The 57,671-nt window shown below is 51.0% G+C and carries 52 protein-coding genes (1 of these 52 running past the window's edge); 23 read left to right on the top strand and 29 right to left on the bottom strand.

Features of this window, described 5'->3' with window-relative positions; genetic code table 11:
• The 3 genes from BMY09_RS16160 to yddG all read left to right on the top strand — a co-directional run.
• Positions 1-841 carry the 3' portion of a methylated-DNA--[protein]-cysteine S-methyltransferase gene (locus BMY09_RS16160; protein ID WP_091360352.1) on the top strand. Its footprint begins 11 nt before the window's first position, so the window shows 841 of its 852 coding nt (coding positions 12-852); its start codon lies beyond the left edge, outside the window; the stop codon is at positions 839-841.
• On the top strand, positions 816-1,544 hold the full coding sequence (locus BMY09_RS16155) for a helix-turn-helix domain-containing protein (protein ID WP_091360350.1): 729 nt from the start codon (positions 816-818) through the stop codon (positions 1,542-1,544). Before BMY09_RS16160 ends, BMY09_RS16155 begins: the two co-directional genes overlap by 26 nt.
• Positions 1,545-1,618: 74 nt before the next feature.
• Positions 1,619-2,557: an aromatic amino acid exporter YddG gene (yddG, locus tag BMY09_RS16150; protein WP_091360347.1), complete on the top strand. Its 939-nt coding sequence runs from the start codon at positions 1,619-1,621 to the stop codon at positions 2,555-2,557.
• Here the strand turns inward: yddG and BMY09_RS16145 are convergent.
• The 7 genes from BMY09_RS16145 to lptM form a co-directional block, all read right to left on the bottom strand.
• Positions 2,505-3,038 carry a hypothetical protein gene (locus tag BMY09_RS16145; protein WP_091360345.1) on the bottom strand — a complete coding sequence of 178 codons (534 nt, stop codon included), beginning with the start codon at positions 3,036-3,038 and terminating at the stop codon, positions 2,505-2,507. The genes yddG and BMY09_RS16145 overlap by 53 nt on opposite strands.
• Positions 3,039-3,046: 8 nt before the next feature.
• Positions 3,047-3,778 carry an HAD family hydrolase gene (locus BMY09_RS16140; protein WP_245756613.1) on the bottom strand — a complete coding sequence of 244 codons (732 nt, stop codon included), beginning with the start codon at positions 3,776-3,778 and terminating at the stop codon, positions 3,047-3,049.
• Complete coding sequence (xerC, locus tag BMY09_RS16135; protein WP_091360343.1) at positions 3,765-4,712, bottom strand: tyrosine recombinase XerC; 948 nt, start codon at positions 4,710-4,712, stop codon at positions 3,765-3,767. The genes BMY09_RS16140 and xerC overlap by 14 nt, the downstream gene beginning before the upstream one ends.
• A 3-nt stretch (positions 4,713-4,715) precedes the next feature.
• Positions 4,716-5,402, bottom strand: coding sequence for a DUF484 family protein (locus BMY09_RS16130; protein WP_091360341.1), 687 nt, complete (start codon positions 5,400-5,402; stop codon positions 4,716-4,718).
• A complete protein-coding gene (gene dapF, locus BMY09_RS16125) occupies positions 5,399-6,229 on the bottom strand; it encodes a diaminopimelate epimerase (protein WP_091360340.1) in 831 nt (276 codons plus the stop codon). The genes BMY09_RS16130 and dapF overlap by 4 nt, the downstream gene beginning before the upstream one ends.
• A gap of 119 nt (positions 6,230-6,348) precedes the next feature.
• Complete coding sequence (gene lysA, locus BMY09_RS16120) at positions 6,349-7,599, bottom strand: diaminopimelate decarboxylase (RefSeq protein WP_091360338.1); 1,251 nt, start codon at positions 7,597-7,599, stop codon at positions 6,349-6,351.
• Positions 7,600-7,676: 77 nt separating this feature from the next.
• Positions 7,677-7,781, bottom strand: coding sequence for an LPS translocon maturation chaperone LptM (gene lptM, locus BMY09_RS22545; RefSeq protein WP_425424963.1), 105 nt, complete (start codon positions 7,779-7,781; stop codon positions 7,677-7,679).
• 136 nt (positions 7,782-7,917) lie between these two features.
• On the opposite strand from lptM, the gene cyaY reads away from it, so the two are divergent.
• Both cyaY and BMY09_RS16105 read left to right on the top strand, forming a co-directional pair.
• Positions 7,918-8,235, top strand: coding sequence for an iron donor protein CyaY (gene cyaY / locus BMY09_RS16110; RefSeq protein WP_091360335.1), 318 nt, complete (start codon positions 7,918-7,920; stop codon positions 8,233-8,235).
• Positions 8,236-8,248: 13 nt separating this feature from the next.
• Positions 8,249-8,809 carry a D-sedoheptulose-7-phosphate isomerase gene (locus BMY09_RS16105; protein WP_091360333.1) on the top strand — a complete coding sequence of 187 codons (561 nt, stop codon included), beginning with the start codon at positions 8,249-8,251 and terminating at the stop codon, positions 8,807-8,809.
• A gap of 58 nt (positions 8,810-8,867) precedes the next feature.
• On the opposite strand, the gene waaA is transcribed toward BMY09_RS16105, so the two are convergent.
• Positions 8,868-10,172 (bottom strand): lipid IV(A) 3-deoxy-D-manno-octulosonic acid transferase, encoded by a 1,305-nt coding sequence (gene waaA / locus BMY09_RS16100; RefSeq protein ID WP_245756612.1) that lies wholly within the window; start codon positions 10,170-10,172, stop codon positions 8,868-8,870.
• 66 nt (positions 10,173-10,238) lie between these two features.
• Here waaA and BMY09_RS16095 point away from each other — a divergent pair, with 66 nt between their 5' ends.
• Positions 10,239-11,423, top strand: a complete 1,185-nt coding sequence (locus BMY09_RS16095) for an FAD-dependent oxidoreductase (RefSeq protein WP_091360331.1) — start codon at positions 10,239-10,241, stop codon at positions 11,421-11,423.
• Positions 11,417-12,229: an aldo/keto reductase gene (locus tag BMY09_RS16090; RefSeq protein WP_217647459.1), complete on the top strand. Its 813-nt coding sequence runs from the start codon at positions 11,417-11,419 to the stop codon at positions 12,227-12,229. Before BMY09_RS16095 ends, BMY09_RS16090 begins: the two co-directional genes overlap by 7 nt.
• A gap of 9 nt (positions 12,230-12,238) precedes the next feature.
• Here the strand turns inward: BMY09_RS16090 and hldE are convergent, their stop codons facing one another.
• Positions 12,239-13,663: a bifunctional D-glycero-beta-D-manno-heptose-7-phosphate kinase/D-glycero-beta-D-manno-heptose 1-phosphate adenylyltransferase HldE gene (hldE, locus tag BMY09_RS16085; protein ID WP_091360327.1), complete on the bottom strand. Its 1,425-nt coding sequence runs from the start codon at positions 13,661-13,663 to the stop codon at positions 12,239-12,241.
• Positions 13,660-15,447 carry a lipid A export permease/ATP-binding protein MsbA gene (gene msbA / locus BMY09_RS16080; protein WP_245756611.1) on the bottom strand — a complete coding sequence of 596 codons (1,788 nt, stop codon included), beginning with the start codon at positions 15,445-15,447 and terminating at the stop codon, positions 13,660-13,662. Before msbA ends, hldE begins: the two co-directional genes overlap by 4 nt.
• A gap of 214 nt (positions 15,448-15,661) precedes the next feature.
• On the opposite strand from msbA, the gene BMY09_RS16075 reads away from it, so the two are divergent.
• Both BMY09_RS16075 and BMY09_RS16070 read left to right on the top strand, forming a co-directional pair.
• Positions 15,662-16,549 (top strand): glycosyltransferase family 2 protein, encoded by an 888-nt coding sequence (locus BMY09_RS16075; RefSeq protein WP_091360325.1) that lies wholly within the window; start codon positions 15,662-15,664, stop codon positions 16,547-16,549.
• Positions 16,550-16,982: 433 nt separating this feature from the next.
• Positions 16,983-17,912: an LpxL/LpxP family acyltransferase gene (locus BMY09_RS16070; RefSeq protein WP_217647458.1), complete on the top strand. Its 930-nt coding sequence runs from the start codon at positions 16,983-16,985 to the stop codon at positions 17,910-17,912.
• On the opposite strand, the gene BMY09_RS16065 is transcribed toward BMY09_RS16070, so the two are convergent.
• From BMY09_RS16065 to rfaC, 7 genes are all read right to left on the bottom strand, one after another.
• A complete protein-coding gene (locus BMY09_RS16065; protein ID WP_091360322.1) occupies positions 17,909-18,928 on the bottom strand; it encodes a glycosyltransferase family 2 protein in 1,020 nt (339 codons plus the stop codon). The two genes, BMY09_RS16070 and BMY09_RS16065, sit on opposite strands and share 4 nt — an antisense overlap.
• Before the next feature lie 2 nt (positions 18,929-18,930).
• Positions 18,931-19,797: an alpha-1,2-fucosyltransferase gene (locus tag BMY09_RS16060; protein WP_091360320.1), complete on the bottom strand. Its 867-nt coding sequence runs from the start codon at positions 19,795-19,797 to the stop codon at positions 18,931-18,933.
• 1 nt (position 19,798) lies between these two features.
• Complete coding sequence (locus BMY09_RS16055) at positions 19,799-21,043, bottom strand: O-antigen ligase family protein (protein WP_091360318.1); 1,245 nt, start codon at positions 21,041-21,043, stop codon at positions 19,799-19,801.
• 356 nt (positions 21,044-21,399) lie between these two features.
• A complete protein-coding gene (waaC, locus tag BMY09_RS16050; RefSeq protein ID WP_091360317.1) occupies positions 21,400-22,422 on the bottom strand; it encodes a lipopolysaccharide heptosyltransferase I in 1,023 nt (340 codons plus the stop codon).
• Positions 22,423-22,515: 93 nt separating this feature from the next.
• Complete coding sequence (locus BMY09_RS16045; RefSeq protein ID WP_091360315.1) at positions 22,516-23,199, bottom strand: putative nucleotide-diphospho-sugar transferase; 684 nt, start codon at positions 23,197-23,199, stop codon at positions 22,516-22,518.
• Between the two features lie 42 nt (positions 23,200-23,241).
• Positions 23,242-24,276, bottom strand: a complete 1,035-nt coding sequence (locus BMY09_RS16040; RefSeq protein ID WP_091360314.1) for a polysialyltransferase family glycosyltransferase — start codon at positions 24,274-24,276, stop codon at positions 23,242-23,244.
• A gap of 2 nt (positions 24,277-24,278) precedes the next feature.
• Complete coding sequence (gene rfaC / locus BMY09_RS16035; protein ID WP_091360312.1) at positions 24,279-25,280, bottom strand: lipopolysaccharide heptosyltransferase RfaC; 1,002 nt, start codon at positions 25,278-25,280, stop codon at positions 24,279-24,281.
• A gap of 278 nt (positions 25,281-25,558) precedes the next feature.
• Between rfaC and BMY09_RS16030 the strand changes: the two genes are divergently transcribed.
• Both BMY09_RS16030 and BMY09_RS16025 read left to right on the top strand, forming a co-directional pair.
• A complete protein-coding gene (locus BMY09_RS16030) occupies positions 25,559-26,554 on the top strand; it encodes a branched-chain amino acid aminotransferase (RefSeq protein ID WP_091360311.1) in 996 nt (331 codons plus the stop codon).
• A gap of 167 nt (positions 26,555-26,721) precedes the next feature.
• A complete protein-coding gene (locus BMY09_RS16025) occupies positions 26,722-28,437 on the top strand; it encodes an ATP-binding protein (protein ID WP_175483570.1) in 1,716 nt (571 codons plus the stop codon).
• On the opposite strand, the gene BMY09_RS16020 is transcribed toward BMY09_RS16025, so the two are convergent.
• Entirely contained in the window at positions 28,352-28,900 is a 549-nt protein-coding gene (locus tag BMY09_RS16020; protein ID WP_245756610.1) for an arylesterase, read from the bottom strand. The two genes, BMY09_RS16025 and BMY09_RS16020, sit on opposite strands and share 86 nt — an antisense overlap.
• A 67-nt stretch (positions 28,901-28,967) precedes the next feature.
• Here BMY09_RS16020 and BMY09_RS16015 point away from each other — a divergent pair, with 67 nt between their 5' ends.
• Together BMY09_RS16015 and BMY09_RS16010 are read left to right on the top strand one after the other, a co-directional pair.
• Positions 28,968-29,654 (top strand): ABC transporter ATP-binding protein, encoded by a 687-nt coding sequence (locus tag BMY09_RS16015; RefSeq protein WP_091360306.1) that lies wholly within the window; start codon positions 28,968-28,970, stop codon positions 29,652-29,654.
• A 1-nt stretch (position 29,655) separates the two neighbouring features.
• A complete protein-coding gene (locus tag BMY09_RS16010) occupies positions 29,656-32,118 on the top strand; it encodes an ABC transporter permease (protein WP_175483569.1) in 2,463 nt (820 codons plus the stop codon).
• 427 nt (positions 32,119-32,545) lie between these two features.
• Here BMY09_RS16010 and BMY09_RS16005 read toward each other — a convergent pair whose 3' ends face one another.
• A complete protein-coding gene (locus tag BMY09_RS16005) occupies positions 32,546-35,440 on the bottom strand; it encodes a DUF748 domain-containing protein (protein ID WP_091360303.1) in 2,895 nt (964 codons plus the stop codon).
• 336 nt (positions 35,441-35,776) lie between these two features.
• On the opposite strand from BMY09_RS16005, the gene BMY09_RS22450 reads away from it, so the two are divergent.
• On the top strand, positions 35,777-35,905 hold the full coding sequence (locus BMY09_RS22450; RefSeq protein WP_261832958.1) for a hypothetical protein: 129 nt from the start codon (positions 35,777-35,779) through the stop codon (positions 35,903-35,905).
• Between the two features lie 96 nt (positions 35,906-36,001).
• Here the strand turns inward: BMY09_RS22450 and rpiA are convergent, their stop codons facing one another.
• On the bottom strand, positions 36,002-36,673 hold the full coding sequence (rpiA, locus tag BMY09_RS16000; RefSeq protein WP_091360302.1) for a ribose-5-phosphate isomerase RpiA: 672 nt from the start codon (positions 36,671-36,673) through the stop codon (positions 36,002-36,004).
• A gap of 155 nt (positions 36,674-36,828) precedes the next feature.
• On the opposite strand from rpiA, the gene ilvA reads away from it, so the two are divergent.
• Positions 36,829-38,346, top strand: a complete 1,518-nt coding sequence (ilvA, locus tag BMY09_RS15995) for a threonine ammonia-lyase, biosynthetic (RefSeq protein WP_091360300.1) — start codon at positions 36,829-36,831, stop codon at positions 38,344-38,346.
• Positions 38,347-38,416: 70 nt separating this feature from the next.
• Here the strand turns inward: ilvA and BMY09_RS15990 are convergent, their stop codons facing one another.
• From BMY09_RS15990 to BMY09_RS15975, 4 genes are all read right to left on the bottom strand, one after another.
• A complete protein-coding gene (locus BMY09_RS15990; RefSeq protein WP_091360488.1) occupies positions 38,417-38,917 on the bottom strand; it encodes a hypothetical protein in 501 nt (166 codons plus the stop codon).
• A gap of 187 nt (positions 38,918-39,104) precedes the next feature.
• Positions 39,105-40,502, bottom strand: coding sequence for a TRAP transporter large permease (locus BMY09_RS15985; protein ID WP_091360299.1), 1,398 nt, complete (start codon positions 40,500-40,502; stop codon positions 39,105-39,107).
• Positions 40,499-41,083, bottom strand: coding sequence for a TRAP transporter small permease (locus BMY09_RS15980; protein WP_091360297.1), 585 nt, complete (start codon positions 41,081-41,083; stop codon positions 40,499-40,501). Before BMY09_RS15980 ends, BMY09_RS15985 begins: the two co-directional genes overlap by 4 nt.
• Before the next feature lie 237 nt (positions 41,084-41,320).
• Positions 41,321-42,304, bottom strand: a complete 984-nt coding sequence (locus tag BMY09_RS15975) for a TRAP transporter substrate-binding protein (protein ID WP_091360296.1) — start codon at positions 42,302-42,304, stop codon at positions 41,321-41,323.
• A 410-nt stretch (positions 42,305-42,714) separates the two neighbouring features.
• Between BMY09_RS15975 and BMY09_RS15970 the strand changes: the two genes are divergently transcribed.
• Positions 42,715-44,310 carry a methyl-accepting chemotaxis protein gene (locus tag BMY09_RS15970; RefSeq protein ID WP_091360294.1) on the top strand — a complete coding sequence of 532 codons (1,596 nt, stop codon included), beginning with the start codon at positions 42,715-42,717 and terminating at the stop codon, positions 44,308-44,310.
• 93 nt (positions 44,311-44,403) lie between these two features.
• Here BMY09_RS15970 and BMY09_RS15965 read toward each other — a convergent pair whose 3' ends face one another.
• Both BMY09_RS15965 and BMY09_RS15960 read right to left on the bottom strand, forming a co-directional pair.
• Positions 44,404-45,780, bottom strand: coding sequence for a sigma-54-dependent transcriptional regulator (locus BMY09_RS15965; RefSeq protein ID WP_091360293.1), 1,377 nt, complete (start codon positions 45,778-45,780; stop codon positions 44,404-44,406).
• Positions 45,781-45,810: 30 nt separating this feature from the next.
• Positions 45,811-48,015: an ATP-binding protein gene (locus BMY09_RS15960; protein WP_245756609.1), complete on the bottom strand. Its 2,205-nt coding sequence runs from the start codon at positions 48,013-48,015 to the stop codon at positions 45,811-45,813.
• Between the two features lie 303 nt (positions 48,016-48,318).
• Between BMY09_RS15960 and pyk the strand changes: the two genes are divergently transcribed.
• Together pyk and gshA are read left to right on the top strand one after the other, a co-directional pair.
• The gene (gene pyk / locus BMY09_RS15955; RefSeq protein ID WP_091360290.1) at positions 48,319-49,755 is read left to right on the top strand and encodes a pyruvate kinase; all 1,437 of its coding nucleotides are present in this window, start codon (positions 48,319-48,321) and stop codon (positions 49,753-49,755) included.
• Between the two features lie 159 nt (positions 49,756-49,914).
• A complete protein-coding gene (gene gshA, locus BMY09_RS15950; RefSeq protein WP_091360288.1) occupies positions 49,915-51,480 on the top strand; it encodes a glutamate--cysteine ligase in 1,566 nt (521 codons plus the stop codon).
• A 68-nt stretch (positions 51,481-51,548) separates the two neighbouring features.
• Here the strand turns inward: gshA and BMY09_RS15945 are convergent, their stop codons facing one another.
• Complete coding sequence (locus BMY09_RS15945) at positions 51,549-51,947, bottom strand: flagellar basal body-associated FliL family protein (RefSeq protein ID WP_091360286.1); 399 nt, start codon at positions 51,945-51,947, stop codon at positions 51,549-51,551.
• Between the two features lie 334 nt (positions 51,948-52,281).
• Here BMY09_RS15945 and rsd point away from each other — a divergent pair, with 334 nt between their 5' ends.
• From rsd to BMY09_RS15930, 3 genes are all read left to right on the top strand, one after another.
• Positions 52,282-52,764, top strand: a complete 483-nt coding sequence (rsd, locus tag BMY09_RS15940) for a sigma D regulator (RefSeq protein ID WP_091360284.1) — start codon at positions 52,282-52,284, stop codon at positions 52,762-52,764.
• A 43-nt stretch (positions 52,765-52,807) separates the two neighbouring features.
• Entirely contained in the window at positions 52,808-53,788 is a 981-nt protein-coding gene (locus BMY09_RS15935) for a WD40 repeat domain-containing protein (RefSeq protein ID WP_091360282.1), read from the top strand.
• Positions 53,789-54,144: 356 nt separating this feature from the next.
• On the top strand, positions 54,145-54,483 hold the full coding sequence (locus tag BMY09_RS15930; protein WP_091360279.1) for a hypothetical protein: 339 nt from the start codon (positions 54,145-54,147) through the stop codon (positions 54,481-54,483).
• Positions 54,484-54,767: 284 nt separating this feature from the next.
• Here the strand turns inward: BMY09_RS15930 and BMY09_RS15925 are convergent, their stop codons facing one another.
• The gene (locus tag BMY09_RS15925; RefSeq protein WP_091360277.1) at positions 54,768-55,301 is read right to left on the bottom strand and encodes an NADPH-dependent FMN reductase; all 534 of its coding nucleotides are present in this window, start codon (positions 55,299-55,301) and stop codon (positions 54,768-54,770) included.
• A gap of 795 nt (positions 55,302-56,096) precedes the next feature.
• Here BMY09_RS15925 and BMY09_RS15920 point away from each other — a divergent pair.
• Positions 56,097-56,321, top strand: coding sequence for an EF-hand domain-containing protein (locus BMY09_RS15920; RefSeq protein ID WP_217647457.1), 225 nt, complete (start codon positions 56,097-56,099; stop codon positions 56,319-56,321).
• 170 nt (positions 56,322-56,491) lie between these two features.
• On the top strand, positions 56,492-56,824 hold the full coding sequence (locus tag BMY09_RS15915) for a YMGG-like glycine zipper-containing protein (protein ID WP_091360484.1): 333 nt from the start codon (positions 56,492-56,494) through the stop codon (positions 56,822-56,824).
• Between the two features lie 104 nt (positions 56,825-56,928).
• Here the strand turns inward: BMY09_RS15915 and BMY09_RS15910 are convergent, their stop codons facing one another.
• The gene (locus BMY09_RS15910; protein ID WP_091360481.1) at positions 56,929-57,657 is read right to left on the bottom strand and encodes an amino acid ABC transporter ATP-binding protein; all 729 of its coding nucleotides are present in this window, start codon (positions 57,655-57,657) and stop codon (positions 56,929-56,931) included.
• Positions 57,658-57,671 lie beyond the last annotated feature (14 nt).

Genomic DNA, 57,671 nt, shown 5'->3' with positions numbered 1-57,671 from the left:
AGCCCTTCAACAGTATAAAACAGTCGCCACAGCGATCCGTTACATCCGCCAGCACGCCAAACACCAACCCGAACTGGCCGAAGTGGCCGCAGCCGTTCATATGAGCGAGCACCACCTGCAACGCATCTTCAGTGCCTGGGCGGGTATCTCACCCAAACGGTTCCTCCAGTATCTGACTAAAGAACATGCCCTCAGTGCGCTGAAAGCATCCACGGATAGCCTTACTGCCGCACACGATGCCGGCCTCTCCGGCGGTGGACGTCTTCACGATCTGATGATCAGCTGCGAAGCGATGACGCCGGGAGAGATCAGAACCGGAGGGACGGGGGTCAAGCTACACTATGGTGTGGCAGTGTCCCCCTTTGGACTCGCACTCGCGGGCTGGACCCCTCGTGGTCTCTGCTATCTGGCCTTCCTTGATGAAGACCGGCGCGAACGCCAGGCAGAGCTGTTACAGCAGTGGCCAAATGCAACCATCATTGCCGATGACTGCGGCGCCGAAGCCATGATGGAAAAGATATTTCCAACCACACCACAACCAGGCAAACTGCATCTGTTACTGCGGGGAACCAATTTTCAGATAAAGGTGTGGCAAGCACTGCTACATACCCATCCGGGACAGTTCTGCTCATACTCACAACTGGCGGTTGCTACCGGTTCGCCCAAAGCACAGCGCGCTATTGGCAGCGCCCTGGCCGCCAACAGTATCGGTTATCTGATCCCCTGCCACCGGGTCATTCGCGAGAGTGGCGACAGTGGCCATTACCGTTGGGGAGCGGCAAGAAAACAGGCCATACATTCCTGGGAATATGCACATGCAACTGAGCAACCTGACACTTGATCTGCGCAGCTATAGCGCCGAGACCGATAATCATCTGCATGATTATCACCAGTTGGTTCTGCCGGTCAGCGGTCAGTTGGATATTTCGGTGGGTAATCAGTCCGGTCGGGTCGATTCAGACCAGGCTGCCATTATCAGTGCAGGTAAAGACCACGGCTTTTCAGGCTCTGAAGGCAACTGTTTTGTGGTCGCCGATATTCCTGATCAGTTGGCCCCTGAGTTTGAACAGTTGCCGGCTTTCATCCACCTGAGTCCGGCGCTGAATCAGTATGTGCGCTTCCTTCACCAGCAGCTGCAACAGTATAACTCTGCCAGCACCCAGCGGCAGATGCTGCTGTTATTGATTCAGCTACTTCAGGAGCAATGCGGACATCAACTACGGCTGGACCGGCGTATCGCAGTCGCCCGCAACTACCTTGATCAGCATTTCAACACCGCGATCCGTCAACGCCAACTGGCAGCGGTCGCCAGCCTGAGCCCCCGCCAGCTTGGCGAGCTGTTTCGTAAACAGCTGGGGATGACGCCGCAGCAATACCTGATCGAAAAACGGATGCAGCAGGCATGGCAACTCCTTGAACAGGGACATCTGTCGATTCAGCAGGTAGCGGACGCTGTCGGTTATAGCAGTCTGGCAGCGTTCAGTGATCGCTTTCGCCGACACTTCGATATTCCTCCCAGCTATTTCCGCCGCGTTGGCAAATAATTCCGCCATGATGAGAAAGTTCCGGACTCACGCTGGCGCTATGCTGGTGTGATTCAATAGCAGGATATCCATTCATGTCGACGATCACTCTGCGGGCCTCTCTGATCGGCTCCGTTTCTATCTTTCTCTGGGGAACCCTGGCGCTGCTGACCCGCCTGACCGACGGTCGGATACCGCCGTTTCAGATGATGGCGATGACCTTCGCGCTGGCGTTTCTGTTGATGTCTATGAACTGGTGGCGCCAGGGACATCTGGGATTACGCCATCTGCGCCAGCCTAAACTGGCCTGGTTTCTGGGTGTCGGCGGTTATTTCGGCTATCACTTCTGCTATTTTCTCGCCATGACCAAAGCCCCGGCGGTGAGCGTCAGCCTGATCGCCTATCTGTGGCCATTACTGATCGTTCTATTTGCCAGCCTGCTACCCGGCGAACACCTGCTGAAACGACACCTGAGCGGAGCAGTGCTGGCGCTGTATGGCTGCTGGCTACTGATTGGTCAGGGAAGCGATGGTTTCAATCCAGACTATCTCGGCGGCTATCTGCTGGCCCTCTGCTGCGCCTTTATCTGGTCCGGTTATTCGGTATTAAGCCGTCTGGTCAAGCAGGTTTCCACCGACGCCGCCGGATGGTTCTGTGGTGCTACCGCACTGCTGGCCCTGCTCTGTCACGGGCTATGGGAAACCACAGTCTGGCCGGTATCGGCAAGCCAGTGGCTCGGCGTTATCGGTCTGGGTTTAGGCCCGGTAGGGATCGCCTTCTTTACCTGGGATTACGGTATCAAACATGGCAACCTGCAGCTATTAGGAGTATTGGCCTACTCGGCACCACTGATTTCTGCCCTGCTGCTGGTGATGACAGGCCTCGCGACTGCGGATATTACATTGCTGCTGGCTTGTCTTGCCATTGTCAGCGGCTCGCTGATTGCAGGCTATCAGCGAAACCGCAGCCAGGGCGCTGAAGTCAGTGAGCCTGAATCGGTTTATGGGGCACACCAGCCCGATCATCGGGCTTAGCTTCTATCCACTCAGCAGCCACCATCACCTGTTGCAGCATATGTTCGAATGAGTAGCGCTGGCCGGGGGGTAATGACAGAGTCATCCCCTCCCCTTCAGCAGGTAGCATAACGAAGCGGACAATTTTACCCTCGGTTTTAATATCCACCCGCTGTACCAGAATACCGTTCTCTCCTAATGGAAAATGCTCGGCGTCATCCTGGAACGGTGTGGAAAAATCAGCCTGCTGAACGGCTCCATGCTTTTCTATATCGCCTAAACTCTGCTGCTGCTCCGGTTGCAGATGGCTGGCACTGTTCTCAGTGGGAAAACGGTGTTCCTGAAACAACTTAAAAAGACGCAACGCTAACCTTCGGGTCCACCAGGCCCGGTACTCTTTACCGTTTTCGCAGGCGCGGATCAGAATCCGGTCCTCAACAGAGTTGTAACTCAGGTTAATCTGATTCTGCGGCGTTGCAGTGGCAGGAGATTGCTCTGTCATTGACGTACCTAAAGGGTTGCCCGATGGGCTGCAAGTGCGGCAATTTCAGCCACTTTATCCGGAATTTCGCTCAGGCAGATGACACTGCGGTCAGCCGGATCACCCTCTGGCCACTCTTGCTGATCCCGGTTGACCCAGATGGTCCAGAGCCCGGCATTTTTCGCCCCCACAATATCGTGATGGGGATTGTCGCCAATATGGATCACCTGTTCAGGCCGCAGCTGATGCTGATGCAGCATCTGTTGAAACATTAATGGGTGAGGTTTTTCCTTACCAACACCATCAGCGTTAAGGGCAAAGTCAAACAGATCGCCCAGACCTACCCGGCGCACATCGGCATTACCATTACTTAGCGCCCCGATCAGATATCCCGCCCGCTGTAACTGTTCCAGCATCGCCCGCGCATGTTCGAACAACTCAACCTGATTGCGCGCTTCGATAAACACTTCGAACGCCTGCCGGGACAATGCCACCGCCTGATCATGGGAATAGCCGGCATCTTCAAGCCCGATCTCCAGTTGCTTCAACCGAATCAGGGTAACGCTATGGCCGATATCAGGAAAACGCTGTAGCGCCTTTTTTTTCAGATGATCAAAATCCCGTAACTGATAACATTTCACAAATAGTCCGGCATTTTCACTGAGCCAGCGATATAACGTCTTGTTTGCTTCGACGATAACCGGGTCAACCGCCCAGAGGGTATCGTCGAGATCGAAGGTAATACATTTAATCATCGTCATTACTGGCCTTCTTTGGTGACTGTTTGTGGGCCCGGGGATGAGCTTTATCGTACACATCCATCAGATGCCTGAAATCAAGGTGGGTATAGATCTGAGTGGTGGAGATATCCGAGTGTCCCAGCAGTTCCTGCACCGCGCGAAGATCACCACTGGATTCCAGCATATGGCTGGCAAACGAATGCCGCAGACGGTGTGGATAAACCTTGCCCTGTGTGTGCTGCATTCTGGCGCGGCGATCGATCCGCAGCTGCACGCTGCGACCGCTGATACGGCTGCCGCGTTTACTGACAAACAGTGCCATCTCTTCCGGTCGGGCCATACTATCGCGAAGATCGAGCCAGCGGTCCAGTGCCTGCATCGCCTTACGGCCAATTGGCAACAACCGCTCTTTGGCACCTTTACCAACCACCCTCAGGCTGGCATCCTGCCAGTCTATGCTGTGCAGATCCAGACTGACCAGCTCTGATAAACGCAGACCTGAGGAGTAGATCAGTTCAAGCATCGCCTGATCGCGACATGCCAGAGGATCGGTTTCATCGTCGTCACTCTCCAGCAACTGATTCAGTTGATCAACATCAAGCGTCTGCGGTAAACGACGGGGACTCTTCGGTGCCTGAATACCCAGCGCAGGGTTCTGCTGCACCAGCCCTTCCCGGTGAAGGTATTTATAAAAGCTGCGGATGGCAGAGAGTAATCGCTGAATACTTTTGCCCCCCAGCCCCTCACGGTGCACCCAGGCAATAAAATTACGGATATGCTTTGGCTCAATCCGGGCCCAGTCCACGCGGCCGTCGGGAAACAGCGTACTGTGTTGCAGATAATCCTGCAGACGGCCCAGATCTCGCTGGTAGTTACTAAGGGTATGGCGCGAATACTGCCGTTCGCTACTCAGATAGGTATAAAACCCATCCAGTGCAGCGTTACCTGAGCTCATTGATCAGACCTTGCGACCCTGCAGCAGTGGCGAGACCACCCGGCTCACCGCCTGACCAATATAATCGAGGAACAATGTGCCCTGATTACTCTGAAAATAGCTCGCATCAAAGCTGCCTATCGCTAACAGCCCCAGGGTTTCGCCCTTCACCAGCGGCACTGCTGCAGCAGACTTCACCTTAAAGGCCTGTTCGCGGAACATAAACTGATTTTGCAGTTCGGTCAGACTGCCGCAACGGGTCTGCGACTGATCCACCAGTACATCAATAGCCGAAGCTTCGCTGCGGGGCATTAAGCGCAGATTATTCTGCTCTTCCGGCTGCTCACTGAACAGCACCAGAGCGGTGGTATCACTATTAAAATCCTGACACAGGCTTTCATCGATAGCCACCGCCACATCGTCAAGAGTTTCCGCATCCATCAGCGCCAGAATCATCTTCTTGGTTTTACTGAACTGGATATCATTTTCCCGGGCAACACCGATCATATCGCCCAGATAATCATGCAGCTCGCGATTTTTCTGACGCAGCAGACTGGTCTGACGTTCCACCAGAGAGACCGTCGTACCCCGTTGGTGCGGTACATACAGTTGCTCCAGCAGATACTCGTTACCGCTGAAAAAGTCCGGATGCTGTTGCAGATATTCAGCCACCTGCTCAGCGCTGATCTCTGCCGGTTTATTCTCGCTCATATAAAAATCTGCCCCTCATACACAGTCGTGGCCGGCCCGGTCATAATCAGAGGTTCTCCTGCACCAGCCCACTCAATCAGCAGTGTGCCACCAGGCAGGTGAACTGTCACTTTATCATCCAACAACCCGCGCAACCGACCAGCGACAACCGCCGCACAGGCACCAGTGCCACAGGCTTTGGTTTCACCCGCACCCCGTTCATATACACGCAAGCGGATCTCAGCGCCGCTGACTATCTCCATAAAGCCGATGTTAGCCTTAGCCGGAAACTTGGAGTGGGACTCCAGAACCGGCCCCCAGGCCTCAACCGGTGCTTTGTCAACGGCATCAACCACCAGCACACCATGGGGATTACCCATCGATACAGCGCTGATCTGAACCGTTTGTCCCGCCACATCGATCGGGTAAGTGGCCGCCTGATGATCGGCACTAAAGGGGATCTGCTGAGGCTCCAGAACCGGCACCCCCATATCCACTATCACCTGACGATCTTCATTGATTGTCAGGTAGATCGGCCCTTTCTGGGTTTCAACCGCGATGGTCTCTTTGGCTGTCAGGCGCTTATCACGAACGAATTTAGCGAAGCAACGGGCACCATTACCGCAGTGCTCCACCTCACTGCCATCGGCATTGAAAATCCGGTAACGAAAATCCATATCAGGATTGGTTGGCGGCTCAACAATCAGCATCTGATCAAAGCCCACACCAAAGTTGCGGTCCGCCAAACGCGATACAATCGCAGAATTAACCTTTACCTTCTGAGTCACGGTATCCAGCACCAGAAAGTCATTGCCAAGGCCATGCATTTTAGTAAATCTAACTAACATAGTTATCTCTTCAGGCGCACTGTTCGGACAGTGTTTTGCCTTTTCTATGGGCTTATGCGTAACGCTTGTTTAGCTAATCATCTTATCCGATCGCTTAACCAGAATCTTAACGCCAGTCTTCACCCCGGTAAAATAGCTTCACCCCGCAGCTGATCTGCAATAGTTTCGCGCTTGCGAATCAGATGCACCTGGTTATCATCCACCATCACCTCTGCTGCACGGTTCCGGGCATTGTAATTAGAACTCATGCCAAAGCCATAAGCACCCGCAGAGCAGACGGCCAGCAGGTCACCCGCCTCAATGTTCAGCTGCCGGTCTTTACCCAGAAAGTCACTTGATTCGCATACCGGGCCCACCAGATCGAAACAACGGGCTTCGCCCTCTTCGCGAATATCCACCGGAATAATCTCCATATAAGCGCTGTAAAGCGCCGGACGGATAAGATCATTCATGGCACCATCGATGATGGCAAAGTTCTTGTGTTCGGTGCACTTCAGAAATTCAACCTTAGTGATCAGAATACCAGCATTCGCGGCAATGGAACGGCCCGGCTCAAAGATCAGTTTTAGCGGGCGATCACCCAGTTTATCGATCACCGCCCCGATATATTCCTGCGGAGAAGGCGGCACCTCATCGGTATAACAAACCCCTAATCCGCCACCCAGATCCAGATGTTTAATAGTGATACCCTGCTCTGCCAGCGTATCAATCAACAGCAGCAAACGGTCCAGAGCATCCAGGAATGGGGCGATCTCTGTCAGTTGAGAACCGATATGACAATCCACCCCCTGAACATCAAGATGACTCAGGCTATGGGCATAGCGATAGATACGTACTGCATCATCGATAGCAACACCAAACTTATTATCCTTAAGTCCGGTGGAGATATAGGGGTGAGTCCCGGCATCCACATCAGGGTTCACCCGCAGGGAGATCGCAGCCACTTTATCCAGTTCACTGGCAACCTTGTTCAGGCGTTCCAGTTCTGCTTCTGACTCAACATTGAAGCAGTGAATACCCAGTTCCAGCGCACGACGCATCTCATCTTCACGCTTTGCCACACCGGAAAACACGACCTTCGCCGGATCACCGCCCGCCTTGATAACCCGCTCGAGTTCACCCAGGGAGACAATATCGAAGCCTGCCCCCAGACGGGCCAGCACATTCAGCACACCGATGTTTGAGTTCGCTTTTACCGCATAACAGACCAGCGCATCACGGCCTTCCAGCGCCTGAGCGTAATCGAGATAAGCGCGTTCCAGGGCATCACGGGAATAGATATAGGTCGGTGTGCCAAACTCTTCTGCGATCCGGCTAACCGGAACTTCTTCAGCGCAGAGACGGCCATTCAGGTATTGAAAATTATCCATTGTCTTCTTTCTGTATCCAATAGGGTTACTGCTCAGGAGTGCTGAGCCGGTGAGTTCAACAGCAACTAAACTGGATGCTACTGAGACTGTTGCTGCGTTTGTTCCGGCGCCTCATCGGGCAGGTAGAGACTACCTTTCTGCCCACAACCGCTGATCAACAGCACACTGAAAAAAATAGCTATCCAACAGGCTTTCACGACGTTTATTCCCGATATTAAGTTAATCGTCCGATTATACAGCGCCGTTGCCATGATGAGTACCTGCACAAACTGCTATATACTCTCAGCTAACAATAATTTTCCGCCTGTGAGTACGACAATGAACGAATCTGAATTTAATCAACGCGTTGATAACACCCTGGAGCAGATTGAGGAGGTCCTGGACGAGGCGGAAACCGATCTCGACGTTATCAATAACGGCGGTGTACTGACAGTGATCTGTGAAAACAAAAGTCAGGTCATCCTTACCCGCCAGACCCCGGTTAAACAGCTCTGGCTGGCGGCCCGCAGCGGCGGTTTTCACTTCGACTTTGATGGTAAAACCTGGGTCCGCGACAGTGATGGGGCACCATTGAATGGAGTGCTGCAGGAGATTCTCTCTGAACAGGCTGGCGAACCGTTCAACTTTGATCTGTAAGGATAAATAACCGATGTCATTTGAAAGCGCACGACAACGCCATCTGCAAACCTTCAACCGCCTGCCAGAGATTCAGGCCGATGTTGAGAAACTGGCCAACCAGATTTCAGCTACCTTTACTAATGGTGGCAAACTGTTATTTCTCGGCAACGGTGGCAGCGCAGCGGATAGTCAGCATCTTGCTGCTGAGTTTGTGGTTCGTTATAAAGCGGAACGCCGGGCACTACCTGCTATTGCATTAACGGTAGACAGCTCAATTCTGACCGCCCACTCCAACGATTACAGTTTTGATTCGGTGTTTACCCGACAGATCGAGGCACTGTGTCGCCCTGAGGATCTGGTCATCGGGCTATCCACCTCAGGCAACAGCGCCAATGTGATCAACGCCATTGAAGCTGCACAACAGATCGGTGCAACCTGTTGGGCCTGGACCGGAGAGAGTGGCGGTAAGTTAGATGCCATTGCGGATCACCTGATAAAAGCACCGAGTACCGAGACCGCCCGGATTCAGGAAGCGCATATATTTATCGGACACTGGCTCTGCGAAGAGATGGACCGGCAGCTAAGCTCTTAATAGATAAGTTCTTAATAACCAGCGACTGAAGAGACAACCACAGAATAAAACCGGGGAGTTATGACTGAATGCCAGCCATCTGTTTCACCAGTGTCAGTTGCTGATCCAGTGCCCCCCGATTTGACTCGATGCAGGTGCGCCCGCGAATACCCATCGCCCGGGCCTGTTCCGGGTGATCCAGTAGCTCAGCCAGGGCTCGCTGCAGTTCTTCAGCATCACTGACAACCTGTAGCGCCAGCTCCTGCTCCATCGTCGCGACTATCTGATGAAAGTTATACACATGGGGGCCCATCAGCACCGGCTTACCTAACACCGCCGGCTCCAGCGGGTTGTGCCCCCCTCTTTCGATCAGACTACCGCCGACAAAAGCGATATCGGCCGCGCTATACAGCGTCATCAGCTCACCCATCGTATCCCCCAGATAGACTTCGCAATCAGGCGCGGGAGCGGGAGAAACACTGCGTCGACAGGTGCGCAAACCCGCTTTGACACTCTGATCGTAGATCGTCAGGAAACGCTCCGGATGGCGGGGCACCAGTATCAATAACAGAGTGTGATAGCGGGACTTCAGATTACGATAAACCTCGAGCAGCTGCGTCTCTTCATTATCATGAGTACTGGCCGCGATGATAACCGGGCGAGTACTCCCCCAGGCATGACGCAACTTTGCGGCTTCCTCGTTCGCCCCTGCGGGAGTATCAATATCAAACTTGATGCTACCGGTCACCTGCAGCTTATCCAGCGCAAATCCCAGCGAGATAAAACGTTCACCATCGTCCCGGTTTTGCACGGCGATACGGCTGACCTCACTCAACATCAGCCGGGTCAGCCAGTTGAAGCGCTGATAGCCTTCGGCAGACCGGGCTGACAAGCGGGCATTGGTGACCACAACCGGAATCCCGCGCTTAGCACAACTGTGAATCAGGTTGGGCCAGAGCTCCGTCTCAACGATGACACAACTGCGGGGCCTGACACGCCGGTGGAAACGGCTGAGGGCACAGGGAAGATCATAAGGGCAGTAGGCATGTCCAACGCGGTCACCAAAATGAGTCTGTACCCGGGCACTACCCGTTGGCGTCATACTGGTGATAAACACCGGTATCTGCGGATGTTCAGCCAGAAGCTTGTCCACCAGCGGAATGATGGCCATGGTTTCACCAAACGATACCGCATGGATCCAGATCGGTCGCTCCCCGCTTAACCGGGGGATGAAACCAAACCGTTCGCCCCAGCGATGACGATATTCAGGACTCTGACGTCCGCGCATCCATAGCTTCAGCAATATCAGCGGTGTCAGGCAGTAAAACAGCAGCGAATAGAGCAATCGGGTCATGGGAATAAACGGATTCCAATCAGAAAACATCAGTTTACCATTATCAGCCTGTGATACCGAAGGTATAATAACCCCTGTTAAGTTGCGGAACGGCTCATGCAAACGATAAAGACAGATCTGGTTATTCTTGGCGGTGGTATTGCAGGCCTGTGGCTGCTCAACCGGGTGCTACAACAGGGTTATGATGCCCTCCTGCTGGAAACCGCCGATCTTGGTGGGGCACAGTCGGTACGCTCTCAGGGAATCATCCATGGCGGCACCAAATATGCGCTCAATGGTGTGCTGACCCAGGCATCCAGCAGCATTGCCGATATGCCATCCCGCTGGCGCGCCTGTATCGAAGGCTGCGGCGAGCTGGATCTGAGTTCAGCAAAGATCCTCTCTGAGGCCCATTATATGTGGTCTAAGGCCTCGCTGGGGGCAAAAATGACCAGCTTTTTTGCCAGTAAAGCACTGAAAGGCCGGGTTGACGCGGTTTCGCCCGATCAAAGGCCTGAGGCCTTCAGCCACCCAGACTTTCGCGGTAATCTCTATCGACTCAACGAGATTGTGCTGGACGTGCCAACGGTCATTGACGCACTGGCCAGGCCCCATACTCAGCGGATACTCAAAATTAACGCCAATGATATTCAGTTTGAACTGGCAGATAGCGGTGTAACGGCATTGCAACTTCCCCAACTGCGAATCGAAGCACAACGCTATATCACCACTGCCGGGGAAGGCACTGAAGCACTTTTGCAGCACTTAAATATACAACAGCCACAGATGCAGCGCAGACCTCTGCATATGGTCATGGTACGCCATCAATCAGACCTGCCTACCTTTGCCCACTGCATCAGTGGCGGCAGTAAGCCAGTGGTCACTATTACCACGCATCCCGCCAGTCATGGCGAGTATGTGTGGTATCTGGGCGGAGATCTGGCGGAAAGCGGAATAAAGCTCTCCTCAGAACAGCAGTGTCAAAAGGCCGAGAAACTTATCCGTGAACTGCTCCCCTGGGTCGAGTTAAAAAACCCGCGCTGGGCCAGCTTTCATATTAACCGGGCAGAACCCAAACAGTCATCTCTCACCCGCCCGGACTCTGCCTTTGCCCAGACCGCCGGGAACTGTATCATCAGTTGGCCAACCAAACTGGCGCTGGCACCCGATCTCAGCGATCAGATTCTCACCCTGCTGGATGAGCAGCATATTGCCCCAGCAAGCAAAGCCGACACCCTTGTCACCGGTCAGTTGCCCCACCCTGACATTGCCCAACCGGTGTGGGAGACCATGTTTTGCTGACACTCAGAAACCTCGCCGGCACCGGGTTGCGGGTCAGTCCCATTGGGCTTGGCACCGTTAAGCTGGGACGGGATAAAGGGGTGAAATACCCCAGCCGCTTTACCATACCGGACGATCAGCAGGCAGCCAGACTGCTGGACCTGAGTCGCGATCTTGGTATCAACCTGTTGGATACCGCCCCTGCTTATGGGAACAGTGAAACGCGACTGGGGCCGTTACTGCAACACCAGCGCCACCACTGGCTGATCTGTAGTAAGGTCGGAGAAGAGTTTGACCCGCAGACTGGCGAATCTCATTTCAATTTCACCCCGGAGCACGTGCGCTTCAGCATCGAACGCAGCCTTCAACGATTACGCACCGATGTGATCGATATTCTGCTGGTGCATTCCGATGGTAATGATCTCGACGTTATCAATCACTACGGTATTCTTGAGCAACTGGAGCAACTGAAAGCAGAGGGGAAGATTCGCGCGGGAGGGATGTCCACAAAGACCATTGAGGGCGGAATCGAAACGCTGAAACGTTCCGATATTGCCATGGTCACATACAATCTGGATTACCAGGATGAGCTGCCAGTTATCGATTATGCTCTGGCAGCCCAGAAAGGGATCTTTATCAAGAAAGCTCTGGCATCAGGCCATATTGCCGAGGCAAGTGAAGCGGACCCAGTGCACGCCAGTTTCGATCTGGTACTTGGCCACCAGGGCGTCAGCAGTGCCATTATTGGCACGATCAACCCAGACCATCTGCGCACCAATGTCATGGCCGCTGTAGAGAGCCTGAAGGCAGGCCCGTCAAACGATTAATATAACCAATCAACTGCTCTGTATTTTCTCCACAATCGCTGTGGTTGAGCAGTTATCAAGAAAAGACAACACTTTTACTTCACCACCATAGCTTTTGACATACTCACCGCCAACCACCTGCTCAAGGCCATAATCCCCCCCTTTCACCAGCACCTCGGGACGGATCTGTTCCAGCAACCTCTCGGGAGTATCCTCAGCAAAACTGACCACCCAGTCGACCGCTTCCAGACCTGACAGCACCGCTTTTCTTCGTTCAACCGGATTAATAGGACGCCCTTCTCCCTTAAGCCGGCGTACCGACTCATCATCATTGATCGCCAACACCAGCCGGTCGCCTTGCGCCCGCGCCTGCTCCAGATAGCCGACGTGACCCGCGTGCAGAATATCAAAACAACCATTGGTAAAAACAATCTTTTCACCGGCGGCCCGGGCATCCTCCAATGCGATCAGCAACTGCTCATCGCTAACAACACCTCGCTCAGATCCCTGGGCCCGATTGACCGCCCGGCGCAGTTCCGGACCACTGATCGCGGCGGTGCCCAGTTTACCCACCACAATACCGGCAGCGATATTGGCCAGCCCGGTAGCCACCTCGAGGGTTTCACCGGCAGCCAGCGCCGTGGCCAGAGTCGAGATAACCGTATCACCCGCACCGGTAACATCGAACACCTCGCGGGCATGAGCAGGAAAATGGACCTCGTTCTGGCCCGGTTTAATCAGAGTCATCCCCTGCTCACTGCGGGTCACCAGCAGTGCTTCCAGATCCAATTGTTCCACCAGGAGTTGCGCTTTCTCAACCAACTCCTGTTCCGAGCGACAGCACCCCACCACTGCTTCAAACTCACCCATATTAGGGGTAAGAAGTGTTGCGCCACGGTAACGTTCAAAGTCGGTGCCTTTTGGATCGACCAGTACTGGCACTCCGACTTTACGGGCGGCGTTGATCAGCACCTGAGGATTACTCAGGGTACCTTTATCATAATCCGATAACACCAGAGCACTGACATTACTCAGCATCATCTCAGCCTGCTGCTGTAATGCTGCGCTGTGGTCAGCAGTAAAACGCTCTTCAAAATCCAGACGGATCAGTTGCTGGTGACGACTCAAAACACGTAGTTTAGTGATCGTCGGTTCACTGTCACTGGTACAGAAACGACAGTTAACCTGCGCCGATTCAAGCTGCTGCTGCAACGCCTGACCCGCTTCATCCCGCCCTACAATACCGACCAGTGAAACACCTCCGCCCAGAGCGGTTATATTCAGTGCAACGTTAGCGGCGCCACCGGGGCGATCTTCCCGCTGATCGATTTTGACGACTGGCACCGGCGCTTCCGGGGAGATTCTCGAAGTCGGCCCATGCCAGTAGCGATCCAGCATCAGATCGCCGACAACTAAGACCTGCGCTTTATCTAATCGGGGCATTACCAGTTTCATTGATTGGGTTCCTGATTTGTGGTTTCGTCGGTTTCCATAGCGACCGCAGTTTCAGAAAATTGCAGGCTGTGAAGATTGGCATACACCCCGCCTTTTTGCAGTAGCTGAGCGTGACTACCCTGTTCGATAATTCTGCCAGCATCCATCACCAGAATACGATCAGCATTTTCAATAGTCGACAGCCGGTGAGCAATCACCAGTGTGGTTCGTCCCTGCATCACATTTTCCAGCGCATCCTGAATATGGCGTTCAGACTCGGTATCAAGTGCTGAGGTTGCCTCATCCAGAATGAGTATTGGCGCATCTTTGAGAATCGCCCGGGCGATCGCAATACGCTGGCGCTGACCACCGGATAGCAGTACTCCATTTTCACCCACCATGGTATCCAACCCATCCGGGAGGTGCTTAACAAACTCCGCTACATGGGCTGCCTCTGCCGCCGCTTCAATCCGTTCGCGGGGGCACTCAGCCATACCACCATAAGCGATATTTTCAGCAATTGTGCCGTTAAACAGAACGACCTGCTGATTGACCAGCGCGATCTGACTGCGCAGATTAGCCAGTGTATAGTCCTGAATATTGTGCCCATCGAGAAGGATCTCTCCCTCAGTGACGTCGTAAAACCGCGGCAGCAAACCTGCCAGAGTCGATTTACCACTACCGGACTTACCCACCAGCGCAATGGTCTCGCCTGGTTGAATATCAAGACTGATATTTTCCAGAATCAACTTACCATCGGGGTCATATCTGAATCCAAGGTTCTGGAATGACAAAGCCCCTTGAGAACGTTCAGACTCCAATGAACCGGTATCTTTTTCCGGCTGTGTATCAACCACTTCAAAAACACTTTCAGATGCGGCCAGTCCCGACTGAATCATGCTGCTGATCTCTGTGAGCGAACGTACCGGCTTCGCCATCAGCGCAGCGGCAGAGATAAAGGCAATAAACTGCCCGGTCGTCATCTCTCTGATCAGATCTGGCTCCATCGCCAGAAATGTCATCAGGGCAATCACTCCAGCCACCATCATCTGCACGAAGGGAGTAGTAATCGACTGAGTCACCACCATCTTCATGACCTGACGACGATTCTGTTGACTGACTTTGATAAAACGTTCGGTCTCAAGTTCTGTGGCGCCGAAAATACGCACCACCTGATAGCCCTTAATGGCTTCAGATGCGGACGAGGTAATATCACCGACGCTCTGTTGCACATTGCGACTGATGCCACGCATCCGGCGTGCCGCAATGCCCACCACAACACCCACCACCGGCCCGACAACCAGAAACAGTAGCGTTAGCTTCCAGTTGAGATAAAGCATATAGCCAAACAGCCCGATAACAGTAAAGCCCTCACGAATAGCTACCTTCAACGCATTGGTTGCCGCCCCGGTAACCTGCTCAACGTTATAGGTTAATTTAGCCAGCAGCTCGCCGCTGGAGTTTTTATGATAGTAAGCACTGGGCAGCAACATCAGATGTTTAAACAGATCTGAACGCAGATCGTGAACCACATAGCGGGCCACATAGGAGAGTCCATAGTTGCCGAGAAACGTACCAACACCGCGGATAAAAAAGATTCCTAACACTGCCAGGGCCAGCAAGCCCCGATTGTCCAGCTTGCCTGACCCTACTGTATCGACAAACGCCTCCAGCCATTTTGCAGATGCCGTCTGTGAACCAGCATAGATAGCAAAACCAACAACGCTGAGTAGAAATGCTGACCAATATTTTTTGACATACCTGAGCAGGCGAAGATACACCTGCAAACTATTCCCACTTTTCACTATTGAAAAATTCTCAGATTATTGTAGACAGCCATAACAAATCTACAGCGCGATACGCTAGTGCTGCTGGACGACAAACATTACAATTTCATATTTTACAACATTAGCATCAAATATGGACAACAAAGGCCCTTTAACGCTGTATAACTTACCAACAACGCAATGTTGTTTTTGACACATACGACCTAACTCTAACATCTATTGATGATTTCTTATGCCAAATCCCATCTCCATCGCGATTGTTACTCCCTCTTTTAATCAAGCGCCCTTTGTTGAAGAAACCATACGCTCGGTAGTAAACCAACAGTACCCTGAACTACAGTATGTAGTGATCGACGGAGGCAGCACTGACGGCTCCCAGGATATTATCGAGGCATACTCAGACCAACTACATTTTTATACTTCAGAGCCTGATCGCGGTCACGCCCATGCTCTGAACAAAGGTTTTGCTGAAACCGATTGTGAAATAATGGCCTGGATAAATTCAGATGATAAATATACGCCACAAGCCCTCCATACCGTAGCCAGAATTTTCGAGTTATTCCCTGAAGTAGAATGGATTACAGGCTTTAATGGCTTATGGAATAAAGAGGGGGTAATGACAACAGCCCAAAGGAACCCAAAAAATATCTATGACTTTCTAACTGGAAAGTATAACTGGGTTCAACAAGAATCAACTTTTTGGCGCAGAAGTCTATGGCAAAAGGCTGGGGGCTATATTGACGAGAGTCAGAAATACATGGTTGACGGAGAGCTTTGGTGCCGCTTTTTTCAGCATGCTGAACTCTATTCGATAGATGCTATCCTTGGAGGTTATAGAATTCACGATCAAAACAGAGCTATTCAGAATGCAGCTGAATGTCACCAGGAGATGCTACCAATCATTGACGCGATGAAAAGAGAACTCCCACAAAACGTCATAACCACGGCTAAAAAAATCAACGCCCTGAGAAAGATAAGAAAAGTCCCTATACTTAAGAGGCTCGGTTTATCCAGGATGATCTCAACACATCACTTAGACTCAAATTTCCAAGAGATCGATTATAAAAACATTCACTACGCCAATGGCAGGTGGCAGATTCGCACCTTGCCATACAAATAAAATATCCTGATTACCCATGATCGTCGGTCACATCAATGTTACATATAAAGACAGTTTGTAGAGGAAGCGTAAAGGCTGAAAATCCGGACTGAATACCTTAAGGCTAGTGTCCGCGTCAAAGCTGAGCCTCCATTCCGAATCATTCAGTGCCCGTTTGATTTTATAAAAACGCGTTATCCTGGTTTGATGAAAAGCGATAGTAAAAACGGCTCATGCCAATATCACACACGTTGATCATATGCTGAACGTAAGGCAAATCCACCAGCACTCAGGGAAATCAATGAGATTAGAGGACTGCTTAGCTGACTAAATATTAACCATGTCCGCTAAAATCACTCAATTAAGCAAAACTGGGGCGCTTAATCGTAGCTTCCCTAGTGTTACCCAGGTTTGAATATTATAATCACCTGATTTTACAGCATCTGGATGAATTGTGGGCAATAAAGAAGCGTGCTGGTCAGATTTTCTTGCACCGAGATATTGGCTGATATGGATCGGCATCGGGCTTCTGCGTCTGTTTTGTGCCCTACCATTCCACTGGGGGCTCTGGATCGGAAAACATCTGGGGCGAATTCTTTACCACCTGATGAAAAATCGCAGATATATAACCACTGTCAATATTCAAACCTGCTTTCCGGAACTTTCTCCCGAAGAACAGCAACAACGGGTGAGAGAAGTATTTGAGCACAATGGCACAGGCCTGATAGAAACAGGCTGGTCCTATTGGAAAGATACACGTTTTTTCCATCAGATAACGGAGTTCCGCAACTTCGACCTGCTGGACCGGGAACTGGAAAAGGGCAATGGCGTCATTCTGATGGGATGGCACTTCTCCTGCCTCGACCTCGCCGGACTACTTTTCTCGCTTCATGGCAAGCCTTGCAGCACTCTGTACAGAAAACATGACAACCCGATGCTTGAATGGTTTTTTACCAGCGGACGTAAACGTTTCAGTCACCCTGTAGAACGTAAAAAAACCCGCCTGATGCTCAGAGCGATGCGCAACAACCACTGTATCTGGTATGCCCCTGATCAGGATCTTGGGCGAAAAGGAACCCTGTTTGCACCTTTCTTCGGCCACCCCGCCGCCACCACGATAGCAACCACAAAAATGCACAGCCTGAATGGCTCCCCATTAGTAAAACTGGACTGTTGGAGGAAACCCGATAACTCGGGTTATATCCTCGAATGCAGTGAGGTAAAAGGGTTTCCTTCAGGTTCAGAAGAGCAGGATGCGTTGCTCATTAACAAAGCGATTGAAGAGGGTATCCGCAAAGCACCTTCACAATATATGTGGGTGCATAAACGCTTTAAAACAGCGCCTTTAGGGGAAAAGAATATTTATCAATCGATCAGAACTTAAAACTTCAGGGAAGCTCGCTTACAACGGAGAAAGTTTCTAATCCGATTTTTTGGGCTAATGTCCATGTACTGATACAACCATGAACTGCGCAAATCATCATAGATACTGTAACCCAGTATCATGGCGTTGGCTTTAAAGATCTCATATAAAGCATAGGCAGTGGCTGCAATAATCTCTTTTTCACTGAATTCTTGCCCTGCCCGGTTTTGATTCGCAAAACATTCAGCCGATTCGATAAAAGCACAGAATTCGGCTTTCCCTTTCAGATAAAAATTGTCATTAAATAATCCATCGACATTAACGCCGTAATCACGAAAGCTTTTCAGGAACAACCCCATTCTACTCCTGTGCATCTCCTCCCTTTTATTAGAAGCATTGTTGGAATGTTTGCGGTAATAGAGCAACACATCCGCAAGATTAGAAACTCGGGTAAACTGACTCATTCGGTACCACAATTCCCAATCTTCACACATAGATAATGATTCATCAAAATACAAACCATGATGTATTAATAGCTCGGTGCGCAACATCGACGCAGGGCAGCAGATATTACACTGAAAAAGCAAACGGGCAGCAATATAATCCGGATCGGAAGGCAACACCTTAAGGCTTCTCTTGCCAGACAGCGAGTCTCCCTCAAAGGTTTCATAGGCTGAACTGATCAGACCAAAATCCGAATTCACTTCCAGAAAGCTAACCTGCCTTTCGATACGATGGGGAACACTGATATCATCAGCATCCATGAAGGCTATATATTTACCTTTCGCTGCTCTTATACCTCTATTGCGTGAAGCACTTACACCGCTATTTTTCTGGTTTCGCAAAAGTGTAATATTATGCGCACCCATACTCTCGATAAGAGCAACACTGTTATCGGAAGAGCAATCATCAATAACAATAATTTCAATATTAGGATAAGTCTGTTCAGTAATAGATATGATTGACTCACTCAGATAATCTGCACCATTAAAAACAGGAATAATGACGCTAACCAATGGCAGGTCTGACACGTTCATTCCTAAAGCCTTATCCAGTCAGCTGGCACGAGAGGTTTACTCAGTCTTTGCATTTCAGGGTCTGCATACCATTGCTGAGGGGCAATGACCTCTTTACGACTATTATCATTTAACCATGCCCCCCACCAACTAAAAGAGCTGTTCGCCACGATATTATGATCACACTGACTCATCAGATAGATATCTTCACCTGCGAAGCGTTTCTGCTCTGAGGCAATATACTGCGCGCGCTTCACCTTTAAATTTTCTTTCACCCAATTAATATCATCGGAGAAAATATAAAAATCGACCTCTGAATGGCCTTCCTCAAGGTGCTTTATCGCAGCAGAGTAATACTCCAGCGAACAAACCCCATGAGTCCTATACGCAGACTGATCGCTGACATAATCGCCACGACGGATATGCACTGACACACTAACAACCGAGTTTTTTATATCCTCAAATACCCGCCGCGAGTAATCAGATAGTTTGTACTCCAGGGACAGAAACTCCTGCAGCTCACCCCTTATATTTTCAAAGTATTTCTCACTCTGAAAATAACCCACAAGATAATGGTTATCTTCCGGCAACAGCATCTTTTCATCAAAGGAAAAGTTAGACTCCCTGATGACACGTCTGCTTTTTTTGCCCTGAAGCTTCCGTAACACTGTCGATAGAGGTCCCACACGGGTTAGAGCGTTCACCTCCGCATCAGATGCAATCTCAATACCCTGGCCATAGGCCCCCAGACTAAAGCCTCCATGTAGTGTATAGGTATCGAACTCAGATATATCCAACTTAACACGATAACCTTTTCCAACGAGCGACAACGCATACGCATATTGAAACAACTGGTTACCTAAACCACCTATCAATCTGACAATAACCACATTAACTCCCTGAAAACTCAACCATATAATCCTGGACACCCGACCGACAAGCAAGCAACAATGAGATAACAATCATAAAGAAAGCATAGGAGACGTTGGCGTTCAAAGGGGCCTCAAACATCGCAAATATCATGTAGACAAATAATGTTATATAGATACACCCTTTGGGGAAAAGATCGCTGCTCTTAACCGCCTTCATAGGCACCAGAAACAACATTAGCAACAGTAGCACCCCAGGAACCCCTCTCGTCAGCCAGGCCTGAAGAATCTCATTATGGACATGAACATACCGCTTTGTTGAGATAGCGAGGGATCCACTCTCTATTCGATCGGGAAATATCTCTCCCAGCCGCCATGTTCCCTTACCTAAAAAGGGTTCATCAAGAATACCGACTATCGCTGCACGGTACATCTGCACTCTCTGGCCTGTCGAGCTGACAGTTGATGATCTCTCTGACTGTTCTTCCACATACATATCTACACTACTAATCATCGATTCGATGCGACTGAAGGGATTCATCATCGAACCAAACAGAATCAGAGGCATTAGCAAGATCAAGATATCCTTGAGACGCCCCCTGTTTCGGAAAACGTGAAAAACAGATAAACACAAAAACACGCAGATCAGCGCCAGTATTGCGCTCTTCGAACCGGAAGCAAAAACGCCACCAACAGCTGTGATAAAGCACGCCCGATAATACAGCTTTTTCATATCGACAGACTCAATCAGACAGAAAAGCATAACCATTCCTGCGGCGCAGGTTATCAGTAAAGCATACATATTAATAAGCGAAGTACCTACTGATATCCTCCCTCCCCCCTGTATAAACCAGACGATAATCCCCAGACTGCCGGTAAGCCCTGCAAAAACAGAGATTGCCACTTTAAGGGTGGTAAAGGTTAACACCCGACTTTTCCTTGCTACCAGAAACACCATTACAACTAAAAGTGATATTCTGAAGAATTCGACAAAGGTTTCAGCGTCTATCTTTGACTGATACAGAATAAAAGCATATAAAAAACACATTGGATATAATAGAAGGGTAAATATCCACGTGATATCCTCCTTCCCTATCCCATCGGTCAGCACCCGGTATCTGCGACCAAAAATAAAGAGCGAAACCAGGCCCCCAACAATCAGCAATCCATTGGCAAGTTCATTTGCTGCAAGATAGATGACCAACGCGAATAGTACGCAATAAATAACGAACTGACCCGCAAGGCCTTCCTTGTAAAACATAGCCATTACTAACTTCCTGTTATATTACTTCAGAACAAACTTGATTAAGCTCATAAATCCGCGGATACCTTCTTTTTAATAGTCCCGCAGGCTGTACCTTCAGCCTCAAATACTTTCCAAACCTACTCTTAAGTGTTTTCATATTTTCTCTACAGTAAATTGATATACTGACTTGTAGAAGCTCAATAACAAGACATTTAACCGCCTCATGAACGCAGTCAAAAATATGAGTAACCGCGGCAGAGAGAGTATGCTTTCAATTCATCCTGATATTGCTGAAAAGCACGTTGTAACGCCTGCTGATCATTTAGCGGCAGGTTCTTCTTCCACACCCTCACTTAGCGAACCGGCTCACTCAAAAGCTACTGTTTACTTATTAGATTCTGGAGTTGCTGCCAAACAAAATCGCCCGGCAAACTGCTATAGCAAGGGGGCTCCCCCTCTTCAAGACGCGGACAACACTTCTCTTTACAAGGAGAGCATTCATATTGCGCCTGGAGATTGGTAACATTGTTCCCCTGCGCTCCAGTCAAGGCAACGCTGGTACTACCAAATACCGATACTGTCGGGATGCCCATAGCGGCGGCTACGTGCATCAAACCAGTGTCGACACCAACGGCACCATTACTTCTGGCGATGATACCGCACAGATCCCATAAAGACATTTTAGGCAGAATTTCTCCCCAACCGGCCTGACTAACTATTCTCTCAGCGCGCAACCGTTCTTCTTCGTTAGCCCAGGGTAAAAGAACACCTTTCTCTCTCTTTTTTGCCAGTTCAAGCAAACGTATCCACTCTCTTTCTGGCCAATGTTTGGACTGCCAGGTGGTACCATGAAAGAAAACATACTTTCCCTGCCAGTTTTCAGGACAGGATGCTAACTTCCCGGCCTCTATCCCAAAACAAGCGTCACCAGCCAGTTCATAATCCAAAGCACGGGAAAAAAGCAGGCGAACCTTATCAACTGCATTTGTTACGGACAGGGTTGATATTCCCTGTTTATAAAATACTCTCGTCTCAGGATCCGTAGCGCTGTATTTATCAGGCCCACAAACAGGAGCACCTGACAACCACCCAACACGCGCAGACTTGATCCTTCCCTGAGCATCAATAACAAGATCATACTTTGTCTGTCGTAATGCTTTGTAGAAGTGGTACTGTTCTGTCAAAGTTTCTAAGGCAAAACGACGCTTCTTCCAGCGTAAGCGTCCATGAGGGATAACATTCACCCCAGGATGCAATCTGGCAATATCAACAAAAGGTTCTTCACAAAGCCAATCTATCTTCAGCCCCTCAATGTTTGCCAGCGCATCAGTAACCGCAGGCATGGTATGAAGCAGATCGCCCAATGAAGACATTTTCACCAATAATATTTTTTTCATCATAACTTAATTTCTAAATAGTAAGAATGAGATAAGTGCAACAGCTACCAGACATAAACCCTCTCATCCTCTTTAAATTATTCACAATGATAATAGTTATTCATGGCCTTCAAACATATCATTGAGTTCAGCTAGACGTTTATGCCGTCGATTCAATAGCTCCTCTTTACTTACTTTTAAACCAACAAGCTTTTTCAGTCTGTTCTTAAAGCTCTGCATTTCCTTTCGACAATATATTTCTCTACTAGCCTGAAGGTGTTCAATTATTGGTTTATCCACGTCAACATACTGACGATCGAATATATAGGTATAAGCTGCAGATAATCGATGTATTTTTAGTCCATGATCATATTCCTCTACAGCCTTTTGTAAATTCTGCTGATCTATAAGACTCGGATTCTCTTCTATCAATCGCATCCACAGTTTAACGAATTCAATCACCTTACTACTATAATCAAAATAAATTGTTCCGGATAAAAGTTCTTCACTACCGTCTTTTTTATTTATAACATTCACGGCCATATCACACTTTATATCATTAAAATATTCTTCCATATTTTCATGAACAAAAGCATCCGCATCTATATAAAGAACAGGCTCTTTATATTTTTCCAGGCTTTCCAGAACGATTCTGGCTTTCAGGTCTGTCATCATTTTCCATTCGTTTGGTGGAAAACTACGAAAATCATATTGATGCCCAACCCTCCTCAGAGATCGAGCCAGCAATTCATAGGCCGAGCTGTAAACGGGATCCGTTGTATAAAAACCAATAACAATCATATTATTTTCTCTAAAATACTGTTTGCATGCGAGCCTGATCTGTTAACGTACCTGTATGCCCAGATCACTGAACAGTTGCTCAAACTTGCTATTTTCTGTGCCATTGCGATATGAGATCGTTTCAATTTCAGGCCTCAACCATCGGGTTAGTAACAGGGTAGAGGAGACATCCCCAATAACCCGGACCTCGCTTTTCAACAGAGGTAAAATAGCCTCATAACTCACTGAGGAGGGAAGAAGATCAACCCCATACTGCTTTAATCCGAGAGCATCTTCACAGCTATTACGCGGATGATATTTAACGGCAACAACCCCTTCCAGCTCAGAGAACAGAGCCAACACCTTTTCTTTGTAGCCACTATTTTTCTCAAACAGCGACTCATGGGGCAACGTTATTAATACATCAAGGTTGAGGATCTGTTCCTCACTAACACCGTTTACCTGCAGCATCATCTGGGAAAGCTGCTTCAGAGAGTCCGACTGAAAGCTCTCTGCAGACAGACAATGGATAACCTTAGTTTTCAGACGCGGGTCGATCAGCTCCGGAAAGGCGACATGAATCTCACTTATCCAGGCAGATTCGCCAACCGTCAGGGGATTTTTCCACCATAGGCCATAGAACAGTTTTTTTAGCAGGTTATCCACGACCACATCACCAATGCCACTGGACGCTTCACGTCCAACATAGGTGAATGTGCCTTCATCCATATAGTGACCCACGACCTGTTTGCCGTTTGACCCGGCAACATGCATCCCATACTGAAACTCTATACGGCGGTCATTCCCTACAAAAATATGATCAGGCTCCAGCCTTTCAATTAAGCTCTTTATATTCCGAAACAGTACTCGCCTTTTTTTCAGTTTGCTCAAACCGCCTTTAAGGCGTCCATAGAACAGATGCGACTCAGCAAAGGGAGAGCTTTGCCACTGCTGAACAAGCTGGAAAATCTGCGGTACCTTTCCCTCAGGCTGATCGATAAACACCAGTATTGCGTTCTCATTTTCACGCTCACCTGCAATAGCAGTCGCTGTAAAAAGATGCAGTAACGTTGATACAAAATAGACTGAGCAGTTCACAATTAATCCTCAGCGTTCAGGCATTGTAACGATAGAGTCTGCCACACAATCTCCGGCGTCAGATTAGCAAACACGGCAGGCTCGACATCGCGGCCGCTGTCAGTTTGAGTTTTCGCCTCTAAGCAGATCTGATCCTTACCATAACCACCCACCAGCCCCGGGTCAGTGGGGCCAAACAGAATCACATTGGGGCGGTCCAGTGCGGCAGCCATATGCGACAGGCCGGTATCCACCGATACACACCCGGCAGCGCCTGCCAGAACCTGCGTCACCTGAGCCAGGTTTAGTTTGGGCAGCACTTCAACGGCATGACTATCCCGGGCCAGCCGCTCTGCCCGCGCTTTCTCGTCAGGGTTCCCCCAGGGCAGTTTGATCTTCCACCCGGCGGCAGTCGCTTTATCGATCAGCTCCAGCCAATAGAGCTCCGGCCAGTGTTTATCAAAACGGGTGGTGCTGTGAAGAAAAACCAGATAATCCGATGCGGTAGTCTGATCAGGCATAAAGTGTTTACGAATGGCAAAGTCACCACGTCCCTGAACCTCATAACCCAGCGCCCGGGCAAACAGCTGTCGGGTGCGCTCTACCGCGTGCTGATCTTTGCTGACGTTTATTTTGCGCTGATAAAACCACGCAGCCTGCGATTCCCGGGCCGAATGTTTATCGTAGCCACAACTTATCCCCCGACTGTAACGGGTCACCAGCATCGCGCTTTTCAAAAGCCCCTGAGCATCGATCACCAGATCATAATCCGTCTCAGACAACGCCGTGCGATAGCGTTTCCACTCGCCACTGGTAAATGTCTTCCAGAGGTTTTTGCGCCAGCGACGGATCGCCACCGGTATCACCTTATCAACGGCAAAATGCCACCGGGGAATTTCAGCAAATCCCTCCTCCACGACCCAGTCAAACCGAATACCGGGGATAGCGTTTACCGCATCCGTAAGCGCCGGCAGGGTGTGGATAACATCCCCCATGGATGAGGTTTTCACAATCAGAACTTTCAAGGGGATTCCTGTCTGTTTCAGAGGCGTTAAATAAGGCCGCAGTATACCATTTATCATTCACAGTTCACCCATCCGGGGGATAGCTACGGGATCTGCGGCACTGAATTACAGAGGATTTCGCTGCTTTCAGGTTAATTTTCTTCGTTTTATCCCGCTTTATTATTCGGTAGCCGATTCCCTTTTTAATCATTGCTGATTACAATCATTGGCCTGAAAATTTCTCTGAATCACGCTGCGTGCAACAGATCAATCAACTTATTATCTTTTCGAGGTAACCAATGGCAGCTTTTGGAACTGTGTTTATGCCGGAAATGGCAATCTCCTGGTTTGATGGCAACAGCTGGAGCGCAGCTGAGGTCGTCAGCAGCGATAGCCTGCAGCTGCACCCGGGAGCACATGTATTGCACTATTCCAGCACCTGTTTTGAGGGCCTCAAGGCGTTCCGTCATCAGGATGGATCAATCAATATCTTCCGCATGGACCGTAATCTCGAGCGCTTTTCTCAAAGCAGCCAGTTACTGGCTCTGCCAGAGATAGATAAAGCTGCCACCGGTCAGATGATTATCGATATTGTTAGCCGCTTTAAAGATGAAGTACCTGAGCCTCCGGGTTCAATGTATATCCGCCCAACCCATTTCGGCACAGAGCCGGCGATAGGTAAGGCTGCAACCCCTTCTGTCACCTCCTGCCAGTATATTCTGCTGTCGCCGGTGGGCGATTACTTTGCCGGTGGCGACACGACCCTGCGCCTGTTGCTGGAAGAGAATGGTGCCCGTTGCGCCGCCCATATGGGAATGATTAAGAGTGGCGGTAACTACGCCAGCGCACTACGCCCGATTATGAAAGCCAAACAGGAACTTAATGCTGACCAGGTGCTGTTCTGCCCCGGTGGCGATGTTCAGGAAACCGGCGCCGCAAACTTCCTGCTCATCGATGGCAATCAGGTGATTACCAAAGCGCTGGATGAAAGCTTTCTGCATGGCGTAACCCGCGATTCGATCCTGACCATCGCCCGGGATCTGGGTATGGACGTTCAGGAGCGCCAGTTGACGATTGATGAGTTACTGGAACGTGCAGCCAAACCGGGCTGTGAGGCCGCCCTGTCAGGTACTGCAGCGGTACTGACCCCGGTTGGCACGCTGATTCACAAGGGTAAAGAGTACCCGGTGGGCAATGGCGGTATCGGCGCAACAACCCTGAAACTGCGTCAGGCACTGAACAATATTCAATGGGGACTGGCAGAAGACACTCACGGCTGGCTCACCCGCATCTGAGGTTGGTTTGTCACCACACACAAAAAAAGCGCTTCGGCGCTTTTTTTTTGGCTCTGGGAATAAATAGTTTACACTTAGCCGATGATATGGATTTCATAAACTGATCACGGAACACAACAACACCGATGCAAAGAAGCTATTTTCCCTTCATTACCACGGGCTGGTTAATGCTGACCCTTATGATGGCAGGGCTAAGCCTGTATGCTGACTACAGCAGGCTCAAAAAAGATCTCAGTAATGATGCGCAGTTCGTATATTCATCGATCTACGAAAAAGCCTATATTAATGAAGTGCTGCTCCAGAGTTTTACCGTACTGGTGTCATCATCACCCAACGATCAGGAATCGATTCGTAGCTTTGCCAACGAGATGCGCAAACGTTACCCACATATCGAAAGGCTGCAGATTCAGCGACAGCAGAAAGTGGACGGCAGCAATTTTGGCAGAGCTGAAGATTTCCGTATTGACCCGACCCGGGATGACTTCAGTGTCCGCTTTCCCATCACGTTTATCGAACCCCTCAACCCGGATACCCGCTATCTGCTGAACAAAGATCTGCTGACTGATCCGGTGTTTACCGAAACCATCCGTTTCGTGCGCAAATATCATCAGCCGGTGACTTCCCCTCCTTTCACTCTGGACAACAACAAAACCGGATATGGTCTGTTCCTGGCGTTCTTTGAACGCAATACGGCCCCCTCAGCCGACAACCTCTATATCGCATCACTGATCATAGATACAGAGGGGATGCTGCCAAACACCAGCTTCCTTTCCGAACATGCCAGTATCAGCCTGATGGATGAGAACGGTGAGATTCTTGATCAGCATCTCTCAGAGGCAACAACCAGATTGCCTATCTGGCTTCCCACCCTTGAAGAGCAGCGCACCGTCACTCGTTTTGGCCAGTCGTTCAGGATCAAAATTGTGCATAAGTTCGGCCCCAAGAACATCAACCTGGGGATGCTGCTGATCCTGTTATCAGCGTCACTCGCGGTCTACTTTATGCTGACAGCCTACCTGCGGCAGAAAGTGAAAGCGGCTATCGAACACTCATCCATCTATGAGACGCTGAAAAATGAGCGCCAGCAACTGGAAGTGAGAATCCATACCCGCACCCGTGAACTACGGGAACAGTTAGTGGAAAATCGTCGCCTGACCCATCAGGTGCTGGCGGTACAGGAAAAGGAGCGGCGCAACCTGTCACGCGAGCTGCATGACGAATTGGGGCAATCGCTGACAGCGATCAGAACCGATGCCAAAATCCTTAAGCGGGTGCACCCGGAAGAGAACAGCCTGGTCAACCAGACAGCCGAATCGATCGATGCGATCGCTCAGAATATTTATGATGTTACCTATGGAATGATGCGGGCATTGCGCCCGTCAGCGCTGGACGATCTGGGCCTGATTGACGCGATTCAGGAGTGTATTGTCTCTAACCGCTTAGCCGAACATGGCATCACCCTGCATCATGACTACCGCGGTGCACTCAACGAGATGTCGGAAGATTACAACATCACACTGTTCCGTCTGGTGCAGGAAGCATTCAGCAATATCATCAAATACGCTCAGGCGCGCAACGTCTGGCTCGATATTCACAGAACCTCACAGGGACAACGCAAAGAGATCAGTGGCGACCGTCTGGAGGTTATGATCAGTGACGATGGCTGCAGTTTCGATATCGAACAGGATGCCTTCAAAAAGGGCTTTGGTCTGATCGGCATGCGCGAACGGGTCAGAGCCCTGGGAGGTGTGTTTCAGATCAGTAAAAATCATGACCGGGGTACCCGGATAATCGTGGTTATCCCGCTTGGTTCTGAGGCGACAACAAGCGCTTCAGAAAGGGCCATACCTGATCAAGAAGCGCCGGCTGAGCCTGCGCATTAGGGTGCAGACCATCCGCCTGCATCAGTTGCGGTTGCAATACCACTGGAGCCATAAAAAACGGCACCATCGGCACGCCCTGCTGTTCCGCCACCTGGGCAAAGAGCCCGCTAAAACCGTCGCTGTAGCGAGGGCCATAATTGGGTGGTATACGCATCTCCAGTAACAACACCTGAGCTCCGGCGGACTGAGACTGACTCACCAACAGGCTGAGATTGTTCTTTATAACCGGCAGAGGAGCCCCCCGCAAACCATCATTGGCCCCCAGTTCCAGCAGTACAATGTCTGGCTGATACTGATCCAGAAGGTCGGGCAAACGCGTAATACCACCATGGGTTGTCTCTCCACTGATACTGGCATTAACCACCTGATAGTCGAACTGACTGTCGTTCAGCCGCTGTTCGAGCAGTGTGACCCAGCCTCTGTCTTTAGGGATTCCGTATGCAGCAGAAAGGCTGTCACCCATGACTAAAACAGTACCGCTCCATGCTAAGCTAGACACCAGTAACAAGATGATTCCAAAAAGAGATGACATGATGACTCCCGAACCCAGTGCTGTATTGATTGCCAATGCCCTGGCGAAAACCTTTGCAGACCAGAGCGGTGGATTGGATATTTTTACTGATATCAGTCTGCGCGCCGAGGCTGGCGAGAGCATCGCTATTATCGGCCCATCCGGCGCAGGTAAATCAACCCTGTTAAGTATTCTGGCAGGATTAGACGAACCAAGTAAAGGCTCTGTTGAACTGTTGGGTCAGCCACTGGCCGGACTCGATGAGCACTCCCGTGCCGAAATGCGGGCCAACCATATCAGCTTTGTGTTTCAGTCATTTCAGCTATTGCCGGAACTGACAGCCCTGGATAATGTCCAGTTAGCCCTGGAGATACAGGGGCACCCCAACCCTGAACAGCAGGCTGCAGACTGGCTTGACCGGGTTGGCCTTCAGGCGCGACACCAGCATACCCCCGCGCGTCTCTCCGGCGGGGAACAGCAGCGGGTCGCGATCGCCCGGGCATTTGCCACGCAACCCAGTCTGTTATTCGCCGATGAGCCCACCGGTAATCTGGATGAACAAACCGGCACCGAGATCATTGAGCAGCTGTTTCAGCTCAATCAGCAACTCAACACCACGCTGATTCTGATCACCCATGATACCTCTCTGGCTCAACGCTGCCAGCGGCGACTCTACCTGCATAACGGACGTTTGCAGGAGCAATAGGATGAGATCATCACAACTTATCCGTCTGACCCTGAAACAGAGCCGCTCCGACCTGCGAACCTTTGAGTGGCGGGCGCTGTTACTGGCGCTGTTCCTGGCAACAACCCTGGCCAGCTTCCTGACCTTGCTGGGCAATCAGCTGGAAAAAGGGCTGAATCGCCAAAGCGCATTAATGCTGGGGGCCGATCTCAGCCTGAGTGACAGCCAGCCTATCCCCGCCAGCCTGCTGACGGCAGCATCTGAACAGGGCTTGCAACACAGCAACGTCATTCAGTTTTCCACCATGGTGAGCACCGATGAGCAGATGCTGTTGAGCTCTGTCAGGGCTGTCGCCTCCCCCTATCCACTCCGGGGGGAGATAGTTACCCAGCCACCGCAATCGACCCGGATACCCGCTCAGGGAACCGCCTGGGCCGAACAGCAACTGTTAGAGCGGCTGGGGATCAGCGTTGGCGAAACCATCACGCTGGGATATTCACAGCTGAAAATCACCGCGGCAGTCATCAGTTCACCCGACCGGGGCACCGGATTTCGCAGTTTCAGCCCGCAACTTCTGATCAATCGGCAAGACCTGGCCGCCACCCGGGTGATTCAGCCGGGTAGCCGGATCGGCTACCGGACGCTATTCAGCGGCCCGGAACAGCAGATCAGGGATTTTCACGCCCGACTGCAACAAGCCCTGACACCACAACAGCGGCTCTGGTCGGTCTATGAAGATCAGCCGCTGGCATCCGGGGCGATGCAAAACGCATCTGGCTTTCTACGCATGACCTCCCTGTTTGGCATACTGCTGTGTGGCCTGCTGATCACCCTCAGCCTGAGGCGCTATAGCAGCGCACAGTATCGCCGCAGCGCCCTGCTGCAGAGCCTGGGAATGAAACCACGACAGATACTGCAGCTGTATCTGATAAAGTTGCTGCTTGGCTGGCTGCTGGCCGCCCTTATCGGCGTGATCGCAAGCCTGCTGTTGCTGCAACTGACCGGATCAGTACTACAGCCGCTGCTCCCCTCAGGACTGCCCTCCCCCGATTATCGCTTAACCGCTACCGGCCCATTGCTGAGTCTGGCGTTACTGCTGGCTATAGGGTATTCACCGCTACTGCAGATCAGCCGGATTCCGGTGATGGGATTGCTGCGCCATGATCAGCTCAGCCATCAGGGGCTCAGCTGGCCCGTCCGGCTGGTTATACTGTTTTTGTCAGGCGCCGTGATTGCCCTCTATCTGGGCTCGGTCACCCATGCTCTTGCCGCCACGCTGTTAAGCGTCATCACCATCCTGCTGGCCGGTCTTTGTGCCAGTCTGCTACTGCCCCCGGCTGGCCGGTTGCTAGCCCGACGGTTTCGTCTGGGACGCCTGCTCAGTTACCGCATCCACCAGCAACGTCAGTGGCACCGGGTGCAGCTGGGTATCATGTGCCTGTTACTGACCTTGCTATGCAGCCTGCTGATCAGCCAGACCGAACTGGTTAACCGCTGGCGAGCTCAACTACCGGTGAACACCCCCAATCAGTTTGTTATCAACATCCAGCCCTGGGAGTTGCAACCGCTCAGTCAGTTTCTCACGGATTCAGGGATAGAAACGGACCTCTATCCAATGATACGGGGTCGGATCACCGCAATTAATGGTCAGCCTCCAGAACGGGTTCTGGATCAGGATCAGTTGGAAAACAATGCTTTAAAGCGCGAGCTAAACCTGAGTTGGTTAGCCAAAGCGCCAGCGCACAATGAGTTGGTGAGTGGTTCCTGGTGGCCCATGGATACTCAGGAGAACCTGATCTCCGTCGAACAGCAACTGGCAGCCAATCTCGGTTTAAAGCTGGGCGATAAAATCACCTTTGAAGTGGGAGGCGATTCGTTTAGCGCGACGATCAGCAACACCCGTAAAGTTGAGTGGCGCTCTTTCCGGCCAAATTTCTATATGATTTTCAGCCCTGGTGTGCTGCAGAACTATCCACAGACTTATATCACCAGTTTCCGGTTATCAGATAAGCAGGTGGGGTTAAGCCGCGAACTGCTCAAACGTTTTCCTTCGCTGACGCTGATCGATGTCAGTCAGTGGATCAATCAGGCGAGTGAGCTGATCGATCGCCTGATTCAGGCATCGACCCTGATCCTTGGCATAACCCTGTGTGCCGGCATCGTTCTGGTGCAACTGCTGGTATCACAGGAACTGGAACAACGACGCCACGAAAACGCCCTGTTACAGGTGCTGGGGAGCACCGCAGCACAAACCCGGCAACTGGACATTCTCGAATTTGCCCTGCTGGGCTGCGCCAGCGGCGCGATGGCCGCTGTGTTAACGGAGATAATCACCGGCCTGATCAGCTATCGGCTGCTGGATCTTCCTCTGCTGCTGCATCCCTGGATCTGGCTTATCCTGCCGCTAACCGGGATGCTGTTGTTTACCCTTGCAGCACTGATCAGCCACCGTCACAGCGGCTACCGGCAACTACAACAGAGTTGATATAAGCACGACTATAAGCCCCGACTATCAAGTCTGGAGTGCATGAGCCCGGATATAAAGATTCTTCGCGTGTTATGGGGAAGAATTGATATCTTCCCGGTTTAAGTCAGGTTGGTGCGCTCTCCAGATATGTAAAATCTCTGCAAAGCAATCTCTTGCAGGCGGGAAAAGCCCAAGCTCCTGACGTTGCAGTGACGCTAAGAAGTATAAGGAGATGTTTACCACAGAGAGCACAGAGGACACAGAGAAACGCTATTTATAAGGTTTTCTCTGTGCTCTCAGTGTCCTCTGTGGTGAGTCTCTTTTAAACGGTTGTATCGTTCCACAGGATATCAAATATGCTGGCATCCTTTCCCGATAAAGCGCGCGGGGCCATAAAAAGCCGTACTCACCTTCCAGACGCTCCTTCCTGACGCACTCTCCTGGCTTACAATCCAAGCGTAGCTGAAGGCTTAGCCTGAGGGTCATCCAGAGAGGGAACCGGAAAGCAGCTAAACAACCGCTCTCCGGGGATCTTCTGCGTCAGTTGCTGTTTCACCCGGTCCGAGCGCTGTTGCGCCAGCGCTTCCAGCTGTTGCCTCTCCAAAGCCGCCAACTCCTCAGGTGTAAAAGGTTTGTCCCGTTTTTTATTATCCGCTTCCAGGGCGGCACGGATCAACGCCTGATCCTGCTGCACTGCCTGACCGCAGATATTCAGTCGCATCCCTTTACGCTCAGTCATCATCGATTCAATTTTCGTCAGATAGCCCTGTGCATAATCATCCAGCTCGGCACGACCGGGGGCAAACACTACCGGATCAAGGGTAATAAAACTGCCGTCTTTGGCCGCACTGGCCGCCAGACTGATAAGGGTCCCGTAGGGCTGCAGAGATTTGAGCAGGATACTGAAAGCAGCCTGTTTAAGGCCTTTGCCAGCAAGCCGGCTAACAATACTTTGTAAACCAAAATCCGGGTCTTCCAGTGAGCCACTGATGGGCACATCAAGATCGATATTGTCATCGCTATCCTGCAAAACAGAGATCGCAGTACCTAACGGCATCGACAACTGTTTACTGAATTTTGCCATCTGCTGCTGATCCGCAGGCTCCACCTCTAAACGATGGATCTTAATCTCATTTTTACCGCTGATCTTTCCACCGTCCAGGCTACCTGAGCTGTTCAGTTGCAACTGTCCATTTTGCAAATAATAGCCGGTATACTCGATGCTATAGGGGCTCAGCCGGGGCAGTTCCAGTTGCTTCAGGGACCCTTTCCAACTGGCATTTTCGCCACCGCCGACAAGGTCGGTTTCACCATTCAGCATCAGGGTGGTAAAGCCGCCCACTTTCAGCGCCAGATCAAAGGTTGCCGGAGCTTTGCTGCCACTATCCAGCCTCTGTAACAGCGCTTTATCGATGAGAATTTCAGAATGAAAAGGGGGCGAGGTTGAGTTATCGGTAAACATCGCCTTACTGTCCCCGCTGATAACCAGTTCCTTCACCTGCACACGTAGTGACGGCTCGGCACCCGCAGCAGAGGAGCTGCTGGCGGTCGTATTACTGGCTTCTGCCGATGGCAGCAGATTGTTAATTCCCTGCTGCAAACGAGATACACCCAGCGGTTGCTTCTCGGCACTGAGTTGCTCGTTTAACTGTAAATCCTGTAGCTCAACCCGATTAATCGAGACCGCTTTGTCTGGTGCCAAATCAACATCACTAAGCCTCAGGTTCAATGTTGCCAGAGTCGCGTCAGCCTGCGGAGACAGTGCGATCCCGTCAGCCTTCAACGCTCCCAGACTGAGTTTCTCCGGCAGCGACAAACCGATATCGCTGAACTGCGCGTGGTTTAACGTGACCAGTTGCTGATCCCCCTGCAGCGCCTTCACTTCGACCCCCGCCAGCTTCAGCTGACCTTTTTCACCGTTAATCGTTATCGGCTGTTGCTGCAACGCCAAAGCGATACCGTCGCCCTGCCAATCAATCGAATTCACTCTGGCCTGCATACGATCAGCCATCTGATACAACAACTGACGGGTTTTCAGTTGCCCTTGCACATCAACCTGATCAGCCCCGGCCTGATTAAAGCCCAGCCCGCTTGTTCCCTGCCAGGCCGCGCTGCTCAACTGCAGCTTCAGGCCATCATCACCCATGAGGTCTAATGCAGCCATGTTTAACTGCCCATCCATTGCGACCTTATCAATACCATCAGCACTGAAGTTTACACGGGTATCACCCTGCCACGTGCCACTCTGCAACGTCAGATTGCTGGCCTCACTATCAACATCCAACGCGGTCATATCCAACTGACCTTTTACACCCACCTGCTGAATACCCGGTTCACCAAAACTCAGTTCCGTGTGACCCTGCCAGCGGCTCTCGCCAAGCTGCAGCTTCAGTGCATCAGCCACCAGCCCCAACGCAGCCATATTCAGCTCCCCCTCAACCATAACGGACTCGGGTTTACCGGCACTCATCTTAAACTCGGTCTGGCCATTCCAGATAAGCGTCTGCTGATCCAGATCCAGGCCGGTTTGCTTCCAACTAAAATCATCCAGTTGAACATTGCCGCTCTGGGTGATACTGATCTGCTCACCGGCGACAACCGCGAGCGTCAGATCGGTGGTGAGGGTTGCCTGCAACTCTGGTACGAAGGGGGCGGTGAAAGAGTGCAGCGGCAGCCGCTCCAGTTTCAGGTGCAGCTCGGAACGTTTGGTTGCTGGTAACGGTTGCCCCTGTGTCGCCAGATTAAACCCGGCACCATTGATAGCCCCCTGAATAGACAGATGGGTGATCGCCTCCTCCTGCCAGGTATAAAAGGTATCCAGTTCCGCGCTATCGATACGCAGCTGGTGATCCCCCTCTTGCAGTTGTGACCGCCAGCTAAGATCGGAAATATTCAGGTGTGCCAGGCCAAACTGCCAGGCGGAAGGTTCGGCCCGGGGCGCCTCAGGCTTGTCAGAAGAGGCCCCCGGCAACGCCACCGGGCCAAGATAAAACTGACGCGGTTCGACCTCCGCCTGTTCGTGCAGAAACAGATTCACGCCCTGCAGGGTCAGATCACTGATCAGGATGCGTTGCTGCATCAGCGCCGCATAATCGAGATCGACCACCAGTTGATCGAGGCGCAGCGCCGGCTGGTCAGGAGTAATAACCGACACTCCGTGCAGCGCTACCCGGCCGGTAAACCAGTTGACAGATATTGAGTAGATCCTGGCACTGCTGGCCCCCTGATCGAGCAGCCACTGAACGGCGTAATCCCGTCCCAGTTGAATCGCAGTATGCAGCCCTAAGAAAACAACCAACACGATAATGACAATGCCACGTACAACCCTTTTCACGCTCATACTATCTGTCCGTCTGCAGTTCTGATCCGATATCTATTGATATTAGCAGGTTGTCTCAGGGGCGGGGAGCGAATCTGTCCAGACCGCCCGTTACGAGTAATGCTGCTAAGCCGTTGATTCAGCGACCAGCTTAGGGCACTGAGCCCGTTGAAAATCACGGTGCCGAAACCATTAATCCGGGGGTGTACGGATGCCATAAGGATTAAGACCAATTATCGCTACCCAGAAAAGCGACTAGCTGGTAGAATCGCGCCCCGGACCGTTTATAAAAGATGCCCTAAGGCACGCAGCAGTGCGGTTCATAACAGTTCTATCAATGACTACGGGTGAATAATCATGGCAAACCATGACAAAAACTTCCGTGACAGCTCAGGTCCGATCTGGCTCCTGATCAACGCTGGCGCTCTGGCATGGATCTGCATGCCTGCCATTATTGGCTGGAGCCATGTAGTACAGGCGATGTAATTCAAGCGCTGTACTACGGTTGAAGCCGTTACGGTTAAACATAAAAAAGGCCTTCTTCTGAAGGCCTTTTTTATTGTCCGCAGGTTACCATCTGACTTACCGGGTAAGAGTTTCAACCCCCTCAGGAGTTGCCATCAGCACGACGTCGGCGCCGCGCCGGGCAAACAAACCGTTAGTCACAACACCAACGATATTATTAATTTCGGTTTCCAGTTCGCGCGGTTGTTCGATCTCCAGGCCATGCAGATCGAGGATGATATTGCCGTTATCGGTCACAAACCCATCCCGGTAAACCGGCATACAGTCCAGCTGCACCAGCCTGCGGGCTACCTGTGACCGGGCCATCGGAATCACTTCCACCGGTAGTGGAAACGCCCCCAGCAGATCAACTTTCTTGGTCTCATCGACGATACAGACAAACTCTTTGGCCACCTCTGCAACAATTTTTTCCCGGGTCAGCGCGCCACCGCCACCTTTGATCAGATTCAGTCGGCCATCAAACTCATCGGCGCCATCGACATACACCTCCATCTGATCAACTGAGTTCATATCATACACGTCGATACCGTGGCCTCTGAGACGTTCGGCAGTGGCCTCTGAACTGGCGACAGCCGCTTCAAACAGATGCTTAATCTTTGCCAGCTCATCGATAAAAAAGTTTGCCGTGGAACCGGTGCCAACACCCACGATTGAATCGCGGCTCAGTTTCGGCTGGATATAGGCCACTGCAGCCTGGGCGACTGCCAGCTTCATCTCATCCTGTGTCATATTTTGGGAAACCCCGTATAAATGTCGTTAACTGGCGAGATTATACGCTGATTGATCGATATCTTATAGACGAAAACTCTCTCAGAGATTACCATTTAACGCTTTATTCACACTGCCTCCTACGCAGGACCGCAGCAACAGATTGAAAGCACCCCATGGCTCACCGATATATAAAGAAAATTCTTGATGCCCGCGTCTATGACGCAGCCATCGAAACGCCACTTGACGAAGCAACCAGTCTCAGCAGCCGCCTGGACAACCGGGTTTTGCTGAAACGGGAAGACCTGCAACCGGTATTCTCCTTCAAACTCCGGGGTGCCTACAACAAGATGGCTCAACTGACCGAGGAGGAGCGCAAACGGGGTGTTATCGCGGCATCGGCTGGCAACCATGCTCAGGGGCTGGCGATGTCTGCCAAAATCCTCGGGGTTAAAGCGACCATAGTGATGCCCAAAACCACCCCGGATATTAAAGTTAACAGCGTCCGGGCACGGGGCGGCAAGGTTGTTTTGCATGGCGAAACCTTCGATGAAGCCTCCCGGCACTCATTCAAACTGGTTGAAGAGCAGGGCTTAACCTACGTTCACCCCTACGATGATATCGATGTGATCGCGGGACAGGGTACCATTGCGATGGAACTGCTGCGTCAGGAAAGCGGCCCTATCGATGCGGTTTTCGTTCCGGTAGGCGGTGGCGGCCTGATCTCAGGTATCGCGGTCTATATCAAGTATTTGCGGCCCGAAACAAAGGTGATCGGCGTTGAGTCAGAAGATTCAGCCTGCCTTAAAGCCGCTCTGGAAGCCGGTGAACGGGTGATTCTGCCCCAGGTCGGTATTTTTGCCGATGGTGTCGCAGTAGCCCAGATCGGCGAGAACACCTTCGAGCTGTGTCAGCAGTTTGTTGATGAAGTGATCACCGTCAACACCGATGAGATCTGTGCTGCCATCAAGGATATCTTCGAAGATACCCGCTCAATTACCGAACCTGCCGGTGCCCTTGCGGTTGCCGGCCTGAAGAAATATGTCGCCCGGGAGAGCGCCAAAAACCAGACCCTGATCGCCATTGACAGCGGTGCCAATGTCAACTTTGATCGCCTGCGCCATATTGCCGAGCGCTCTGAGCTGGGTGAAAACCGGGAAGCGATTATCGCCGTTAAGATTCCGGAAAGACCTGGCAGTTTTAAAGCGTTCTGCAGCGCGCTGGGCAAACGCAACATCACCGAGTTTAACTACCGCTATGCTGATGATAATGATGCTCAGATCTTTGTCGGGGTACAGTTACGGTCCGGTATCGATGCCCGCGCAGAGCTGCTCACAGAGCTGAAATCCGAAGCCTATAAAGTGATCGACCTGTCAGACAACGAGATGGCCAAGCTCCATGTCCGCTATATGGTGGGCGGTCATGCTCCTAACTCGGTTACCAATGAGATTCTCTACCGCTTTGAATTCCCTGAACGCCCCGGTGCACTGATGAATTTCCTGAAAAAGCTGGGGGGGCGCTGGAACATCTCCATGTTCCACTATCGTAACCATGGTGCCGCCTACGGCCGGGTGCTGGTCGGTTTGCAGGTGCCTGAAGATGAGCGTCTGCAAGTGACTCAGTTTCTAGATGATATTGGTTACAACTACTGGGAAGAGACCGAAAACCCGGCATATAAACTATTTCTGGGCTGACACAATCTGCATAAAAAAAACGCACCTTCAACAGGTGCGTTTTTTTGTCCGGACCTGCCTGCCAGTTTATTTACGGCATTTCCGGCGAGTGGCTGAATTTATCGGTAAAAAATGCTTTCAGCACAAACAGTAAAATCGATGTTGTTCCCCAGCTCAGGCCCACCACAACCCCAAAATCAATAATGCCTCGCCAGGGTTGCTGCAACAGATGCACCAGCTGTATCAGAGCAATAATCCCCAACAGCAGGCAGTAGGTGATAATCATCCGCTTACGCCGAATATGAAAAAATCCCATACAAAACAGCGGCGCCAGAATCAGTCGCAGCGGCGTCACATGGTCCCGCAGGTAGAGTAGCCGCGCCGCCACTCTGGGCGAATAGGCACGCTGAAAGCCTTTGTATCCCTCAGCAAAGCCCATAAACAGTACACTAAACGCCAGTGCCGCCCAGTGGTACCAGTTCAGTGAATAGGTGAACGTATCCAGACCTATCGTACCGATGCGTACAATAGCATTGCCAAAGATAAAGGCGATGCCGATAAATCCCCAAACAACAGCGATATAACCCAACACAATAAATCCATCAGTGATTGATAAACAGGCCGGCAATTATAATGGATTTAAGATTTTCTGACGACATAAAAAAGGCCGCACATCGATGACGATGCGCGGCCAGCAACAGCAGCTTATCCGGATTGGGAGGATAAGCAACTGACTATCAACCGATGTCCGGGCTCCTCAGAACCCATCGGATTAAAAGTTAATACCCCTTCAACTGATCAATGTACTCCGGCAGGAACAGAGAGATCTGCGGTATATAGGTAATCAGCATCAGGAACATCAGCAACAGACATAGCCATGGCAGACAGGCCTTGATAACCCAGATCATATTCTTGCCGGTTATGCCCGCCGTAACGAACAGATTGAGTCCCACCGGCGGCGTAAGCATACCGATCTCCATATTCACCACCATGATAATACCCAGATGGATCGGATCGATACCCAGCTTCATCGCGATTGGGAACAGGATGGGCGCCATAATCAGCAGGATCGCTGAAGGCTCCATGAAGTTACCCGCAATCAGCAACAGAATATTCACCACGATCAGGAACCCCCAGGCAGGCAGCCCCCAGTGAACAATGGTTTCAGCGATCTGATGAGGGATCCGCTCAGTAGTCAGTACGTGCGCAAACAGCATCGCGTTGGCAATGATGAAGAGCAGCATCAGGGACACTTTAGAGGCGTCCAGAATCACCTTACGCACTTCAGGATGACGAATCGATTTTGGAAGAGCCCAAAGCATCTGCAACAGGTTACGCGCGACGGCAGCGGCTATCCCTTCACCCTCGTTGCGCCAGGCGATCCCTTTCATCGGACCGATATCCCGGTACCCCAGCACCGATACCATATACGCGTAGACTGCAGCCACCGCCGCCGCCTCGGTCGGACTGGCAATACCACCGTAGATAGACCCGAGTACGATAATGATCAGCATCAGACCGCCGAGGGCGACCATAAATGACTTGCCCAGCTGGGCCACACCAGGGAACGGTTCAGCGGGAAGCTTCATGATCCGGGCCGCGATATAGATGGCAATCATCAGAATGCCTCCCATCATCAGACCAGGAATAAAGCCCGCCATAAACATCCGTGATGCCGACACTTCAGTGGCTGCGGCGTACACCAGCATAACGATTGAGGGTGGAATCAGAATACCCAGAGTACCGGCATTGGCAATAACCCCCGCCGCAAACGATTCCGGATAACCGGAACGCACCATGCCTGCAATAACGATGGTACCAATCGCCGCAACCGTAGCAGGTGAGGACCCGGAAACCGCAGCAAACAGCATACAGGCCAGCACCGAAGCCATCGCTAAACCACCGCGGATATGCCCTACACTGTCGACAGCAAAGTTGATCAGTCGCTTCGCCACGCCCCCGGTTGAGAGAAAGGCGGAAGAAAGGATAAAAAACGGAATGGCCAGCAGCGTATAATGCTCTGACGTTGCTTCAAACAGCTTCAGAGAGACAGACGCCAATGAATCGTGGGAGAACATCAGAATCGTTGCCACACTGGATAATCCCAGTGCAATAGCAATCGGCATGCCCATAAACATACAGGCAAACAGGATGATAAATAATGCTGCTGTAGTCATGACCGCCCCTCCTTATTGTTTGCATCTGGATCAGGCTGATCTTTTGACTCCAGCCCCTGAAGCTCTTTAGCAAGCTCCATACTCTCTTCCGCTTCATCGCTGAAGTGGAAACCATCAGCTTCTCTGGTGATCACTTTCCAGCCCAGCTGCAGAAAGCGCACAATCAGCATAACAAAGCCGAACACCAGTATGCTCATCGCCAACCATTTGGGCACCGGCATATCTTCCAGCTCGATTCCGATCATCTTCATCTTGCTCAGATAGATCCAGGAACCATAAAGAAATAGTCCGCAATAGATCAGACACAGTACGACCGCCAGAAGCGTAAAAAAACGATGCGCCTTGCTTGGCAGAAGCTTAACAAAGACATCGACACCGATATGCGCGCCAACCTTAACACCGTATGACGCACCATAAAGGACAAACCAGGCGGCCATTAGCAGGGTCAGCTCCTGAGCCCAGTGGATCCCGGAGTTAAATCCGAAGCGCATCACCACTTCGGCAAATACCAGTAGCGTCATCGCTACCAGCAGCAGGGAGAGGAATGCCTCTTCCAGTTGTGTCACCAGATTACGAACCATAACGGCCCCCTTAGAGCCACAGAGCAACGTTCAGCGAACAGAGATCACTCTGCAAATCTTTTTATTGTGCATGCACCACAGGACAGCCTTGCAGCAAACCAGCAAGACCCGCCGAGCCAACGTGACTCTCCTGTGTTGCCTCACAAGTGGTTTAGAGAGAAGAGGGGCTGCAGCGGGGCCTATACTCCCACTGCAGCAATGTTGTGCCGGCCTCCGCAGAGGGAGACCGGACGCAGATCACTGGTTAGACGCTTCAGCCGCGTCAATCAGGTCCTGACCGATCGCACCAGCGAACTGCTTCCATACTGGTTTCATAGCAGTCACCCACTGGGCACGCTCTGCAGGTGTCATCTCGATCACTTCAGAACGTTTTGAATCGATGATCGCCTGCTTGTCGTCTTCGGCTTTCTGCGCTGCAATCTTATTGCCGTAGGCGATTGACTCATCCAGGGCTTTTTTCAGCTCAGCACGCACATCGTCATCCAGGCTGTTCCAGAACTCAGCAGAAGTCACAACCATGTAATCCAGTACACCGTGGTTTGACTCAGTGATGTAAGGCTGAACCTCATAGAACTTCTTAGAGTAGATGTTTGACCAGGTGTTTTCCTGACCATCAATCGCTTTGGTTTGCAACAGGGTGAATACCTCAGAGAACGGCTTCTTCAGAGGTACCGCATCAACCGCTTCAAACTGTGCCTGCAGCACATCAGACGTCATAATACGGAACTTCTTACCGCTTACATCCGCAGGCACTTTGATCGGATTGCTGGCAGACAGCTGTTTCATACCGTTGTGCAGGTAACCCAGACCCACCAGGCCTTTTGACTCAAGTGAAGTCAGCATCTCCTGGCCTACAGGACCGCTCTGGAAACGTTCTACCGCAGCCATGTCCTTAAACAGGAACGGCAGATCGAACAGTTGCAGGCTATCGGTATATTTCTGGAACTTAGACAGCGCTGGTGCAGCCATCTGAACATCGCCCAACAGCATCGCTTCGAGAACCTTGTTGTCTCCAAACAGCTGTGAACTTGGGAAAACTTTTACTTCCACTTTACCCGGCAGACGCTCAGCCACCAGTTTAGCAAACTTGGTTGCCATCTGGCCTTTGGGAGTGTTTTCAGCCACTACGTGTGAGAATTTAATTTCAATCGGGGCAGCCATTGCAGAGGTTGCACCAAGAGTCAGAGCCATTGCCGTAACGGCAGCAGAAAATAAACGCATATTGCTTCTCCAGTTTTGTAATTATTCAGGCGCTTTTTTTGGGTCTAACAGCAGAACCCACGCTCAGTTATTCACTCAACCTTTATAGCAGCAATGTGCAGGCCAACTATTACTATAGATATAAAATATTTTTTTAATGCTTATAAATCAAATAGTTAACTATCTACTCTCCTGTGCAAGCAAAAGAATCCCCCATGACGCATGGGTGATAATCCACCCAAAATAACAGTTCTTCACGGGTGAGTTTCCACCCAACCTGTCACAAGCGATTACAGATAAAAAGTCAAGATGCCAACCGCAAGTGTCGCAAAATAATACTCAAAATGCTGACACAGGCTGTCGCACCAACGGTAACAGTTAGGGTATATTAAGTACGAATTCAGAGCCGAAAATCATGCGGATAATACAACATGGCGATCCAAACTAAAGTAAACCTAAGTCTGGCATTTGTTTTTTTAATCGTTCTTATCACCTCCGTCTCAGTCATCTATCGAAGTGAAACCAATCTGTCTTCTGATATTGCCCTGAAAAACACCCAAAATACCGCCGAGGCCTATTTTGACAGTATTAACATCATGATGCTGAGTGGCGCGATGGCTAACCGGCAGACGCTGCAGTCTAAGATTCTCGGCAACCCGGAACTCACCGAAGCGCGTATTATTCGTGGCGAGCCAGTTCGCTCTATGTACGGCGAAGGCACGCCGGACTCCCACATTCAGGATGACCTGGATAAACGGGCGATGAATGGTGAAACCATTGCGGTCGAACTGGATGATGAAAAGGGCCACCGCATGACTGTTGTACGACCAATGCACGCCAGCTCTGACTATAAAGGTACTAACTGCCTTCAGTGCCACCCGGTTGAAGAGGGCACGATCCTGGGTGCCGTGCGGGTTACCTACTCATTCGCCAATATTGATAAACATATCTTTGCCAACATTCGCAATATTGCGCTGGTCGAGCTGGGCATGTTTATCATCGCACTCTTTCTGGTGGGCTGGATGATTCACCGAATTGTGCTAAAACCGATCAATACGATGAACGACACTATCCGCGAGATTGAACAGAATGCCGACCTGACCCAACAGCTGAAGATCGAATCCAATGACGAAATCGGACAGATGTCTGCATCGTTCAATAGCATGCTGAGAACCTTCCATGACAGTATCGATCACGTGGTGCAATCGATCGCCATGCTGGGACAGTGCAGCCAGCAGATTAAGGACGTTACTGAGCTGGCGAATATTGGTACGGCAAAGCAGATCAGCCGCGCCGAGGCGGTCACTAATGCGATGATCGCGATGGACGGTGCCACTCAGAATGTCTCCGCTACCGCAGATGTCACGATCAAAGCGTCTGACAAAGCATTGCAGGAAACCCGTAGCGGTGTGGATATCACCACCGGCACAGTGAAAAAGATTGAGGCACTGCAGCAACAGATCAAGCACGCCACCGATGTCATTGTTCAGCTGGAGCAGCAAAGCTATAACATTGATGCGGTCCTCAGCGTTATTCAGGATATCGCCGAGCAGACCAACCTGCTGGCACTCAACGCAGCCATTGAAGCGGCCCGTGCCGGAGAGCAGGGACGCGGCTTTGCCGTGGTTGCCGATGAAGTACGCACCCTGTCGCAGCGCACTCAGAATGCCACTGTTGAGATCAACGGCATTATAGGCTCGCTACAGCAGAATGCTAAGGGGGCCGCCCAGGTGATGGGGCAGGCAAGCGCAGCCACCGAATCGAATGTAAAAGAGATTCAGGAAACCTCCGCTGTACTGTTCAACATTCAGAAAGAGATGGAGTCGATCGCAGAAACAAACCATAGCATCTCCGAGTCTGTCAAACAGAGCAGTGCTGCCACACTGGAGATCGAAGGCGCAGTAAATGAGATAAATGAAGGCAGTGACCACGCTAAGGAGCGGGTGGTTCGCCTGTCGGCGATCTCAGTACAGATCAACAATCTGGCTGACGAGTTGGAAAAGCGCGCCAGCCAGTTCAAACTCTGATTGGCACCTGCTTTTTAGCCTACAAAAACGGCGACCTTAAGGTCGCCGTTTATTTATCTGCAGTCAGCACAGAATCTCTGACTTACAAGATCGCTACTTATAGTCTTTTTTGTCCAGTCCGTACTTTTTCATTTTGTCGTACAGCGTTTTACGGGGTAGCCCCAACTTCTCCTGAGTCAGCTTCAGCGAACCACTGTTACGGGATAACTCCTCTTCCAGCACCAGCTTTTCAAACTGCTCAACCTGTTCAGGCAACGTCATCTGCGCCGTCGCCACGTGCTCCCCTGCGGCCCCAACCTCAAACTGATAAGCGGGACCCAGCAATACATAACGCTCGGCGATATTGCGCAACTCGCGGACATTACCAGGCCAGTGATGCGCCACCAATGCCCTGATATTCTCTGCGCTCAACTGTGGCACCTCTTTCTGATACTGCGCAGATGCAATCAGGGCAAAGTGCTGAAACAACATCGGAATATCTTCTCGCCGCTCCCTCAAAGGGGGGATCTCCAGACTCACAACATTGAGGCGGTAATACAGATCCTCGCGATAGTCCCCCTGCTCACTCAGCTCTTTGAGATCAACCTTGGTGGCAGCAACTACCCTTATATCCAGGGGGATCAGCTCATTCGACCCCAGTCGCTCAATTGCCCGCTCCTCCAGAACCCGCAATAATTTGACCTGCAGGGAGAGCGGCATACTCTCAATCTCATCGAGAAACAGAGTGCCACCGTTAGCATGCTCGAACTTACCGATGCGACGACTCTTCGCGTCGGTAAACGCCCCCTTCTCATGGCCGAACAGTTCACTCTCTATCAGATGTTCCGGCACCGCACCGCAGTTAATGGCAACAAAGTTCTTCTCCCGGCGGTTGCTGTGCTCATGAATATAGCGTGCCACCAGATCCTTACCCGAACCGGTTTCAGCCTGTATCAGAATATCGGCAGGCGTATCCGCAATATGCTGAATCATCGCCCTCAGCTGCTGAATACGGGGAGAGTTGCCGATAATCCTTGGGCCGATGCCGCCCTGCGCTTCCAGCGCTTTACGCAGGGCCCGGTTTTCCAGTGTCAGCCGACGCTTCTCTGCCGCACGACGGACCACATCATTGAGTAGCTCAGAGGAGAAGGGCTTCTCGATAAAATCATAAGCACCATCTCGCATGGCACTGACCGCCATCGATATATCGCCATGACCGGTAATCAGAATCACCGGCAGGTCGTTATCAATGGTGATGATACGCTGCATCAGCTCAAGGCCATCAATCCCTGGCATATTGATATCACTGACCACCACTCCGGGCCAGTCCCGGTCAAGCAGGGTCAGCGCTTTCTCAGCGCTATCGGCGCAGACCACTTCATAGCCCGCCAGCTCCAGCGTTTGCGCCGCTGCCAGGCGGATATGCTTTTCATCATCGACCAACAGGATCTGGTGCGGTTGCAGCTGTTCAGCCGAAGTTTCACGGTTCATCGGGGGCTCTTATCTCTGAAATAGGAATCATCATTCTAACCCGACAACCGATGCTGGCGCATCTGCTGCGGGCAAACTGATAGTGAATACCGCGCCCCCCATAGGGTGATTACTCACACTCAGATCGCCATCCATCGACTCGATTATCCGATGGGAAATTGACAACCCCAGCCCCAGCCCCTGCCCCGCTTTCTTCGTGGTATAGAAAGGCTCAAACACCTTTCCCAGTTCAGACTGAGGGATACCCGGACCGTGGTCCCGAAAACAGAGGTTCAACCGGTCATCCTGACGCTGAATACTGATCTCAATCCATTTTTCAGTGCCGCCCTCCATCGCCTGCAGCGCATTACTGATAAGGTTAACCACCACCTGCTCAAGCCTCAGCATATCGCCGAGGACAAAGATCTGATCCAGCTTATCGGGCCATTCAATTTTCACATTTTCCCGATCCAGGCGGCCATACATAATAGACATCGCACCATCACGCACCGCTTTCAGGCTCACCAGCGTCGCCTGACCACTGGTTTTACGGGAAAACTCTTTCAGCGGCGCAATGATTTTAGCCATTCGCACCGTCAGCCCGCTGATCTCATTCAGATTACTGCTCACCTTCTCAGTTTTGCCCAGCTTCAGAAAAGAGAGAGCATTATCCGCGTAACTACGAATCGCGGTCAGCGGCTGATTCAGCTCATGGTTGATGCCCGCAGACATCTGCCCGATCACCGCCAGCTTAGCGGTCTGAATCAGTTCATTCTGAGTATGCTTATGCTCCTCAACCTCCTGCAGCAACCGCTCATTTGCCCGGGTCAGATCCTCAGTCCGTTCAGATACACGCTGTTCCAACTGATCACGAGCTTCGCGCAGCTGTTCCTCATTCTCTTTACGCTCGGTAATATCATGAATCGTCACAACAAAGCGATTGACACTACTGTCGGACATCCGGCCAATAATCAGCTCGACCGGAAACTGCGAGCCATCGGCCCGCACACTGCTGACCTCCACCATCAGTTCGCTGAGCTGACGGGCACCGCTCTCCTGAGAGATATGTTGCCAGCAAACCGCCCGATCCTGATAGCCGATCAGTTTGCTGAAGTATTCACCGACGATCACATCGGAACGATAGCCAAACAGTTTTTCCGCCGTGGGGTTAAACGATTCGATGAGGCCATGTGCATCCAGCGTGATCAGCCCCGCGTGCGTATTATCAATAATTGCCCGCACCCGGGCTTCACTGCGCTCCAGTGCCCGGGTTTGCTGCAATTTAAACCGGGCCCGCTCACGGGCAATTCGTCGCCGGGCCAGCAGCAGCAACACCAGAAATACCAGCGCACTATAGATAAACCCGGCCAGCAGGGCGTTACTCAATACCCGTTTATCCACTGGCTTCAGATCCGCCAGGATTGACACGTTGAATCCCGCCTCGGGCACTGCGCGGGTCTGCTGCAGATACTGACGGGTCTCAATACCGTCCAGCGCACCATTGGCGATAGTGTCCCCCTCAATCAGAGTGACGAGTTCACTATCCTGAAACTTTTTTCGCTCAACGATCGACAGAGATGTCAGTTGATGATCTCCATAACGCAGACTGGAGATAATTCTTTGCAGATCCTCCTGAGGTAAAGGCTTAAGGGTACGAAACTTCCACTCGGCCCGGGTGCTGATAAAGATAACGCCATCCTCATCGGTCACCAGAATATCAGTGAGCGGATCGTTCCAGTCGGTCTCAATATCATTCAGATCAATTTTTACCACAATGACACCCAGAATAGTGCCACGGTATTCAACCGGATATGAGAAAAAATACCCCCGCTTCTTGGAGGTTGTTCCCAAAGCAAAATAACGTCCGCCTCGCCCCTCCATGGCATCCCGGAAATAGGGACGAAATGAAAAGTTCCGGCCGACAAAAGTTTGCGGTTTAGACCAGTTACTGGCCGCCAGTGTATTACCCTGAGTATCCATCAGATAGGTATCTGAAGCACCGATGGTATCGTTAACCTTTTCAAGATAGAGGTTGGCACCATGAATCCCTTCACTGCCGGGCAGCAGCAACAGGTTTACCAGTTCAGAGTGTGTGGACAGCAGTTTTGGCAGATCCTTATAGCGATCCAGCTCCTGCTGCAGGCTGAGAATATAACGATTCAGGTCGGCAGACGCACTTCGCTGCAGATCATCAACCGCCCGCGAGCGACTGATCGCAACGGTTTGATAGATCACCAGAATAAATAATGCTGTCAATAACAGCGCCCACAACAGGCGAGACCGTGTTCTTACCACGACAACCTCTGTAATTTAACTACAAAAATCAAATAACACTCATAATAAAAAAGATAAATAAACGTAAAATACGGTTTTAAAAAACCCATTCTGTAATATAATTACAAACACCTATAGCGTCAGGCGACAGCTTGCTGACAAACAGCACAGCGTACACCCGGCCAACCAGATGCTTGAAATACTATTAGCAGAGCTCTATCTTGCAATAGCGCCATATCTAAAGTCTAACAGGTAATAATCCACCGTCTACCGGATATCCTAATCATGCTAAAACGCACCAAAATTGTCGCTACTCTGGGCCCCTCAACCGATAAACCTGGCATCCTTAGCCAACTGATCCGCTCCGGCGTTAATGTTGTTCGTCTTAACTTCTCCCACGGCAGCGCAGATGATCATCGCCGCCGGGCACGGGAAGTGCGTGAAATTTCAAATCAGCTGGCAATTCCCGTCGCGGTACTGGGAGACCTGCAGGGTCCCAAAATTCGTATCGCCCGCTTCAAAGACGACCAGAAAATCAAACTCGCGGTGGGTGATCATTTTGCACTGGATTCCTCTCTGGACACCTACGCCGGCGACCAGACCCAGGTAGGTATCGACTACAAGGCGCTGCCGGAAGACAGCCGCCCCGGAGATATCCTGCTGCTGGATGATGGTCGGGTACAGTTCAAGGTGATCGATGTTGAGGGCACCCGGATCAATTGCGAAGTGATTATCGGCGGCCCCCTGTCAAACAATAAGGGGATCAACCGCCAGGGCGGAGGCCTCTCAGCCGCAGCACTGACCGAAAAAGATAAGCAGGATATTCTGGTGGCCGCAGATATCGATATGGATTATGTCGCGGTATCCTTTCCCCGTAGCTCAGCCGACCTGCATGAAGCACGACAGCTACTCGATGCTGCCGGCAGCAGTGCAGAGATTATTGCCAAAGTTGAGCGGGCTGAAACTGTTAGCTCCACAGAAGCGCTGGACGATATTATTCTCGCCTGCGACGGCGTCATGGTGGCGCGGGGCGACCTGGGGGTAGAGATCGGCGATGCAGAACTGATCGGCGTCCAGAAACACCTGATCAACCGGGCCAGAGAGCTCAATCGGGTCGTCATTACCGCAACTCAGATGATGGAGACGATGATTCAGAATCCGATGCCGACACGGGCAGAGGTTTTCGATGTGGCCAACGCGATACTCGATGGCACCGACGCCGTGATGCTGTCTGCCGAGACGGCAGCGGGTGACTATCCGGTCGAAGTTGTACAGGCGATGACCAAAATCTGTCAGGGTGCTGAAAAGCATCAGCTGTCACGCCCGGCCCCCACCAGCATTACTCAGCAGTGCGAACAGTTCGATGAAACCATCGCCCGCTCGGCGATGTATACGGCCAACCACCTGGTCGGTGTGAAAGCGATTATCTGCCTTACCGAATCAGGCTCCACCCCCCGCTGGATGTCACGGATCCGCTCCGGGGTACCGATTTACGCCCTCACCCGCAGTGCAAAAGCGATGAGCCGAATGACACTGTTCCGCGGTGTTGAACCGATGCTGTTCGATGCCACAGAGATCGATAACGATGACCTCAACGGTCAGGTACTAGATCATCTCAAAGCGAAACAACTGCTCAACAGTGGGGATCTGGTACTGCTCACCCGGGGTGCCGTGATTGGTAGCGGCAGCACCAATTCCATGCAGGTACTACAGGTTCCTTAGGCCAGAGAGTAAACGGCTATGCCAGGCCCGCTAGCGCCCGTTAGCGGGCCTTTTTTACCCCAGAATGTCGCGTTCAGAATAACCGATTCTTTACGGGGTTATGTTTAGCCCATGCTGCGCTATAATAGCGCTCTTTTTCTCCGGTAAAGGTATCCTGATGTGTCTGAGGCACTGGAACAGAATCTGAAATTAATCACCGAAAAGGGTCAGATTCTGGCACTTGACGGCATCCTTCATGGCATTGAGAAGGAGGGGCTGCGCACTGATTCCAGGGGGGCAATCAGCCAGACAGGGCACCCGGTCTCACTCGGCTCAGCGCTCACCCATAGCCACATAACTACCGACTATTCCGAAGCCCTGCTTGAGTTCATCACGCCAGCCTTCAGAGAATCTGCTGATGCGCTGCAGTTTTTGCAGCAGCTACACTGCTTCACCTATCAGCATCTGGGCGACGAAGAGTTGTGGGGGGCCAGTATGCCCTGCCAGATTGAATCCGATGATGCGATTCAGATCGCTCGCTTCGGCAGTTCCAATGTTGGCCGCCTGAAGTCTATCTACCGGGTTGGCCTGGAACACCGTTATGGCAAGATGATGCAAGCGATCGCCGGAATCCATTACAACTTTTCCCTGCCGGAAACACTGTGGCCAGTATTGCGCGAATTACAGCAAAGCCAGGAAGATCTGCAACAGTTTCGTTCTGCCGGTTATTTTAAGCTGATCCGTAACTTTCGCCGTGCCTCATGGCTGCTGCTCTATCTCTTTGGTGCATCACCGGCCCTGTCATCCAGCTTTATGCGTGGCCGCGAGCACGATCTGGAACAGTGGGATGAGAACACGCTCTACCGGCCCTACGCAACCTCCCTGCGGATGAGCGACCTGGGCTACTCAAATAAAGCCCAGTCAGGCCTGAATATCTGCTTTAACCACCTTGATTCCTATATTAAAACCCTGACCCAGGCGATCAATACGCCCTACCCGGCTTATGAAAAGTTGGGAGTAAAGACCGATCAGGGCTATAAGCAGCTCAACAGCAACGTATTGCAGATTGAGAACGAATATTACAGCGATATCCGCCCAAAACGGGTGTGTCTGTCAGGAGAGAAGCCGGTTCATGCACTACGAGAACGGGGCGTGGAATATATCGAAGTCCGCAATACCGATATCAATCCCCTGTTACCGCTGGGTATCGATCAGCAGCAAGCGGACTTCATGGATGCCTTTCTGGTCACCTGTGTGCTATCCGACCCTACCGATGTCAACAGTCCTGAGTGCGAGCTGATAAACCGCAACAACAGCCTGGTAGTCAACCGGGGGCGCGAACCGGGACTGACACTGACCCGTGGCGATCAGCAGATCACGGTCCCCGAGTGGGGCCACCTGATTCTCAGTGATATCCTCAAAACAGCAACGGTTCTGGATCAGGTCGCTGGTGATAGCCGCTATTCAGACGCGGTATCTGCACAGCAGGCCAAGCTGGACAACCCTGAGCTGACACCGTCCGCCCAGATTCTGGACAGCATGAAAACATCGGGGTTGGGATATGAAGCATTTATCCTGCAGCAGAGTCGCAAACACCGGGATAGTATACTGAGCATGGGACTGGCGATAGAACAGCAAACGTATCTGGAAAAGCTGGCGATCAGCTCCTTCGAAGAGCAAAAGCAGATAGAACTGAGCGATCAGCTGGACTTTGACACCTATCTTGCGAACTACCTCGCACAATAAAGATCCGCTGTTGCAAACACAAAAAAGCCCTGCAAATGCAGGGCTTTTCTATCTGATCCAATAAAAGGCTACTGCAACACAAAACTAGTGAAGAACAGATCAGCCACATAGGCCTCACCCTCTTCTGCCAGCAATACCTGCTGCACTTTTTGCAGCGCCTCCTGAGCAAGAATATGCTGCATATCGACGGTTTTCAGCTGATCCTCCTCCTTCGAACTGAGTAACATCAGTATTTCATGACGGATCTCCGCCTTATGGTAGTTAACCGCATGGTGAGCCGCAGGACTGGTCACCTGAATAGTGATTTCACACTTCAAAAAACGTAGTTTATCCGGGCTGACAAAATTGGCCACAAACGGTTTCAGTTCAATGTAGTTAACATAGTCTTCGGGCGCGGGTTCATCGGCAGCCCAGAGCGGCTGAATCAGGACACCCAGGAACAGCACCAGTAAAAAGCGTTTAAACATGTTCAGTTTCCCTATCCGGTAGCAGAAAGCTTTTCTGAGCTTAACTCAGTGGGTTTAATAAAATCATCATCTTAGCAAGAAAAGACAATATAAAAAATTCAGATACTCAAAAGACTGTATTACGACTGAACCACCACGGAACTCCTCCGGTGAAATGCCCTTTATACCTGCCCTGTACCCTGTTGTATCATCTTTATCAGCAAATATCAGCGTCCCGCAACTAAGTTTACGTCGCCCTCAGCGAAAAGCGCTTCGGCTATTGCCGAAGTGACAACGTTAGGATTAGTATTGGGGCACGCAGACAGCAAGTGCTGAACATAAAAGGAGGCCTGCTATGCTAGAAAAATGCCATAATGCCCAGGAACGCTGGGGAGGTGTCAGTGACATTATTGATAACTGGCTTGAAGAACGCCGCAAGCTGATCAGTTTTTTTGTCTCGTTGCCGCAGCAGAATGTTCAGGAAACGCTGAATGATAAAATTCAGGAGTTTTGTCAGTTAATGATGGACTATATCTCGTCCGGCCATTTTGAAGTCTACGAGCAGCTGCTGAAACAGGGCAGCGAGTTCAATGATGGCAGTCTGGAAAAGGCTCAGGAACTGTTTCCCAAAATCCAGACCAGCACCGATGCTGCGCTCGATTTTAATGATATCTACTCAGGCTTCGAGGGCGTAACTCTGCAGGAGATGTATGAACTGACCTGCCAGCTATCCTCCCTTGGAGAGGCACTCGAGGAGCGTTTTTCACTCGAAGACACCATGATTGAGATTCTCCATACTGCTCATCGGGAGCAGGTATTTGCTGAAGCCCAGGCATAGCATCAACAGGGTATGGTAAGAGCGCAGAGGCTAGAGACACACTATGCAGAACAGGCTTAGCGCTGTCGCTTGCGCATTGTTAACCGCAGCGATACTGAACGGTTGCAGCGACAGTGATGAACCCGTTAAATACGTTGAATACGCACTTCAGGGTGCCTATTCAGGGACACTGTCACCACAGTCCAAATATGCGGTTATCGGCTCATTCAACCATGGCGGCAGCCTGTGGAACGTCAGCCAGCACGAACGGCTGTATAACTGGAACCATAAAGCCGGCGAGTACAGCCTGATCAGCGCCAGCGCATTTTCCCCTGACGAGCTGTACGCTGCCACAGCCGAGCAGCAGGATCTGGTGCTGTGGAATCTGGGCACCGGCAAACCTGAAGGGTTCTGGAGCTCTCCTGCCGAGATCCTGGCAATGGACCTGTCTCCTAATGGTAATTATGCCCTGCTGGGACTGGCCGACCATACCGCAGTCTACTTCGATATAAAACACGGCGGAGTGAAACAAACCTTCCGTCACGATGCCCGGGTAAAATCGGTCGACCTCAGCGAAGATGCCCTGCTGGCACTGACGGGTGATGATGCCTATAACGCACAACTCTGGGATGTCCAGAGCAACAAAGTGATCCACAGCCTCAAGTTTGGCAATATTGTCGATACCGTAGCACTCTCACCCAACAAACAACTGGCCTTCAGTTCGGGCACCCTTGACCGGGCTGTGATCTGGAGCACTCAGGATGGCAAGGTTCTCCATACCCTGTCAGACAACCGGGACCTGTTTGGCAAACGCCTCAGTTTCCTCTCCGCCCGCTTTTCACCGGATAACAGCCAGCTACTCACCGGCACCGCCTCTGGTTCGGTCCAGCTATGGAACACCAGTAGCGGCGAAATGCTGCGCAGTTGGGCGATCCATAAACGCGACCCCTACGGCCCCACCAGCACCGGCGTCTACTCAGTAGGGTTTGGCGATGGGGTTTACTATGCGATTGGGTCGAATGGAATTATCAACGAGCTTAAATAGGCGCTTCCGGCGCCTTAGTTTTTAACCACTAGAACGTCGCTTCGCGACTTGCCAGGAGCTAGACGCTTCGCTTGCTAGCAGAAGCGCTGATACCTGAAATGTATCACTCGTCCCCACGCGGGAGCCTGGGAACGAGACAAGTACGGAGAAATATTTTAGCGGCTCAATGCGTTTCCTCTCGATACAAAGCTTTTATTTACAAACGTCGAAAATTCATTCCGGACGGCTAAAGGCTGAGATACATGCCGAGATCGAGTCTTTTTTGTATAATGGCAAGCCTGAAACGAAAACGGTTACCCGTGTCAAAGCCATAAAAATTGCGCTGAAAATCTCGTATTAATCCAATTGAGTGCCCTATGAATCTAGCAGACCCCTTTGGACGCACGCAGGCCCGCCGGCAGAAAGAGTACGAGTCATTGCGTGCTTCATTAATTAAGGCGGAAATTACCACGATTGCTCAAGCCGAAACCTTACAGGCTGATGTTCAACGTAAAAAACGCTGGTCTATATTGGTGGCCATCGTCGCCACGATTCTGCTGTCATTGATATTTGCTGAATTCAGAATCATCGTTATCAGCCTGGGCGCACTATTCTGTTTTTGGGTTAATAAAGTAACATCCAACGGCAAAGAATATATTCAGCGTTATGTTGATGAGGAGCTAAAAGAAGGCTTAGACAATCAGTCAGAAAAATAAATGCTGTTGAGTTCTCGTCACTCGTTCCCATGCGAAGACGAGACAAATAGGTGCTTCCGGCGCCTTAGTTTTTAAAGGCCAGAACGTCGCTTCGCGACTTGCTAGGGGCTAGACGCTGCGCTTGCTAGAAAAGGCGGCGAACTCCGGAGCTGATTTTAAGTATTCTTTAATTTCTGCTGTCGATAGAAAAAGATATCAACGCTTTACACAGAACAAAGTAAGCGTGACTTATTGAGATCCAAGCCACGTAGAGGTTGAAGTGCTGCTACTTGTCAGGCCAGCCGTCAGTCATTTTGACGGACCTCCGCAACAAAATCGGCCAGAAACATCGAAATTTTCGACTCATGTACTGACATCCTAATGAGCTTTTCAATTTCGTCTGGGGCCTTCCCGATCAAAGAAATACGCAGAAATATGTTCTCCAGAAAATGATCACTGACGGTTGAAAGCACCAACCTTAGTGAAGCAAGCATATCGTCACCTCGGTGTGAGGCATGTACCAAAGCGATGGGTTTACCTATAACCTCGAAACGAGAAACCATCCAGTCGATAGCATTTTTAAGACCACCTGGAATTGCTCGAACGTATTCTGGGCTCGATATAATGATGCCATCTACAGCTGAAACCGTTTCCATAAACTCGCGCACTGCCGTTGGAGTTGCCTCTCCTTCAGAGTCCGGAGAAAAAACGGGAAGCGCATCTAACCTATTAAAAACCAACAATTCGACATCAGCCGGAGCAATATTTTTCATGGCTCTCAGCAAGGCCGTATTTGTGGATGCTGCGCGTGCGCTACCAGAAATGGCGAGTATTTTCATTCGTCCTCTTTGGAATCAAACACCGCATTCAGCGGCTTATCTGTTGCAATGCTCTATTAATCTCTATTTGGTTTCAATTTGCCATCGCGAGTATCTACACTTTTTCCAGCCCCTACTGGAGTCATTGTGTATAGTGCTTCTGGCTCTTTAGGCTCCGACATGCCTTTCTTCACGAGAGAGTTCAAAGATCAGACATCTTCAAAGCAATATGATCAAAACCCTCATCCTGCATTTCACCTGGGTGAACTGTGTTGTTACCCTTTATTCATACAATATCTGGCTCTTGCAATCGGCAGCTAATCTCACCTGTTGATATCCTTATCTATCTGATTCTGCGCCACTTTAAAGGGTTATGCCAGTTAACTGTATATCCAGAAAAACAGGAAATAGAGAGCTAAAAGACCACTCCTATACCCTGAGGGCATACCAGTATCACTCCCATAGCAACAGCTTAGTTTAATACATTGTTTTTAAACGACTTTTATAGCAACCAGCAAGTCGCGAAGCGACGTCTGGCAAGCGGCGAAGCCGCGTCTGTCGGCTTAGGTCTCCGAGATAAGACAGTTAAATAACTTTAAAATCAATAACTTAATATAACCCCGGGATAACCCGACCGCCTATGGCGACAGTAATATTAAGCCAGCAACGCTGAGACAACCATAACCAATTGATTTAAATAACAAAAAAAGAAATGGCACAAAGAGTGCTGTATAGGCGTTGCTATTCGAAGCATGTTTTTGTGTGACGGATCAATTCAATCTCTAATTTTAATGGAATAACTCAGGAGTTTTAAAAATGAATATCAAAACCCTATGCGCCATCGCCCTCACTGCTACTTCAGCGACTGTTTTTGCGGCGGATATGCCCGATTTCCAGGTTGTCGATATTAATGCTGATGGTTTTATCAGTCTGGAAGAGGCCAAAAGCGTTGAGGGACTGGAAGAAGCCTTCATGACAGCGGATCTGAATAAAGATGGTCAGCTTGATGAGGCGGAATACGATGAGGTGTCTCAAGGCTAAGTAAGACATTGCATTTAGGCTTCTCGGATCTTCCGGGAAGCTTTGTTGTGCCACACTAAATCCTCTCTGATTTATGGTGGCCAGCTGAACTCGGCTTACCATAACCACTCAGTCAGGCATTAGCTCACCAGCAGTTAATGTTTACGGTGTTTCCTCAGAGTCCTAAGTTTATGAATATTAAATATCTTATCTTAATGATGATGCTCTTCACGGTTGAAGCAAGCGCTAACTCCACTCTGGATGCTGCTATCGGTGGCGGCCTGGGTGGTGCCGTGGGTGCAGCCATAGGCAATGAAGTCGGTGGTCGCGATGGAGCCATTGTTGGCGGTGCCGTCGGAGGGGCCGTTGGCACAGCAATCAATACGGATAAATCCACTGATTATCAACGGTCAGAAACCGGGGTGCACACCCACACTATCGAAACGCATATGATCGAAACGCGTCCCCCTAAAAATAATGGGTATCACTGCCCTCCGGGCCAGGCAAAAAAAGGCCGCTGCTAACCATTCTGAATAATAAAAAAACCACCCAATCAGGCGGTTTTTTCATGCTTTTTCTAGCCACTAGCAAGCGGCGTAGCCGCGTCTAGCGACTGCTTTCACTACTTTCAGTGCGCTAAAATCTGACTCAGGAACAGCTGGGTCCGTTCATGCTGCGGGTTGTTAAAGAACTCATGAGGCTCATTCTCTTCCACAATCTGCCCGCCATCCATAAAGATAACCCGGTCCGCCACGGTCTTGGCAAAGCCCATCTCATGGGTGACGCAAAGCATGGTCATCCCTTCCCCCGCCAGTTCGATCATGACATCGAGCACCTCTTTGATCATCTCGGGGTCGAGGGCAGAGGTGGGCTCATCAAACAGCATTACATCCGGGTTCATACACAGGGAGCGGGCAATCGCCACCCGCTGTTGCTGACCACCGGATAACTGGCCGGGGTATTTGAGCGCCTGATCGGGAATCTTAACCCGCTCCAGCAGCTCCATCGCCCTCGCTTCCGCCTCTTTGCGGGGCATCTTTTTCACCCAGATCGGTGCCAGTACACAGTTTTCCAGCACCGTCAGGTGTGGGAACAGATTGAAGTGCTGGAACACCATGCCCACTTCTTTGCGGATCGCTTCGATATTTTTGATATCTTCGTTCAGGGGGATATCGTTGACGATGATATCGCCCTTCTGGTGCTCTTCCAGCCGGTTAATGCAGCGGATCATGGTGGATTTGCCCGACCCCGAAGGCCCGCAAATGACGATTTTCTCGCCCTGTTTAACCTCCAGGTTTATGTTTTTCAGGACATGAAACTCGCCGTACCATTTGTTCAGGTCGCGCAGTTCCACCATCAGTTTTTCAGTCG

Source organism: Amphritea atlantica, from assembly GCF_900111095.1.
Classification (GTDB): domain Bacteria; phylum Pseudomonadota; class Gammaproteobacteria; order Pseudomonadales; family Balneatricaceae; genus Amphritea; species Amphritea atlantica.
Note: the sequence above shows the minus strand (reverse complement) of the source record. Positions and strands in the feature narration are given on the sequence as shown.

What these genes read in the sequence shown, in the direction of transcription:
- BMY09_RS16155 (WP_091360350.1), top strand. Translation starts at nt 816, where the DNA reads ATGCAACTGAGCAACCTGACACTTGATCTGCGCAGCTATAGCGCCGAG.
- yddG (WP_091360347.1), top strand. Translation starts at nt 1,619, where the DNA reads ATGTCGACGATCACTCTGCGGGCCTCTCTGATCGGCTCCGTTTCTATC.
- BMY09_RS16145 (WP_091360345.1), bottom strand. Translation starts at nt 3,038, where the DNA reads ATGACAGAGCAATCTCCTGCCACTGCAACGCCGCAGAATCAGATTAAC.
- BMY09_RS16140 (WP_245756613.1), bottom strand. Translation starts at nt 3,778, where the DNA reads ATGACGATGATTAAATGTATTACCTTCGATCTCGACGATACCCTCTGG.
- xerC (WP_091360343.1), bottom strand. Translation starts at nt 4,712, where the DNA reads ATGAGCTCAGGTAACGCTGCACTGGATGGGTTTTATACCTATCTGAGT.
- BMY09_RS16130 (WP_091360341.1), bottom strand. Translation starts at nt 5,402, where the DNA reads ATGAGCGAGAATAAACCGGCAGAGATCAGCGCTGAGCAGGTGGCTGAA.
- dapF (WP_091360340.1), bottom strand. Translation starts at nt 6,229, where the DNA reads ATGTTAGTTAGATTTACTAAAATGCATGGCCTTGGCAATGACTTTCTG.
- lysA (WP_091360338.1), bottom strand. Translation starts at nt 7,599, where the DNA reads ATGGATAATTTTCAATACCTGAATGGCCGTCTCTGCGCTGAAGAAGTT.
- cyaY (WP_091360335.1), top strand. Translation starts at nt 7,918, where the DNA reads ATGAACGAATCTGAATTTAATCAACGCGTTGATAACACCCTGGAGCAG.
- BMY09_RS16105 (WP_091360333.1), top strand. Translation starts at nt 8,249, where the DNA reads ATGTCATTTGAAAGCGCACGACAACGCCATCTGCAAACCTTCAACCGC.
- waaA (WP_245756612.1), bottom strand. Translation starts at nt 10,172, where the DNA reads ATGTTTTCTGATTGGAATCCGTTTATTCCCATGACCCGATTGCTCTAT.
- BMY09_RS16095 (WP_091360331.1), top strand. Translation starts at nt 10,239, where the DNA reads ATGCAAACGATAAAGACAGATCTGGTTATTCTTGGCGGTGGTATTGCA.
- hldE (WP_091360327.1), bottom strand. Translation starts at nt 13,663, where the DNA reads ATGAAACTGGTAATGCCCCGATTAGATAAAGCGCAGGTCTTAGTTGTC.
- BMY09_RS16075 (WP_091360325.1), top strand. Translation starts at nt 15,662, where the DNA reads ATGCCAAATCCCATCTCCATCGCGATTGTTACTCCCTCTTTTAATCAA.
- BMY09_RS16065 (WP_091360322.1), bottom strand. Translation starts at nt 18,928, where the DNA reads ATGAACGTGTCAGACCTGCCATTGGTTAGCGTCATTATTCCTGTTTTT.
- BMY09_RS16055 (WP_091360318.1), bottom strand. Translation starts at nt 21,043, where the DNA reads ATGGCTATGTTTTACAAGGAAGGCCTTGCGGGTCAGTTCGTTATTTAT.
- waaC (WP_091360317.1), bottom strand. Translation starts at nt 22,422, where the DNA reads ATGATGAAAAAAATATTATTGGTGAAAATGTCTTCATTGGGCGATCTG.
- BMY09_RS16045 (WP_091360315.1), bottom strand. Translation starts at nt 23,199, where the DNA reads ATGATTGTTATTGGTTTTTATACAACGGATCCCGTTTACAGCTCGGCC.
- BMY09_RS16030 (WP_091360311.1), top strand. Translation starts at nt 25,559, where the DNA reads ATGGCAGCTTTTGGAACTGTGTTTATGCCGGAAATGGCAATCTCCTGG.
- BMY09_RS16025 (WP_175483570.1), top strand. Translation starts at nt 26,722, where the DNA reads ATGCTGACCCTTATGATGGCAGGGCTAAGCCTGTATGCTGACTACAGC.
- BMY09_RS16020 (WP_245756610.1), bottom strand. Translation starts at nt 28,900, where the DNA reads ATGGGTGACAGCCTTTCTGCTGCATACGGAATCCCTAAAGACAGAGGC.
- BMY09_RS16015 (WP_091360306.1), top strand. Translation starts at nt 28,968, where the DNA reads ATGATGACTCCCGAACCCAGTGCTGTATTGATTGCCAATGCCCTGGCG.
- BMY09_RS16010 (WP_175483569.1), top strand. Translation starts at nt 29,656, where the DNA reads ATGAGATCATCACAACTTATCCGTCTGACCCTGAAACAGAGCCGCTCC.
- BMY09_RS16005 (WP_091360303.1), bottom strand. Translation starts at nt 35,440, where the DNA reads ATGAGCGTGAAAAGGGTTGTACGTGGCATTGTCATTATCGTGTTGGTT.
- BMY09_RS22450 (WP_261832958.1), top strand. Translation starts at nt 35,777, where the DNA reads ATGGCAAACCATGACAAAAACTTCCGTGACAGCTCAGGTCCGATCTGG.
- rpiA (WP_091360302.1), bottom strand. Translation starts at nt 36,673, where the DNA reads ATGACACAGGATGAGATGAAGCTGGCAGTCGCCCAGGCTGCAGTGGCC.
- ilvA (WP_091360300.1), top strand. Translation starts at nt 36,829, where the DNA reads ATGGCTCACCGATATATAAAGAAAATTCTTGATGCCCGCGTCTATGAC.
- BMY09_RS15985 (WP_091360299.1), bottom strand. Translation starts at nt 40,502, where the DNA reads ATGACTACAGCAGCATTATTTATCATCCTGTTTGCCTGTATGTTTATG.
- BMY09_RS15980 (WP_091360297.1), bottom strand. Translation starts at nt 41,083, where the DNA reads ATGGTTCGTAATCTGGTGACACAACTGGAAGAGGCATTCCTCTCCCTG.
- BMY09_RS15975 (WP_091360296.1), bottom strand. Translation starts at nt 42,304, where the DNA reads ATGCGTTTATTTTCTGCTGCCGTTACGGCAATGGCTCTGACTCTTGGT.
- BMY09_RS15970 (WP_091360294.1), top strand. Translation starts at nt 42,715, where the DNA reads ATGGCGATCCAAACTAAAGTAAACCTAAGTCTGGCATTTGTTTTTTTA.
- BMY09_RS15965 (WP_091360293.1), bottom strand. Translation starts at nt 45,780, where the DNA reads ATGAACCGTGAAACTTCGGCTGAACAGCTGCAACCGCACCAGATCCTG.
- pyk (WP_091360290.1), top strand. Translation starts at nt 48,319, where the DNA reads ATGCTAAAACGCACCAAAATTGTCGCTACTCTGGGCCCCTCAACCGAT.
- BMY09_RS15945 (WP_091360286.1), bottom strand. Translation starts at nt 51,947, where the DNA reads ATGTTTAAACGCTTTTTACTGGTGCTGTTCCTGGGTGTCCTGATTCAG.
- rsd (WP_091360284.1), top strand. Translation starts at nt 52,282, where the DNA reads ATGCTAGAAAAATGCCATAATGCCCAGGAACGCTGGGGAGGTGTCAGT.
- BMY09_RS15935 (WP_091360282.1), top strand. Translation starts at nt 52,808, where the DNA reads ATGCAGAACAGGCTTAGCGCTGTCGCTTGCGCATTGTTAACCGCAGCG.
- BMY09_RS15930 (WP_091360279.1), top strand. Translation starts at nt 54,145, where the DNA reads ATGAATCTAGCAGACCCCTTTGGACGCACGCAGGCCCGCCGGCAGAAA.
- BMY09_RS15925 (WP_091360277.1), bottom strand. Translation starts at nt 55,301, where the DNA reads ATGAAAATACTCGCCATTTCTGGTAGCGCACGCGCAGCATCCACAAAT.
- BMY09_RS15920 (WP_217647457.1), top strand. Translation starts at nt 56,097, where the DNA reads ATGAATATCAAAACCCTATGCGCCATCGCCCTCACTGCTACTTCAGCG.
- BMY09_RS15915 (WP_091360484.1), top strand. Translation starts at nt 56,492, where the DNA reads ATGAATATTAAATATCTTATCTTAATGATGATGCTCTTCACGGTTGAA.
- BMY09_RS15910 (WP_091360481.1), bottom strand. Translation starts at nt 57,657, where the DNA reads ATGGTGGAACTGCGCGACCTGAACAAATGGTACGGCGAGTTTCATGTC.